General features: G+C 68.6%; 54 protein-coding genes (2 of these 54 only partly in view). 26 read left to right on the forward strand and 28 right to left on the reverse strand.

Annotated elements, in window-relative coordinates; translation table 11 throughout:
* A protein-coding gene (locus tag ALI44B_RS07475) for a signal peptidase I (protein WP_179100232.1) crosses the window boundary here: on the forward strand, positions 1 to 255 show its final stretch. It extends 1,191 nt beyond the left edge of the window; the window shows 255 of its 1,446 coding nt (coding positions 1,192-1,446); its start codon lies off the left edge, out of view; its stop codon occupies positions 253 to 255.
* A 50-nt stretch (positions 256 to 305) separates the two neighbouring features.
* On the opposite strand, the gene ALI44B_RS07480 is transcribed toward ALI44B_RS07475, so the two are convergent.
* The 4 genes from ALI44B_RS07480 to ALI44B_RS07495 all read right to left on the reverse strand — a co-directional run bounded on the left by ALI44B_RS07480 (position 306) and on the right by ALI44B_RS07495 (position 4,003).
* Positions 306 to 1,613 carry an MFS transporter gene (locus tag ALI44B_RS07480; RefSeq protein ID WP_077055431.1) on the reverse strand — a complete coding sequence of 436 codons (1,308 nt, stop codon included), beginning with the start codon at positions 1,611 to 1,613 and terminating at the stop codon, positions 306 to 308.
* Between the two features lie 164 nt (positions 1,614 to 1,777).
* The gene (locus ALI44B_RS07485) at positions 1,778 to 2,620 is read right to left on the reverse strand and encodes an aldo/keto reductase (protein WP_077054137.1); all 843 of its coding nucleotides are present in this window, start codon (positions 2,618 to 2,620) and stop codon (positions 1,778 to 1,780) included.
* A complete protein-coding gene (locus tag ALI44B_RS07490; RefSeq protein ID WP_238592156.1) occupies positions 2,617 to 3,513 on the reverse strand; it encodes a cytochrome c oxidase assembly protein in 897 nt (298 codons plus the stop codon). The genes ALI44B_RS07485 and ALI44B_RS07490 overlap by 4 nt, the downstream gene beginning before the upstream one ends.
* A gap of 4 nt (positions 3,514 to 3,517) precedes the next feature.
* Positions 3,518 to 4,003, reverse strand: coding sequence for a DUF2243 domain-containing protein (locus tag ALI44B_RS07495; RefSeq protein ID WP_077054138.1), 486 nt, complete (start codon positions 4,001 to 4,003; stop codon positions 3,518 to 3,520).
* Positions 4,004 to 4,134: 131 nt separating this feature from the next.
* Between ALI44B_RS07495 and ALI44B_RS07500 the strand changes: the two genes are divergently transcribed.
* A complete protein-coding gene (locus tag ALI44B_RS07500) occupies positions 4,135 to 6,462 on the forward strand; it encodes an exo-beta-d-1,3/1,6-glucosidase (protein WP_083709724.1) in 2,328 nt (775 codons plus the stop codon).
* Positions 6,463 to 6,578: 116 nt separating this feature from the next.
* Positions 6,579 to 7,376 (forward strand): MBL fold metallo-hydrolase, encoded by a 798-nt coding sequence (locus tag ALI44B_RS07505; RefSeq protein ID WP_083709725.1) that lies wholly within the window; start codon positions 6,579 to 6,581, stop codon positions 7,374 to 7,376.
* A 77-nt stretch (positions 7,377 to 7,453) separates the two neighbouring features.
* Here the strand turns inward: ALI44B_RS07505 and ALI44B_RS07510 are convergent, their stop codons facing one another.
* Both ALI44B_RS07510 and ALI44B_RS07515 read right to left on the reverse strand, forming a co-directional pair.
* Complete coding sequence (locus ALI44B_RS07510; RefSeq protein ID WP_077054139.1) at positions 7,454 to 8,029, reverse strand: hypothetical protein; 576 nt, start codon at positions 8,027 to 8,029, stop codon at positions 7,454 to 7,456.
* A 30-nt stretch (positions 8,030 to 8,059) separates the two neighbouring features.
* On the reverse strand, positions 8,060 to 9,208 hold the full coding sequence (locus ALI44B_RS07515; RefSeq protein ID WP_077054140.1) for a zinc-dependent alcohol dehydrogenase: 1,149 nt from the start codon (positions 9,206 to 9,208) through the stop codon (positions 8,060 to 8,062).
* A 335-nt stretch (positions 9,209 to 9,543) separates the two neighbouring features.
* Here ALI44B_RS07515 and ALI44B_RS07520 point away from each other — a divergent pair, with 335 nt between their 5' ends.
* From ALI44B_RS07520 to ALI44B_RS07530, 3 genes are all read left to right on the forward strand, one after another.
* The gene (locus ALI44B_RS07520; RefSeq protein ID WP_083709727.1) at positions 9,544 to 12,408 is read left to right on the forward strand and encodes a M14 family zinc carboxypeptidase; all 2,865 of its coding nucleotides are present in this window, start codon (positions 9,544 to 9,546) and stop codon (positions 12,406 to 12,408) included.
* 162 nt (positions 12,409 to 12,570) lie between these two features.
* The gene (locus tag ALI44B_RS07525; protein WP_083709728.1) at positions 12,571 to 14,772 is read left to right on the forward strand and encodes an acyltransferase family protein; all 2,202 of its coding nucleotides are present in this window, start codon (positions 12,571 to 12,573) and stop codon (positions 14,770 to 14,772) included.
* A 148-nt stretch (positions 14,773 to 14,920) separates the two neighbouring features.
* On the forward strand, positions 14,921 to 15,586 hold the full coding sequence (locus tag ALI44B_RS07530; RefSeq protein WP_077054142.1) for a pentapeptide repeat-containing protein: 666 nt from the start codon (positions 14,921 to 14,923) through the stop codon (positions 15,584 to 15,586).
* Between the two features lie 42 nt (positions 15,587 to 15,628).
* On the opposite strand, the gene ALI44B_RS07535 is transcribed toward ALI44B_RS07530, so the two are convergent.
* Positions 15,629 to 16,027: a VOC family protein gene (locus ALI44B_RS07535; RefSeq protein ID WP_077054143.1), complete on the reverse strand. Its 399-nt coding sequence runs from the start codon at positions 16,025 to 16,027 to the stop codon at positions 15,629 to 15,631.
* Positions 16,028 to 16,206: 179 nt separating this feature from the next.
* Here ALI44B_RS07535 and ALI44B_RS07540 point away from each other — a divergent pair, with 179 nt between their 5' ends.
* The 4 genes from ALI44B_RS07540 (at position 16,207) to ALI44B_RS07555 (ending at position 18,232) form a co-directional block, all read left to right on the forward strand.
* Positions 16,207 to 16,524 carry a DUF7882 family protein gene (locus ALI44B_RS07540; protein ID WP_077055436.1) on the forward strand — a complete coding sequence of 106 codons (318 nt, stop codon included), beginning with the start codon at positions 16,207 to 16,209 and terminating at the stop codon, positions 16,522 to 16,524.
* Complete coding sequence (locus tag ALI44B_RS07545) at positions 16,524 to 16,985, forward strand: MarR family winged helix-turn-helix transcriptional regulator (protein WP_077054144.1); 462 nt, start codon at positions 16,524 to 16,526, stop codon at positions 16,983 to 16,985. Before ALI44B_RS07540 ends, ALI44B_RS07545 begins: the two co-directional genes overlap by 1 nt.
* A gap of 168 nt (positions 16,986 to 17,153) precedes the next feature.
* Entirely contained in the window at positions 17,154 to 17,480 is a 327-nt protein-coding gene (locus tag ALI44B_RS07550) for a YciI family protein (protein WP_077054145.1), read from the forward strand.
* A 146-nt stretch (positions 17,481 to 17,626) separates the two neighbouring features.
* Complete coding sequence (locus tag ALI44B_RS07555) at positions 17,627 to 18,232, forward strand: class I SAM-dependent methyltransferase (RefSeq protein WP_077054146.1); 606 nt, start codon at positions 17,627 to 17,629, stop codon at positions 18,230 to 18,232.
* A 78-nt stretch (positions 18,233 to 18,310) separates the two neighbouring features.
* On the opposite strand, the gene ALI44B_RS07560 is transcribed toward ALI44B_RS07555, so the two are convergent.
* A complete protein-coding gene (locus ALI44B_RS07560; RefSeq protein WP_077054147.1) occupies positions 18,311 to 18,772 on the reverse strand; it encodes a GNAT family N-acetyltransferase in 462 nt (153 codons plus the stop codon).
* A 132-nt stretch (positions 18,773 to 18,904) separates the two neighbouring features.
* Here ALI44B_RS07560 and ALI44B_RS07565 point away from each other — a divergent pair, with 132 nt between their 5' ends.
* Together ALI44B_RS07565 and ALI44B_RS07570 are read left to right on the forward strand one after the other, a co-directional pair.
* On the forward strand, positions 18,905 to 19,522 hold the full coding sequence (locus tag ALI44B_RS07565; protein ID WP_077054148.1) for a TetR/AcrR family transcriptional regulator: 618 nt from the start codon (positions 18,905 to 18,907) through the stop codon (positions 19,520 to 19,522).
* Positions 19,519 to 20,319: an NAD(P)H-dependent oxidoreductase gene (locus ALI44B_RS07570; protein ID WP_077054149.1), complete on the forward strand. Its 801-nt coding sequence runs from the start codon at positions 19,519 to 19,521 to the stop codon at positions 20,317 to 20,319. Before ALI44B_RS07565 ends, ALI44B_RS07570 begins: the two co-directional genes overlap by 4 nt.
* A 76-nt stretch (positions 20,320 to 20,395) precedes the next feature.
* Here ALI44B_RS07570 and ALI44B_RS07575 read toward each other — a convergent pair whose 3' ends face one another.
* A complete protein-coding gene (locus tag ALI44B_RS07575; protein ID WP_077054150.1) occupies positions 20,396 to 20,692 on the reverse strand; it encodes a hypothetical protein in 297 nt (98 codons plus the stop codon).
* 129 nt (positions 20,693 to 20,821) lie between these two features.
* On the opposite strand from ALI44B_RS07575, the gene ALI44B_RS07580 reads away from it, so the two are divergent.
* A complete protein-coding gene (locus ALI44B_RS07580) occupies positions 20,822 to 21,292 on the forward strand; it encodes a DUF3817 domain-containing protein (RefSeq protein ID WP_077054151.1) in 471 nt (156 codons plus the stop codon).
* Positions 21,293 to 21,298: 6 nt separating this feature from the next.
* Here ALI44B_RS07580 and ALI44B_RS07585 read toward each other — a convergent pair whose 3' ends face one another.
* Positions 21,299 to 22,456 (reverse strand): benzoate/H(+) symporter BenE family transporter, encoded by a 1,158-nt coding sequence (locus tag ALI44B_RS07585; RefSeq protein ID WP_238592157.1) that lies wholly within the window; start codon positions 22,454 to 22,456, stop codon positions 21,299 to 21,301.
* 291 nt (positions 22,457 to 22,747) lie between these two features.
* On the opposite strand from ALI44B_RS07585, the gene ALI44B_RS07590 reads away from it, so the two are divergent.
* From ALI44B_RS07590 to rhaI, 5 genes are all read left to right on the forward strand, one after another.
* Positions 22,748 to 24,280 (forward strand): sugar ABC transporter ATP-binding protein, encoded by a 1,533-nt coding sequence (locus tag ALI44B_RS07590; protein ID WP_077054153.1) that lies wholly within the window; start codon positions 22,748 to 22,750, stop codon positions 24,278 to 24,280.
* Positions 24,277 to 25,341: an ABC transporter permease gene (locus tag ALI44B_RS07595; RefSeq protein WP_407668724.1), complete on the forward strand. Its 1,065-nt coding sequence runs from the start codon at positions 24,277 to 24,279 to the stop codon at positions 25,339 to 25,341. Before ALI44B_RS07590 ends, ALI44B_RS07595 begins: the two co-directional genes overlap by 4 nt.
* A gap of 127 nt (positions 25,342 to 25,468) precedes the next feature.
* On the forward strand, positions 25,469 to 26,437 hold the full coding sequence (locus ALI44B_RS07600) for an ABC transporter permease (protein ID WP_238592228.1): 969 nt from the start codon (positions 25,469 to 25,471) through the stop codon (positions 26,435 to 26,437).
* 58 nt (positions 26,438 to 26,495) lie between these two features.
* The gene (rhaS, locus tag ALI44B_RS07605; protein ID WP_077054154.1) at positions 26,496 to 27,551 is read left to right on the forward strand and encodes a rhamnose ABC transporter substrate-binding protein; all 1,056 of its coding nucleotides are present in this window, start codon (positions 26,496 to 26,498) and stop codon (positions 27,549 to 27,551) included.
* A 174-nt stretch (positions 27,552 to 27,725) separates the two neighbouring features.
* A complete protein-coding gene (rhaI, locus tag ALI44B_RS07610) occupies positions 27,726 to 28,895 on the forward strand; it encodes an L-rhamnose isomerase (protein WP_077054155.1) in 1,170 nt (389 codons plus the stop codon).
* Between the two features lie 106 nt (positions 28,896 to 29,001).
* On the opposite strand, the gene ALI44B_RS07615 is transcribed toward rhaI, so the two are convergent.
* Positions 29,002 to 29,214, reverse strand: a complete 213-nt coding sequence (locus ALI44B_RS07615) for an Rv0909 family putative TA system antitoxin (RefSeq protein ID WP_077054156.1) — start codon at positions 29,212 to 29,214, stop codon at positions 29,002 to 29,004.
* 194 nt (positions 29,215 to 29,408) lie between these two features.
* Between ALI44B_RS07615 and ALI44B_RS07620 the strand changes: the two genes are divergently transcribed.
* The gene (locus ALI44B_RS07620; protein WP_077054157.1) at positions 29,409 to 29,765 is read left to right on the forward strand and encodes an L-rhamnose mutarotase; all 357 of its coding nucleotides are present in this window, start codon (positions 29,409 to 29,411) and stop codon (positions 29,763 to 29,765) included.
* Between the two features lie 98 nt (positions 29,766 to 29,863).
* Here the strand turns inward: ALI44B_RS07620 and ALI44B_RS07625 are convergent, their stop codons facing one another.
* Positions 29,864 to 30,610: an SDR family oxidoreductase gene (locus tag ALI44B_RS07625; RefSeq protein ID WP_077054158.1), complete on the reverse strand. Its 747-nt coding sequence runs from the start codon at positions 30,608 to 30,610 to the stop codon at positions 29,864 to 29,866.
* Positions 30,611 to 30,710: 100 nt separating this feature from the next.
* Between ALI44B_RS07625 and ALI44B_RS07630 the strand changes: the two genes are divergently transcribed.
* The 3 genes from ALI44B_RS07630 to ALI44B_RS07640 are packed head-to-tail and all read left to right on the forward strand — an operon-like array spanning position 30,711 to position 33,888.
* A complete protein-coding gene (locus tag ALI44B_RS07630) occupies positions 30,711 to 31,559 on the forward strand; it encodes a helix-turn-helix transcriptional regulator (protein ID WP_077054159.1) in 849 nt (282 codons plus the stop codon).
* 56 nt (positions 31,560 to 31,615) lie between these two features.
* A complete protein-coding gene (locus ALI44B_RS07635) occupies positions 31,616 to 32,245 on the forward strand; it encodes an ABC transporter ATP-binding protein (protein ID WP_077054160.1) in 630 nt (209 codons plus the stop codon).
* A complete protein-coding gene (locus tag ALI44B_RS07640) occupies positions 32,245 to 33,888 on the forward strand; it encodes a hypothetical protein (protein ID WP_077054161.1) in 1,644 nt (547 codons plus the stop codon). Before ALI44B_RS07635 ends, ALI44B_RS07640 begins: the two co-directional genes overlap by 1 nt.
* A gap of 81 nt (positions 33,889 to 33,969) precedes the next feature.
* On the opposite strand, the gene ALI44B_RS07645 is transcribed toward ALI44B_RS07640, so the two are convergent.
* The 8 genes from ALI44B_RS07645 to ALI44B_RS07680 form a co-directional block, all read right to left on the reverse strand.
* On the reverse strand, positions 33,970 to 35,073 hold the full coding sequence (locus ALI44B_RS07645) for a M20 family metallopeptidase (RefSeq protein ID WP_077054162.1): 1,104 nt from the start codon (positions 35,071 to 35,073) through the stop codon (positions 33,970 to 33,972).
* Positions 35,074 to 35,261: 188 nt separating this feature from the next.
* Positions 35,262 to 36,104 (reverse strand): ribokinase, encoded by an 843-nt coding sequence (locus ALI44B_RS07650; RefSeq protein ID WP_077054163.1) that lies wholly within the window; start codon positions 36,102 to 36,104, stop codon positions 35,262 to 35,264.
* Positions 36,105 to 36,108: 4 nt separating this feature from the next.
* A complete protein-coding gene (locus tag ALI44B_RS07655) occupies positions 36,109 to 36,855 on the reverse strand; it encodes a glutamine amidotransferase (protein ID WP_077054164.1) in 747 nt (248 codons plus the stop codon).
* 52 nt (positions 36,856 to 36,907) lie between these two features.
* Entirely contained in the window at positions 36,908 to 38,224 is a 1,317-nt protein-coding gene (locus ALI44B_RS07660) for an ArgE/DapE family deacylase (protein ID WP_077054165.1), read from the reverse strand.
* Between the two features lie 63 nt (positions 38,225 to 38,287).
* Positions 38,288 to 39,355, reverse strand: a complete 1,068-nt coding sequence (locus ALI44B_RS07665) for an ABC transporter permease (protein ID WP_083709732.1) — start codon at positions 39,353 to 39,355, stop codon at positions 38,288 to 38,290.
* Positions 39,355 to 40,398 (reverse strand): ABC transporter permease, encoded by a 1,044-nt coding sequence (locus ALI44B_RS07670; protein ID WP_179100233.1) that lies wholly within the window; start codon positions 40,396 to 40,398, stop codon positions 39,355 to 39,357. Before ALI44B_RS07670 ends, ALI44B_RS07665 begins: the two co-directional genes overlap by 1 nt.
* Positions 40,395 to 41,924 (reverse strand): sugar ABC transporter ATP-binding protein, encoded by a 1,530-nt coding sequence (locus tag ALI44B_RS07675; protein ID WP_077054166.1) that lies wholly within the window; start codon positions 41,922 to 41,924, stop codon positions 40,395 to 40,397. The genes ALI44B_RS07670 and ALI44B_RS07675 overlap by 4 nt, the downstream gene beginning before the upstream one ends.
* Positions 41,925 to 41,938: 14 nt before the next feature.
* The gene (locus ALI44B_RS07680) at positions 41,939 to 42,970 is read right to left on the reverse strand and encodes an autoinducer 2 ABC transporter substrate-binding protein (RefSeq protein ID WP_179100234.1); all 1,032 of its coding nucleotides are present in this window, start codon (positions 42,968 to 42,970) and stop codon (positions 41,939 to 41,941) included.
* A 176-nt stretch (positions 42,971 to 43,146) separates the two neighbouring features.
* On the opposite strand from ALI44B_RS07680, the gene ALI44B_RS07685 reads away from it, so the two are divergent.
* Positions 43,147 to 44,169, forward strand: coding sequence for a LacI family DNA-binding transcriptional regulator (locus ALI44B_RS07685; protein WP_077054168.1), 1,023 nt, complete (start codon positions 43,147 to 43,149; stop codon positions 44,167 to 44,169).
* Positions 44,170 to 44,260: 91 nt separating this feature from the next.
* On the opposite strand, the gene ALI44B_RS07690 is transcribed toward ALI44B_RS07685, so the two are convergent.
* From ALI44B_RS07690 to ALI44B_RS07715, 6 genes are all read right to left on the reverse strand, one after another.
* Positions 44,261 to 44,713 (reverse strand): BLUF domain-containing protein, encoded by a 453-nt coding sequence (locus tag ALI44B_RS07690; RefSeq protein ID WP_238592158.1) that lies wholly within the window; start codon positions 44,711 to 44,713, stop codon positions 44,261 to 44,263.
* Between the two features lie 9 nt (positions 44,714 to 44,722).
* The gene (locus ALI44B_RS07695) at positions 44,723 to 46,387 is read right to left on the reverse strand and encodes a sensor histidine kinase (protein ID WP_077054169.1); all 1,665 of its coding nucleotides are present in this window, start codon (positions 46,385 to 46,387) and stop codon (positions 44,723 to 44,725) included.
* A gap of 182 nt (positions 46,388 to 46,569) precedes the next feature.
* On the reverse strand, positions 46,570 to 47,643 hold the full coding sequence (locus ALI44B_RS07700) for a substrate-binding domain-containing protein (protein WP_077054170.1): 1,074 nt from the start codon (positions 47,641 to 47,643) through the stop codon (positions 46,570 to 46,572).
* A gap of 121 nt (positions 47,644 to 47,764) precedes the next feature.
* Positions 47,765 to 48,805, reverse strand: a complete 1,041-nt coding sequence (locus ALI44B_RS07705) for an ABC transporter permease (RefSeq protein ID WP_143459106.1) — start codon at positions 48,803 to 48,805, stop codon at positions 47,765 to 47,767.
* Entirely contained in the window at positions 48,798 to 50,381 is a 1,584-nt protein-coding gene (locus tag ALI44B_RS07710) for a sugar ABC transporter ATP-binding protein (RefSeq protein ID WP_238592159.1), read from the reverse strand. The genes ALI44B_RS07705 and ALI44B_RS07710 overlap by 8 nt, the downstream gene beginning before the upstream one ends.
* Positions 50,378 to 51,382 (reverse strand): NAD(P)-dependent alcohol dehydrogenase, encoded by a 1,005-nt coding sequence (locus tag ALI44B_RS07715; protein ID WP_077055444.1) that lies wholly within the window; start codon positions 51,380 to 51,382, stop codon positions 50,378 to 50,380. The genes ALI44B_RS07710 and ALI44B_RS07715 overlap by 4 nt, the downstream gene beginning before the upstream one ends.
* Positions 51,383 to 51,628: 246 nt before the next feature.
* On the opposite strand from ALI44B_RS07715, the gene ALI44B_RS07720 reads away from it, so the two are divergent.
* Entirely contained in the window at positions 51,629 to 52,615 is a 987-nt protein-coding gene (locus ALI44B_RS07720) for a sugar-binding transcriptional regulator (RefSeq protein ID WP_077054171.1), read from the forward strand.
* On the opposite strand, the gene ALI44B_RS07725 is transcribed toward ALI44B_RS07720, so the two are convergent.
* Complete coding sequence (locus tag ALI44B_RS07725; protein ID WP_077054172.1) at positions 52,581 to 54,032, reverse strand: rhamnulokinase; 1,452 nt, start codon at positions 54,030 to 54,032, stop codon at positions 52,581 to 52,583. The genes ALI44B_RS07720 and ALI44B_RS07725 overlap by 35 nt on opposite strands.
* 24 nt (positions 54,033 to 54,056) lie before the next feature.
* Complete coding sequence (locus ALI44B_RS07730; RefSeq protein WP_077054173.1) at positions 54,057 to 54,851, reverse strand: SDR family NAD(P)-dependent oxidoreductase; 795 nt, start codon at positions 54,849 to 54,851, stop codon at positions 54,057 to 54,059.
* A gap of 225 nt (positions 54,852 to 55,076) precedes the next feature.
* Between ALI44B_RS07730 and ALI44B_RS07735 the strand changes: the two genes are divergently transcribed.
* Positions 55,077 to 56,009, forward strand: a complete 933-nt coding sequence (locus tag ALI44B_RS07735; protein ID WP_077054174.1) for a CPBP family intramembrane glutamic endopeptidase — start codon at positions 55,077 to 55,079, stop codon at positions 56,007 to 56,009.
* On the forward strand, positions 56,006 to 56,010 hold the beginning of the coding sequence (locus ALI44B_RS07740) for a sensor histidine kinase (RefSeq protein WP_077054175.1). Its footprint extends 1,216 nt past the window's final position; only the first 5 of its 1,221 coding nucleotides appear in the window; the start codon lies at positions 56,006 to 56,008; the stop codon falls past the right edge of the window. Before ALI44B_RS07735 ends, ALI44B_RS07740 begins: the two co-directional genes overlap by 4 nt.

Raw genomic sequence — 56,010 nt, forward strand, 5'->3', positions numbered from 1 at the left:
GCGATGGTGGCCTATTCGGGTTCGACCGTGCTCGCCTGGGGCAGCCGAGGGTGGTGGCGCAGCCGCGACAACGGCGCGAGCTGGTCGGCCGACACCCTCCTCAATTCACGTGTGCCCGTGCCCACCGATATGACGGGCGGCACCGACACGTCCTCGGCGCCCGACAACCGGTTCATCATCGCGCGGGGAACAAGCGGCGTCTGGCGCTACAACGGCCAATATCAGACCATAACGGCCGTGCAACCCGCGTACTGATGGAACCGGTGGGCCGGCTGAACCTGCCCTGCCGTGCCGCGCTGTGAACACTACGACCGAGTTGAGTCGCCCTCGGCCACGGTGACCGGGGTTCCGGCCGGTTTGGCAGCGGCGATCGCCGCGCGGCCCGACGGCAGCACGATGGCCACGCCCATGACGACGATCATGACGATGCCCGCGACGATCAGCAGCAACTGCACGCTGATGACATCCGCGAGCGGGCCGAAGACCACCATGCCGAGCGGCGTGGCCAGGGCCATCACGATGCCCACATAACTGAACACCCGACCGTGCATCTCGGGTTTCACGGTCTCTTGGATGATCGTCATGAAGGGCGCCGAGAAGAGCGGCACGAGCAGCCCGAACGCGAACATGAAGGCGTAGAAGACCCAGAGGTTGGGGCTCAGCCCCAGCGCAAGAGTGAAGGCCGCGAACCCGAACGACGCGAACAAGATGAGGCCCATGGCGCTGCGTTTCGCGAGCACCGTGCCCACCAGCACGCCGCCCAAGATCATGCCGACGCTGAACGCCAGCTCGAGCACGGTCACCATCCACACTTCTGAGCCGAACGAGCGGGCCACCATGAGGGGTGTGATGAACGACGGCGCGACCGACAGCAGGAACACGATGGCGAAAACGCCCAGCAGCCAGCGCACCACCCGGTTGTTCCAGATGAAACGGAACCCCTCGGACAGGTCTTCTCGGTAGCTCGACGTCTTGTCGGCCAGCGACGCGAGCGTCGGAACGGTCACGAACGCGAGGAAGCCGATGCCGATGGCGGCCGTGACGACGTCGATGAAGAACACCGGCACGATGCCGAAGATGCCGAACACTGCCCCGGCCGCGGCGGGGGCCAGCAGGGCCATGGCCGATTGGATGGTCTGGAAGAAGCCGTTGACGCGCATGAGCTGCTCGGGCGGCACGATCTGCGGGATCATCGCCTGCACGGCCGGCGACTGGAATCCGGCGCCCACCGAGCGCACGCCGACGGCCAGCAGGATCACCCAGAGCTCGGTGATGCCGTTCATCATGAGTACCGCGAGAACGAGCGTGGCGATCGCGATCGACCCGTCGGCCACCATGACGAGCACCCGCCGATTCATGCGGTCGGCGATGACGCCACCGAAGATCGACACGATGCCCTGGGGTAAGAAGGCGGCCACGGCGTAGAGCGCGACCGCGAGGCCCGACCGCGTCTCGAACGTGACCCACCACATGACCGCGTATTGCACGATCATCGAGCCGAAGAGCGACACCGTCTGCCCGCTCAGGAAGAGGGTGACGTTGCGCTTCCAGGGCTGAGGCACGTCGCTGGCGACGGCACTCGGGGCCGTGAGGGCGGCATCGTCGTCGCTCATGGCGTCCTCCACGGGGTGATTCGGCGGATGAGGGTGTAGGGACAGCGTAGCGAGGGGGTCCGACATTGGGCAGTCCCCCGTTTCGTCGGGCAGGCCCGGGCGTGACCGCCGCGCGAGCCCGCAGGAGGTGCCATGCCGGCCGCGTACCGCGTGCGCCGCCGCCGCTACAGCTTCTTGTCGGCGCGTACCTCGTCGGGGTGCGACCCGAAACGCTGCTCGTGCACGCCGAGCGCGTCGATGCGCGCGAGGTCGGGGCCGTCGAGCGCGAACGAGAACACGTCGAGGTTCGAGCGGATGCGTTCGCGTGTCACCGATTTGGGAATGACGGTGTTGCCGAGCTGCAGGTGCCAGCGCACGATGATCTGGGCGGGCGAGACGCCGTGTTTACGCGCGAGGGCCGCGACGGTGGGGTCGGCGAGCACGTTGCCGCGGCCGAGCGGGCTCCACGCCCCCGTGACGATTCCGTGGCGGGCGTGCAGCTGACGCAACTCGGCCTGCTGCAGATAGGGGTGCAGTTCGATCTGATTGACGGCGGGCGCGACATCCGTATCGGCGAGCAGGCGTTCGAGGTGCGCTGGCTGGAAGTTCGAGACGCCGATGGCGCGCACGAGGCCGTCGTCGACGAGGGTTTCGAGGGCCCGCCAGGCCGTGACATAGAGGTCCTGATCGGCGGCCGGCCAGTGGATGAGGTAGAGGTCGAGGCGCTCGACGGCGAGGGCGTCCAGGCTGCGGCGCGCGGCATCCCGAGCGTTGCCGTGTTCGTCGTTCCAGAGCTTGGTGGTGAGGAAGACCTCGTCGCGCGCGAGACCGGATGCCGTGACGGCTCGCCCGACGGCCGCCTCGTTGCCATAGGCCGACGCCGTGTCGATGTGCCGATAGCCCGCCTCGAGCGCCTCAGACACCACCCGCTCCGTGTCGGCCGCATCGACCTTGTAGACGCCGAAGCCGAGCTGCGGAACGGTGACGCCGTTGTTGAGCGTGAGGCGGGGAACGACCGGTGTACTCATAGCGAAACGCTAACACCGGCGGGGGCGCGCCGCCGGGCCGGATCACTGGCCCGGAACCACTCCGCGAAGAAGACGACGAGCAGAGCGAGCTCGGCCAGGCCTCCCCCGTAGTACATGAGTTGGGCGCCGGCCAGAGCATCGGATGCCGCGACCCCGGCGGGTGGGTCGGCCGCGACCAGTTTGGCCAGCACGCTGTGCAGCCCGAGGGCCGGCAGAAGGATCGCCAGGCGCCACCCGAAGCCGGGGCGATGCGGCGCCGGATCGGGGCCCACGAACGCCGCCGTGAAGAGGAAACCCGCGGCGACGAAGTGGGCGGTGACGAGCGGATGCAGCGCGGGAGCCTCGAGCAGCGCGTGTCCGAAGGGCGTGGCGAAGAGCAGCCAGAGCGATCCGACGTTGAGCACCGAAGCCGTGACGGGGTGGGCGACGACGCGCGCGACCGGCGAACGCAGGAGGCGCGACAGACGGCGAGCCTGGCCGATCTCGAGCGCGCGCAGGGCCAGGGTCATGGGCGCCGCGAGCACGAGCAGCAGGGGCGCGACCATAGCCGCGATGAGGTGCACGAACATGTGGGCGACGAAACCGGTGTGCGCGGCATCCGCGAGCGGGCCGACGAAGCAGGCTGCCACGAGCAGCAGGCCAAGCATCCATGAGGCCGTGCGGATGGCGGGCCAGTCGCGGGTTGCTCGGCGGCGCTCGGCGTGCACGGCCCCGAGGTAGAGGGCGGCCGCGAGGAGGATCGGGAGGAGCGCGAGAAGGCCCGGGTCGAAGCCCGCGACATGATGTCCCGCGGAGAGGGACCCACCGCGATCGCCCGGGGGGAAGCCCACTGCGTGCTGCACCGCGGCGCCCGGGTCGAGCCCGACGGCCAGAGGCGCTGCCGGTGACGACACGCGCTCAGCCCCGTGCCGGGACGAGGCGCGCTGCGCGGACCGTCAAGACGATGCCGACGGCCAGGAGGACGACACCCGCCCCGATCCAGGCGAGGTCGTAGGGCAACAGCTCGACGCCGTAACGCACCTGGTGCACGCGCAGGACTTTGTGATCGATCATTCCGTCGAAGAGTTGGAAGCCGCCGAGACCGACGAAGAGGCCCGCGACGACGATCGGCCGGGCCATCGTGTCGCGACGGCGCGCATCGGCGAGGAGGAAGAAGCCCGCGACGAGCGCGATGAGGGATGCGGCGTGCAAGAAGCCGTCGGAGAGCAACCCGATGGCGGGCGTCGAACGATCGAAGAAGTGGTGCCACGCGAGGATCTGGTGGAAGACGATCTCGTCGATAGCGGCCATGACGGCGGCGCCGATGAGGAACGCACCCCAGAAGGAGCGGCTCTGCAGGGGACGGGCGGGGGACGCCTGGCGGACGTCGGAGCGAGCGGACATGCATCCAGAGTTGCGGGTCTTCGCCGTCCCTGTCGACCCCCTTGCCAGACCCGACGGGCTTGAGGCCGGACGACGAATCCGGCCGGTCAGCGATGGAGTTAAGCGCATACATCTGGAACGATGGATGAGCCATGACATCTGCAACGACGCCGCCCTCCTCCCCCACCCCGACCTCCACGACCGACGCCGACACATCCAGCCGGTTGCCCTATCGCGACGCGAGCCTCGGCATCGACGAGCGGCTCGCCGACCTGCTGTCGCGCATGACGCTCGAGGAGAAGATCGGGCAGATGCTGCAGCTCGACGCGCGCGCCGACCTCGACGAGTTGGTGGGGGTTTCGCTCGTCGGCTCGCTGCTGCACGCCTCTCCCGAGCGCAACATCCGCGCGCAGCAGCTCGTCACACAGACTCGCCTCGGCATCCCTCTTCTCATGGCCGACGACTGCATCCACGGCCACTCGTTCTGGCCCGGCGCCACCATCTTCCCCACGCAGCTCGGCATGGCGGCCACGTGGGACACGGCACTCGTCGAACAAGGCGCCCGCGCAACCGCCGTCGAGGTCGCCGCGACGGGCCTGCACTGGACGTTCTCCCCCGTGCTGTGCATCTCACGCGACCTGCGCTGGGGCCGCGTCGACGAGACGTTCGGCGAAGACCCGCACCTGATCGGCGAGCTCGGCGCCGCCATGATCCGCGGCTACCAGGGCGAGGGGCTCACCGACCCCGACGCCGTGCTCGCCACCGCCAAACACTTCGCCGGCTACTCCGAGACGCAGGGCGGGCGCGACGCCAGCGAGGCCGACCTCAGCCGCCGCAAGCTGCGTTCCTGGTTCCTGCCGCCCTTCGAACGCGCCGTCGAGGCCGGCGCCCGCACCTTCATGCTCGGCTATCAGGCCATCGACGGCGTTCCCGTCACGGCCAACGAGTGGTTGCTCAACGACGTACTCAAAGGCGAGTGGGGTTTCGACGGAACCCTCGTCACCGACTGGGACAACGTGGGCCGGATGGTGTGGGAACAACACGTCGCCGCCACCTATGAAGACGCCGCAGCCGTGGCCGTGTCCGCCGGCAACGACCTCATCATGGCAACGCCGAAGTTCCGCGACGCCGCGCTCGCGGCCGTGGGCTCCGGCCGACTGACCGTAGCGCAGATCGACGACGCCGTCACGCGCATCCTGCGGCTCAAGTTCGAGCTAGGCCTGTTCGAGAACCCGCGCCTGCCCGACCCCGAGCGCCAGCGCCAGGTCATCGGCAGCGCGCCCCACACGGCCCTCAACCTCGAGATGGCCCGCCGCTCGCTCGTGCTGTTGCGCAACGACGGCACGCTGCCCCTGCTCGAGACTCCGGATGCCGCGCCCTCCGACCCCCGCACGGTCGCCGTCATCGGGCCCAACGCCGACGACCCGCACGCTCAGCTCGGCGACTGGGCGGGCGCCTCGGGCCAGGTCGACTGGATGCCCGACGGCCACCCCCGCGACACCGTCCTCACCGTGCTCGACGGTTTTCGCCGGGCCGTGCCCGAGAGCTGGACGATCACGCACGCGCGCGGCGCCGACATCGGCGACCTGGCCGACGACCCCCGCGGCGTGTTCCCCGACGGGCAGCCGCGGCCGCCGTACTTCCAGGCGGCGAGCCCCGACGAACGGATGATCGCCGAGGCCGTCGAGGCTGCGACATCCGCCGATTGGGCCGTCGTCGTCGTGGGTGACACCGTCGCGCTCGCGGGTGAGGGACGCTCGACCGCCACACTCGAACTGCAGGGCACCCAGATCGCGTTGCTCGACGCCGTCGTCGCTACGGGAACGCCCACCATCGTTGTGCTCGTGCAGTCGAAGCCGTCGGTTCTGCCCGAGTCGGCGCTTCATGCCGCGGCGATCATCGAGGCGTTCAACCCCGGCATGCGGGGCGGGCTTGCCGTGGCCGAACTCGTGCTCGGCCGCATCGAACCGACGGGGCGCCTGCCCATCACGTTCGCCCGGCACGCAGGTCAGCTGCCCGTCTTCTACAACCAGCTGCGCGGGCAACACGGCGACCGCTATGCCGATCTGACGCAGGACCCGCTGTTCGCGTTCGGCGAGGGCCTCAGCTATTCGCGCGTCGAGTACAGCGAGCTGCGACTCGATGACGCCGAAGTGACGGCGGCCGACGTCATCCGCGCCACCGTGACGCTGACGAACGTCGGCGAGCGCCCCTCGACCGAGACCGTGCAGGTCTATGTCACCGACACGGTCACGAGCGTGACGTGGGCCGAGCGCGAGTTGAAGGCTTTCCGGCAGGTGACCGTGCCGGCGGGGGCCACGGTCGACGTTTCGATCGACCTTCCGGCCTCGGCTTGCTCGCTCGTGGATGCCGCGGGCGACCGCATCGTCGAGCCCGGCGACTTCGAGCTACTCGTCGGCACCAGCTCGCGGCCCGCCGATCTGCAGAGCGCGCCGTTCCGCATCGCTTCCGCCGGCTGACGACGCCCCGATCGCGGTCGTCAATCCCCTGCCGCCGGGCGCGCGGCTTGCCTAACATCGTGAGACCGCGGCGTTGCACGAACAAGCGCCGCGCGTCAGGCGAAAGGGGCACCCACATGGCACAGGCCATCTTCGGAGAGAGCGCGACGGGCGCGAAGACCCGGCGCGCCACGCTGAGCAAGAACGTGGCGCCCGGCATCCATCGTCTCGAGCACGCCTATGTCAACTGCTACCTCATCGAGGACGAGAGCGGAGTGACGCTCGTCGACACCGCTTTTCCGGCGACGTGGCCGCTGCTGCAGAACGCGCTGCGGCAGATCGACCGCACGAAAGACGACGTTCGCGCCGTGGTGCTGACGCACGCGCACTTCGATCACCTGGGCATGGCCGAGCGCCTGCGCAAGGAATGGCGCGTGCCCGTGTGGGCGCACCCCGACGAGCGTTACATCGCCCGCCACCCCTACCGTTACGCCCACGAGTCGCCGCGGCTGCTCTGGCCCGTCACCCACCCCACGTCGATCCCGATTCTCGGGCGGATGGTGCGGGCGGGCGCGTTGACCGTTCCGGGCATCGACGACCTGCGCACCTTCGCGGCCGACGACGTGCTCGACGTGCCCGGCCAGCCGCGCGTGGTCTTCAGCCCGGGCCACACCTTCGGACACTGCGCCCTGCACCTGCCCGACCGTTCGGCGCTGATCTCGGGGGACGCACTCGTGACCTTCAACCCCTACACGGGCGGCACGGGCCCGCAGATCGTCTCGGGGGCGGCCACAGCCGACAGCGCGCAGGCCCTCGCGTCACTCGACGCGCTCGCGGCAACCGGGGCGGACATCGTGCTGCCCGGTCACGGCAAGCCCTGGAAGAAGGGCATCGTGAGCGCGGTCGCCGAGGCGCGCAAGGTCGGGCGCACCTAAGCGGCGAGCGACGAGTACACCATGAAGGCCGACATCCCGAGTGGATGCCAACCTTCATGTTCATTCAACGCATGGCGTCAGCGGCGCGCGGCCCGCACCCCCGCGCGGGCGACGACGAAAGCCGCCCAGCCGACCAGCACCCACGGCCCCGCGACCACGATCGGGTCGATCCAGCTGTGCTTCACATCGACGCGACGCCGCCCGAAGCGCGACGCGAACCCGTGATACTTGCCCTCGGCCAACACGCCCGTCTCGGTGATCGGGTTATCGGGGTGTCCGGATGCCAGCGACGTGACGTGACTCTCGATGGCGTCGACGCGGTCGCCGAGGATGAGCAGCATCCAGTGCGCCAGGCGCCCCTCGCTGTACTGCGCATAGGCATAGCGACGGATGACACCGCTCAGCCCCTTGAGCGGCGCCGACGTGCCGAAAACGGGCGTCAAGAACTTGTGCTCGATCGAACGCTCGCGCGGCACCAGCTCCTCTTGGCGCTCGGGGAAGTCCCAGTGCGCCCCCGTCACCTCGGGCGCGAAACGTTCCTTCGGCACGGCCGGCCGGTCCTTCTTGTCGAGGTCGGCGCCCCAACCGGGGATGCGTTGGCGCAGCTCGTCGCTCGACAGCGCGCGGGTCGGTTTCTCTGCGGTGTAGGCCATGATCGTTTCTCCTCTCCGGCGGTGGCCGGGTCAGCTCGCGCTCGGCACGATGACGGGTTTGATGCAGTCGTCCAGCTTGGACGAGAACAGGTGGTATCCCTCGGCGATCTCCTCGAGCGGGATGCGGTGGGTGATGATGTCGCGCGGGCTCAGGTATCCGTTCCTGATGTGTTCGAACAGACGCGGCCATTGGCGCTTCACGGGTGCCTGGTTCATGCGCAGCGTGAGGCCCTTGTTCATCGCATCGCCGAACTTGACGGCACTGAAGATGGGGCCGTAAGCACCCATGACCGAGATCGTCCCGCCCTTACGCACCGAGTCGATGGCCCAGTTGAGTGCCGTCGGCGAACCACCCTGCAGCTTCAGCTTGGTGCCCGTGATGCTCTGCGTGAGGTTGCCGTCGGCCTCGGCGCCCACGGCGTCGATCGCGACATCCGCCCCGAGGAAATCGGTGATCTTCTTCATGTGCACGACGATGTCGTCGTATTCGGCGAAGTTGTAGGTCTCGGCGTGCGCGAACGTGCGGGCCTTCTCGAGGCGGTACTCGAGGTGGTCGATCACGATCACCCGGCCAGCGCCCATGAGCCACGACGACTTCGCGGCGAAGAGGCCCACCGGTCCGGCGCCGAACACCACGACCGTGTCGCCCTCGACGATGTCGCCGAGCTGTGCCCCGAAATAGCCCGTCGAGAGCGCGTCGGTCATGAGCAGGGCATCCTCTTCATGAATGTCGTCGGGGATGACCTGGGGCCCGACATCGGCGAACGGCACGCGCACATACTCCGCCTGTCCGCCGTCGTAGCCGCCGCACGTGTGCGAGTAGCCGTAGATGCCGCCGACGGCCGTGGCATTCGGGTTGACGTTGTGGCAGTTCGAGTAGAGGCCGCGCGCGCAGAAATAGCACGAGCCGCAATAGATGTTGAAGGGCACCATCACGCGGTCGCCGACCTTCAGGTTCTCGACCGACGAACCGACCTGTTCGACGACGCCGATGAACTCGTGGCCGAACGTGTGGCCGACGCGGGTGTCGGGCATCATGCCGTGATAGAGGTGCAGATCGGAACCGCAGATCGCGGCCAGCGTGACGCGCACGATGGCGTCGTTGGGATGCTCGATCTTCGGCATGTCTTTCTCCTGCACGCGGACCTTGTACGGTCCGCGGTATTCCATGGCGCGCATGTCTTCTCCTTGGCGGGATGGGCTGACCTGATCGTCTTGGTCGGCCACTTTTCCAAAATCCGCGCGATCCGACAAGACGATTGCCAGCACCCCCGAACGGGTGTAAAAAGCACCACCCGCGGGCCGAAACGCGCACGGGGCGCACGATCGTTGCGCTCGACATCCGCGCGTGCCGCTTTTCGCGCGCCCCGCGAAATAATGCGCCAGAAAGGCCTGTCTAGCGCGACAAATGACGCAAACGAAGCTGAAACGAGCCGGAAACGTAAGGAAACCGGGGCCGAAACGCAGCGCCCCTATTCTGGGGCGGCACCTCCACATTTCGACGAACGGAAACCATGGCTAAGAAAAGACCCATCCTCACCGTTGGTGCCATATCGGCAGCAGTGGCGCTTCTCTCGTTCTTCCCCGACCCCGCGGTCGCCGATGCCGAGTCGTCGGCGACTCCCATCGTGCGCCCCACCAACCCGGCCATCAAGATGCCGACCAGCTACCCCTTCCAGCAGCCCGTGCCCCTGGCCGCCGACTTCCCGGCCGATGCATCGACGCAGCGCGGCCTGACCCCCTACGACGAGATCGCACCCAAGATCAACTCGTGGCTCGCACGCAGCAACAAGGTTTCCGCGCAGGTGGTCGGCACAACCGACCTCGGCCGCGACATCCACTTCATCACCCTGACGGCGCCCGAGACCGCCGCAGAAACCGCTCAGCAGAACGCCTGGCGCGACAAGATCAAGAACAACGCCGCCGCGGCCGCCACCGACCAGGCGCTGCAGGACGGTTACAAGATCCCGATCTGGTTCAACGCCAACATCCACGGAAACGAGTGGGAGGGCACCGACGCCAGCATCAACTACATCGAGGACATGCTGAACGACACCTCGGCCGAGACCGCCGAGCTGCTGCGCACGCACCGCATCTACTTCACGCTGACGAACAACCCCGACGGCCGTGCACTCGGCCAGCGCGCCGTGGCCGCGGGTTTCGACCCCAACCGCGACTTCATCACGGGCGCGACGGTCGAGGCGTCGATCACGCGCGACCTGTCGAACATCATCCAGCCGACCAACTTCATCGACATCCACGGCTACACGAACATCCTCCAGGTCGAGCCCTGCGGCCCGCCCCACGGCGAGAACTACGAGTACGACCTGTTCCTGCCGCACGCCTACGACGCCGCGCTCGAGATCGAGAAGGCCGTCGTCGAGGCGAACATCCCGGGCAACACCTACCAGGCCGCGGATGGCAGCGCCACGACCACCAACACGGGCAAGATCCTCATCCCCTACCGCGACATCCGCGCGGGCTGGGATGACTGGCCCCCCATCTTCGCGCCCCAGTACGTAGCGTTCCAGGGCGCCATCACCAACACCGTCGAACTGCCCCTCGGACGCGTCAACAACAACGTGCCAGAAGGAACCCGTCGCGGCGAGGTGAACGTCGCCGTGGCCGGTGTCGTCATCGACACGGCCGTCGACTACGTGGTCGAGAACTCGGACGCGCTTCTCGACAACCAGATCGAGATCTTCCGCCGCGGCGACGCCGGTGAACCGCTCCGCACGGTTCCCGCCGACATCGACCCCGCAACGGTTCCCGCCCCGAACGCCTGGGCCGAGATCTGGGACGAGACGGATGTCTACACGGCGAAGCTGCCCCGCGCCTACGTCATCCCCGTCGGTGGCACGCAGCGCTCGGACACCGACGCCAACACGCTCGTCGACCAGCTGCTCGTCAACGGCATCGAGGTGCAGAAGACCACGTCGGCCTTGACGGCCAAGGGCACCACGTACCCCGCCGGTTCTTACCTCGTCGACATGCACCAGCCGCTGCGCGGCCTCGCCAACGTGCTGCTCGCCGATGGAACCGACATCTCGGAGCGCGTGCCCGACATGTACGACATCTCCGCCTGGAGCCTCTCGCTCCTGTGGGGCGCCGACGTCGACGCCATCGGCAGCACCACCGACGCCCCGCTCGCCGTCACGGCGACGCCCGTCACCTCCACGCCGCTCAGCTCCGTCGTTCCCGCCACGGCCGCCTATCTCGAACTCGAGGCCAGCGGTGTGGCATCCATTCAGGCCATCAACGAATTGCTGCACGACGGGGTCGCGGTTTCGCGCTTCGACGACGGCACCGTGATCCTGAAGCTCGACGCGACCAGCCGCCAGTCGGTCAGCGAGGTCACCGCCAAGTACGAGGTCACCTTCGCGGCATCGGATGGCCAGCGCCTGCGCACCGAGGACAGCACCGGTCTCGGCGCCCAGCGTGTCGGCTACACGGGCACGCAGGACGACCGCGTGACGCTGGAACGCCTCGGCTTCCGCGACCTGGTCCTCGTCAACGCGGCGTCGATCACCTCGGGTGCCGCCGACCTGTCGCAGATCGACGTGCTCTGGATCGGCTCGAACCTCGCGTTCAACGCCGACCAGGCCGCCGGAACCGCGGCGGTCAACGCCTACCTCGCGAGCAGTAAGGGTGTCGCGGGTCGCGGAACGGCTGCGGCGAACTTCGCCAACACGTTCGGCCTGCTGACCACCACCCCGGTGTCGGGCACGAGCGGTTCCAATGGAATCGTGAGCGTCGAGACCGCCGCTGACGGCGTGCTCGGGGACTTCCCGCAGGACACGGCGTTCGTCTCCCCGGCCACCTGGTTCACGGTGCTCGACCCGGCCGCCACGGTCGAACAGACCTACGCCGCCGACCCGTTCGTCTCGGGCCACTGGGCCTCGTCGGCCGGTCGCGCGCAGGAGAACTCGGCACGCCAGGCCGCCGTCGTCTCCAAGACGGCAGCCACCGGTTCCCGCGTCCTGCTGTTCGGAACGGTTCCCACCTACCGCGCCCACGTGGTCGGCGGGTCGGAAGACGTCGCCACCTCGCTCCTCTGGGCCGGCGTCGCCGGTGCCGAGGTCGAGGTTCCCGCTGCCGTCGTCGTGCCCGAGCCCACGCCCGAGCCCACCCCGGTTCCCGTGCCGAGCGACTCGCCGTCGGCCACCCCGGCGCCCGTCGCCCTGCCGACGACGCCCGCCGCTGGTGCCGGTAGCCGCCCGGGCGGTCTCGCCAACTCGGGTTCGGACGCGCTGCTGATCGGTGGCCTCGCCGCCGGCCTGCTCGCGCTCGGTGCCGCGACGCTCGGTGCGATGCGCCTGCGCGGTCGCTCGACGGCCGCCGCCGCTGAGGCACCCCGCTCGGTCGACACGGTCGAGTAACCTGCTCCACGCTCCATCCGAGGGTGCGTCCGGTCGATTCGTCGGCCGGGCGCACCCTTCTTCGTGGGAGCGCAGACCCGAGCGGCATCACGGTCGTGGGAACGCGATCATCCGCAACATTGCTGCGCTAGGCTCGTCTGCGGTTCACATCTGGGGAGACGAGTGGCAGCGCAAACGACAACCGAACAGGCAGCTTCTCTTCCGGAGACGACGGCGGCACCTCGCGGCCGGGTTCGCGCCGATATTCAGGGGCTGCGCGCCGTGGCCGTCGTGGCCGTCATCCTCAATCACCTGCTGGGATGGCCGAGCGGCGGTTTCGTGGGCGTCGACGTGTTCTTCGTCATCTCGGGCTTCCTGATCACGGGCCTCATCCTGCGCGAACGTGAGCGCACCGGCCGTTTCAGCATCGTGGGCTTCTATGCGCGCCGCATCCGCCGCATCCTGCCCGCCGCCCTCACCGTGCTCATCGCGACGACGGCCGTCGGCTGGTTCGTGTTCAACAAGACGCGCGCCTGGGAGACCATCTGGGATGCCGTGGCCAGCTTCTTCCTGGCCGCCAACTGGCGCTTCGCGGTCACGGGCACCGACTACTTTCAGCAGACCGACGCCGATTCGCCGCTGCAGCACTTCTGGTCGCTGAGCGTCGAGGAGCAGTTCTACCTCGTGTGGCCCGCGTTGCTGCTGCTGCTGTTCGCCATCGGGATGCTGCTCGCCCGGGGCAACCGCGAACGCTCGGGTCGCCGCATCCGCATCGTCGTGATCGTCGCGATGGGCCTGATCTCGGTCGCGTCCTTCGCCTTCGCCGTGTGGGAGACGCGCGAGAACGCTGAGATCGCCTACTTCTCGACCTTCACGCGCGTGTGGGAGCTCGGCGTCGGCGCGGTGTTGGCCGCGGCCGCTCCCCTGTTCCTGCGGCTGCCCGTCGCCGTGCGTTTCGTGCTCGGCTGGGCCGGACTCGCGGGCATCGTCGCCTCGTTCTTCGTCATCGACGCCTCGAAGCCGTTCCCCGGGCCGTGGGCGGCCCTGCCCGTCGTCGCGACGGCCGTAGTATTGCTCGCGGGCATCGGCGGGCCGCAGCGTTACCTCTTCCCCATCAGCAACCCCGTCACAACGTTCCTCGGCAACATCTCGTATTCGCTCTACCTGTGGCACTTCCCCGTGATCGTGTTCGTGCCGCTGTTCCTCGTCGACGAGACGCTCGAGCGCACGATCATCACGGCGGGCCTCATCTTCGTGATCTCGGTTTTGGCCTACCTGCTGATCGAGCAGCCGTTGCACCACTCCCCCTGGTTGCGGTCGTTCTCCGATGCCGGGGTGACGGATGCCGAGGCTCGACGCGTCGCGCGCGCGACCGCCCGCAGTGAGGCGTGGGGCCGCTGGCAGGAGAGGTTCGGCTCGCAGTTCATCCTCTCGACCCTGGCCCTGCTCGTGGTCGTCACGGTCGTCATCATCGCCGCCGGTTTCTCGTCGCGCGGGCAGGCCCCGCAGGCCGCGCCCGAGGCTTCGCAACAGAACGCGGCGAACCCGCTCGACCAGGCGCGCGCGGACCTGAGCGCCGCGCTCTCGGCCACGGCCTGGCCCGACAACCTGTCGCCCTCGCTCGACGACGCCATGCGCACCACCTCGAACGACAACCCGGCCCGCGGATGCTTCGAGCCCGGTTCGACGCCCGACTTCGGTGGTTGCACATGGGGTTCGGGCGACGCCCCCAACCACATGTATGTCGTGGGCGACTCGATCGCGCTCACCTACGCCCCCGCGTTCCGCCAGATCGCCGACACGAGCGACGGCCAGTGGAAGATCACCACCATCGGCCTCTACGGCTGCCGCTTCACCGACGTGCTCGTGAAGAACGACGGCGACGGCGTGATGGACAGCTGCACGCAGCGCAAACAAGACATCGCCGACCGCATCGCGAGCGATCAGCCGCAGCTCGTCGTCGTGGCGAACGCCTTTGCGCTCGGCCAGTCGTCCGACGGGCGCGCGCTGTCTACGACCGACATGGTGAGCTCGACCGCATCGCTCGCGTCACGGTTCAACAGCGCCGGCAAGATCGTCTACCTCGCGCCACCGCCCCTCGGGGCCGACCTCGACGCGTGCTACTCGCAGGTATCGAACCCGGGCGACTGCGTGGTCGACATCGACCCCGCGTGGCAGGACTTCTCGGCGGCCACACAGGCGCAGGCGCAGGCATCCGGCGATCGCTACATCGACGCGCTGCCCGTGAACTGCGTGGATGGCCGATGCCCCGCGTTCGCTGCGACGTGGCCGACGAAATACGACACCGTGCACCTGACGACCGCGTACTCGGAGCACATCGCCCCGGCCATCCGACGCCTGTTCGCCGATCAGGGGCTGATGTAGCGCAGGGCGCCGGATGTCGGTGCCGGTGCTCGTGGGGTGCCGGTGCCGGGCGGGAACTCACGGCCGGATGTCGGTGCCGCACGATAGCCTCGACGCAGCTCGGATCGCCGAGAAACAGGCCTCGCCGGCCCGTCAGAAGTGAAGTGCCATGCCCCCGAAGAAGAAGTCCTCGCTCACGCCGCAGATTCCGACCATCCGGCTCGTCGGGCTCGAAGATGGCGACGCTGGGCTGCTCGACGCGCACGAGAACGTCGACGGCCTGCGCTTCGTCGGGGCCGACGTCTCGGGGCAGGATCTCAGCGGCCTGACCGTCTCCGAGTGCGCGTTCGAAGACCTCGACGCGCACGACGTGCTGCTACGGGGGGCCGGTTTCGTCGAGACCACCATCGAGCGGCTCAACGCGCCCATTATCGCGGCGCCCCGGTCGCGGTTCCGCGAGGTGTCGATCGACCAGTCGCGCATCGGCTCGGCCGAGTTCTACGAATCCAATTGGCGATCGGTGCACATCACCGGGTCGAAGCTCGGGTTCGTCAACCTGCGCGGGGCCGTGCTGCAAGACGTGCAGTTCACGAACTGCTCGATCGACGAACTCGACCTGGGCGGCGCCACCGTCAACCGGCTCGCCTTCGTCGATTGCACGCTCAACAGCCTCGACGTCACGCGCGCCACCCTGCAGAACGTCGACCTGCGCACGCTCGACCTGCGCCGCATCTCGGGACTCGAGGGGTTGAAGGGCGCCACCATGTCGTCGATGCAGGTCTCCGAACTCGCGTCGCTCTTCGCCGAGCACCTCGGCATCGTCGTCGACGGCTGACGTCGAGGCGCGAGCGCCCCGCAACCGCGACCGCCTGGGCCCCTACTGCGCGACCGGGCTGACGAGCTGGATGAGGTTGCCGCAGGTGTCGTCGAGCACGGCCGTCGTGACGGGCCCGGCGGGCACGGGCGGTTGCACGAACGTGACCCCCCGCGCCGAGAGCTCGCGGAACGCCGCATCCACATCGTCGACCATGAAGGAAGCCGCCGGGATGCCATCCGCCACGAGAGCTTTCTTGTACGCCTGCGCGGCCGGGTGCACATCGGGTTCGAGCAGCAGCTCGACACCCTCGGGCTCGCCCGGGCCGACGACGGTCAGCCAGCGGTACTCTCCGACGGGAATGTCCGTCTTGGCGACGAAGCCGAGCGTGTCGGTATAAAACTGCAGCGCCCTCGCCTGGTCGTCGACGAACAGGCTGGTGACGTGGATGCGTGGCTGCATGGTCTCTCCTCGGTCGGATGCCGCAGCCTCGGTGTGTCGGCCTGCGCTCGTTCCTCCGATGCTCCCGCCCCGCCGGTGCCACGTCAAGAACGCACGGCGACGCGCCGCGATTTGTTATTCAGACGTATTTACTAGATCATCTAACTACTAGACAGCTTGAATGAATGGATGTGGTGTCGATGGGCATGCTCTTGTACGGAACCGATGGAGCGAAGATCGACTTCGAGGACCGCATGCTGGCGCATCTTCAGCTGGCGATCATCACGAAGCTGCGCCGCGGCGAACCCCACGTTCTCTCGTGGGAGACCCCGGCCTATGCCGGCAGCGGTCGCTCCACGATCTGGATTCACCCCGCCATCCCCCTGTTCTTCAAGTACTCAGGCAGCAAAAAGGTGCCGATCAACCGCGCCTGGGTCGAAGACCTCCTGTCGAGCGCCAACAGCACGAACGGCCTGCAGGCCCTTCCCGAACCGGCCCCCGTCAGCCGCGCGGCCTGATGCGCGGCACACTGAGCCGGGAGCAGTCGAACGCCGAGATCATGCGCGCGCTCCTGCTGTGCCGCAACACCGACATCGCGATGCGCCGCCACATCCGCGCCGAAACGGGCATGGGTGACACCGACATCCTCGCCGTGGACTATCTGCGCGACCAGCGCAGCCAGCAGCAGCCCGTCGGCCCGAAGCAGCTCGCCTCGCACCTGGGGCTGTCCTCGCCGAGCACGACCGTGCTCATCGACCGGCTCGAGAAGTTGGGCTCGGTCGAACGCGTGCCGCACCCCACCGACCGGCGGGCCCTGACCCTCGAGGCGCGCGACATGGCCCCCTCGGCCACCCCGAGCCGCGAGGCCGCAGAGGTGCGCATCCAACGGCTCATCGAGCAGCTTTCGGTCGACGATGCCGCGGTCGTCCTGCAGTTCTTGACCTCCCTCGTCGACGTGGCCCAGCCCGACGCCGCCTGACGGCTGCTCCGCGGCCGCGTGCCGGTCTCGCAGCACGACGGCGAGAAATTGTGCACGTTCCGCCGCCGCCCTCACGCCGGCGCGCGGGGCCTGGGCTCGCACATCGTCCTTGACGGCTGATTCCCACTCTGCGAGCGTGGCCCCTACACCGCGAACGAAGGAGTCACGATGAAGTTTCTTCTCTCTGTCATCGACTCGGCAACCCGCACGGGAACCGACGAGGAAATGGCCGCCGTCAGCGCGCTCAACGACGAGCTGATCGCGGCAGGACAGCTGATCGCCGCCGAAGGGCTCGCCCATCCCGACGACTCCGTCGTGATCGATGCGCGCGGCGACGACATCTCGCTGACCGCGGGGCCCTTCGCCACCGGGCGCGAGTACCTCTCCGGTTTCTGGCTGATCGAAGCCCCAAGCACCGAGGTGGCGCGCGACATCGCCACCCGCGCCTCGCGAGCGTGCGCGCGGCGGGTCGAGCTGCGCGCCACGCTGGTCTGACGCGATCGGCAGAGCTGCGCGCTGTCTGGGCTCATGACTTTTCGATGAGCTGCGCAACACAACCCCGCACCGAACGCCTCGTCTCATCTCGTCTCTCGTCTCGTCCCGTCTCGTCTCGTCTCATTTCGTCTCGTACGCTCGAGAGCATGGACGCACCGATCCGAGACGCATATTCACGCCGAGCCGACGAATACGTCGAGCACCTGGGGTCGATGGCGAGCGTTCATCCCTCCGACACTCAGCTCGTCTCGGCGTGGGCGGCCGCGCAAGACGGGCCGCTCCTCGACGCCGGGTGTGGCCCGGGGCACTGGACTGCCTTCCTCGCCGAACGAGTTGGCGAGGTGCGCGGGGTGGACGTCGTTCCACGCTTCGTCGAGCATGCGCGCGAGGCCTATCCCGAGCAAACGTTCGAGATCGAGAGCGTGGATGCCTTGAGCGCGGCCCCAGCATCGGTCGGAGGCATCCTGGCCTGGTACTCACTCATTCACCATGAGCCAGGCTCGATTCAGGTGCCGTTGCGAGAGTTTGCGCGCGTCCTCAGACCCGGGAGCGGTCTACTGCTTGGGTTCTTCACCGGGCCGTCGATCGAGCGCTTCGATCACGCCGTCATCGGCGCCTACTTCTGGCCCGTCGAAGCTCTGAGCGCAGAGGTGCAGGATGCCGGCTTCGACATCGTCGAGACGCACACCCGCACGGGTCAGGGCTCTCGGCCGCACGGCGCGATCCTCGCTCGGCGTCGCTCTAACGCCTGAGAACGGAGTTCGGCGAACGACGAACGACGACTCGTGAATAGCGAAATGGCTGACCGCGACCGTCGGTCCTTTTAGAACTCAGCGGGAGAGGTCGTCGAGACCGCGCGACCAGGCGACTTCGCGGTCGAGCTGCCCGGTTTCGGTGAAGAGCCGCACCTGGTGCGTTTGCGACAAAACCGTCGCAAGCTCGGCCCGATCGGCGGGCTCGAAGCCGAGCTTCTGCCAGAACGGGCCCGATCGCCGTGAGAACAGCCACGCCCGCCGGGCCCCTGAGCGGGCGGCATCTTCGAGCGCGAAACGCGCCAACCGCGAACCAGCCCCGGCCGTCCGACGGCCCGGCGCCACGGCCACGCTGCGAATCAGGGCATGGGCGCCATCGCCGCTCAGCTCGTAGCCCGTACTCCCGACGACCGCACCATCCGGCGCGCGCTCCATCCACAGCCTCACGGTCGGCGCATCGAGCCCCGACAGAGTCAGATCGACCTCGCCGAGGAAGGCTCGCAGCCCCTCGATCTCATCCGCCGTCACCCGCTCGAGCATCTCCCCAGTCTCGCATCCTGCGATCCACGACCTCTCCTAGAGCGTTTGCGGCCGCTCTTGCTCTCGGCCATCCCGATAAGTTACTCTTCGTAAGTTACCGATAGTAAGTTCGCAGGAGCGCGAGGAGCGGCAATGGAACGAGATGTGGCGACGGAGCCCCGTCGGCGACTGTCGAAGAGTGAGCGGCACCGGCAGTTGCTCGATACGGCTCGCGAGCTGATTCGGGATGAGGGCACCGACACGTTCACGCTCGGTCGACTGGCCGAGCGGGCCGGGGTGACGAAGCCATTGGTTTACGACCACTTCGGTGATCGGGCCGGGGTGCTTGCTGAGCTGTATCGCGAATTCGAGTCGCGTCAGCGCGAGACGCTCGAGGAGGCGCTGCGCGGTGCGGCGCCCGACCTGGCCGTCGTGTCGAGACTCGTCGCGGGGGCATACATCGACTGCTGCTTGGCCGAAGGTCGCGAGCTCGCCGACGTCGTCGCGGCCCTGGCCGGTTCGGCGACGCTTGCCCAGGTGCGGCAGGAAGCGGAGGACGAGTACCTCTCGATGTGTCGAGCAGCGCTCGAACCACTTGGCGGCCCCCTGGATACGGCCAGCCTTGCAGCCATCGTCGGCGCGGGTGACGCGCTGGCCCGCCGCGCGCTCGACGGATCGATCGACGCCGACCGTGCGCGCACAACGCTCACACAGCTCGTCGCTGCGCTCTGCCGCGAAAACACACAGGACGCAAGGACGACCGAACGATGACGATTTCCCACACGCCCAAGCCCGGTTCGGCCTTGTGGCTCTACGCCCACCCGCGCCCGGATTCGTTCAACGGACAGCTTTTTCGCGCGGGGGTTCGGGCGCTGTCGGAGCACTGCAGCGTGACGACATCCGATCTGTATGCGCAGGGGTTCGACCCCGTTCTCGGCAATGGCGACCTCGGCGACCTCAGTGAGGAATCCGGAAACATCGGCGTGCTCGCCGGGGAGGCTTTCGCCCGAGGACAGGTTCCCGCTGACGTCCGCCACGAACAAGCCAAGCTCGCGGATGCCGAGTTGCTCGTCATCCAGTTTCCGCTGTGGTGGTACGGCACGCCCGCCATCCTGAAGGGCTGGTTCGACCGCGTGCTGACGGCCGGGTTCGCCTACGGTGACCTCGACCCAGAACTCGGAGCGCCGCGACGCTACGGCGACGGGGGTCTCGCTGGGCGCCGCGCGCTCATCGTGGTGACGGCGGGCGAGGATGAGCGCTCGATCGGCGAGCGCGGCATCAGCGGCGATCTCGACTCGCTGCTCTTCCCCCTGACGCACGGCGTGCTCTGGTACGTCGGGATCGAAGCGCTCGAGCTGCACGTCATCCATGATGCCGACGACCTCGATGAGGCCGGGGTCGAACGAGAGATCGCGCGCCTCAACGAGCGGATCGACGGACTCAAGACCGAGACAGGACGGCCTTACCGCCGGCTCAAGGACGGCGACTATGCCGGAACGCGGGCGCTCGCTCCCGAGATTCTCCCCGGCCGCACCGACCTGTCCATCCACGTCGCCGACTCCGAATAGGCGAAGCGAAGCTCAGCCCGGCTCGACGCGGGCAGACCGGCGGCGGGCGGCGGGCGGCGGGCGGCACAAAAGCCGACTAGGCCCGGTGGCGCCACTCGTCGAGGAACGACTCTACGGTGTGGGTGTCGAGATCGGCACGAACGAGGGCGATCAGGCGATCGGCTTCTTCGACATCCATGCCACCCATGCGGAGGACATCACGGCCCGTGTCGGTTCGGCGCACCACGACGTCGGTTCCCTTCCACTCGGGGCCTGCGCCGAAGAAGAACGCCGAGACGAACGAGAGCACCCAACGCAGAAACACCAGAACCGTAGAGCGGCTGGTGGGGACGAGTTCGGCGGCGAGGGCGGTCGAGGCAGGCATCTCCGTCATGGACATATCCTGCCAGCCTCCGGCGAGCCGAACATTACTCACACATGACCGCGCAGCACTTTCAGAGATGCTCACGTTAGCCTCGAGGGGCGCTCGTCGCACCCTCGTTCCGCCGATCCGGGAGCCCTCATGACCCCCAAAGCCCTCTTCCGCCTCTTCGCCGTCGCCGAAGCCATCACGTGGGCGCTGCTGCTCACGGGCATGTTCATCAAATACGTGCTGGATGCCGGGGGCTGGGGTGTGTCGATCGGCGGCGGCCTGCACGGCTTCGTGTTCCTCTGCTTCGTGGTGGTGGTCGTCTTCGTCGGCGTGAACCAGCGCTGGAAGATCGGCACGATGCTGCTCGGGCTCGTGTCGGCGGTCATCCCGTTCGCCACCATCCCGTTCGAAATCGTGGCCGCCCGCCGCGGCCTCCTCGCCGGCCCCTGGCGCCGCCACGCCACCGGCGATCCGCGTGACAACAGCCTGCCGAACCGGGCCCTGCGCCTGGTGCTCGCGCGCCCCGTTCTCGTCGCTTCCATCGCGGCGGTCGGCGTCATCGTCGTCTTCGGTGCCCTGCTGATCGTCGGCCCGCCGGTCGGCGGCAGCGCGAGCGCCTAGAGCCGTTCAGCCGCGGCGCTTGACGCCGAGCCATCCCCACACGAGCAGCCCCGCACCCAAACCCCAGAACGCGCTCCCGATGCCCGCGATGACGACGCCGGATGCGACCACCAGGAACGTGATCGCCGCCGGAACCCGCAGGGGCGCATCCTCGAAAGCGGCCGTCACCCCGGTCAGGAACGCGCCGATGAGGGCCAGCCCGGCGACTGTCGCGATCAGCTCTGGCGGGGCATTGCGGATGAAGGCGGCGGCCGCCCCCGCGAACAGCCCGAGCACGATGTAGACCGCCGCGCTCGACAGCGACGACACCCACCGCTTCGAGCGGTCGGGGTGCGCGTCGGGCCCCGCGGTCATGCCCGCCGACAGCGCCACCAGGTTCACGGCGTGCCCGCCGAAGGGTGCCGCGAGCAGGGACGCGACACCAGCCCCAACGAGAACCGGCCGGGCCGGGACATCCGTGTAGCCGAAGGTCTTGAGGATGGCGAAACCGGGGATGTTCTGGCTCGCCATCGTGACGATGTAGAGCGGGAGGGCGACGCTGACGATGACGAGCGGGTCGAAGACGGGCACCTGCGGAATGAGCGCGGGCAGCACGCCATCCGCGTCGTCGAAGGGGGCACCCGACGAGGCGATCACCATGCCGATGACGGCCACGACGAGCGCCGCGGGAACCGCCCAGCGCGGGGCGAGCCGGTAGAGCACCAGCCACACTACGATGACGGGCAGGGCGAAGGCCGGCAGCGAGACGGCCGCCGAGACGGGCGCGATGCAGAGCGGGAACAGGATGCCGGCGAGCATGGCCCCGGCCAACGGCGACGGGATGCGGCCGACCAGCCGCCCGAGCGCGGGCCACAATCCCGTGACGAGCAGCAGCACGCCGCACACGAGGAACGCGCCGACCGCGGCCTGGAACGTCGCAGCACTGCCGTGGGCGGCAACGAGGAGCGCGGCACCGGGCGTCGACCAGGCGAACGAGAGCGGCTGCCGGTAGCGCCACGACAGCACGGCCGCCAGGATGCCCTGCACGAGACACAGCGCCAACAGACCGGATGCCGCCTCGGCCGGTGTCGCGCCCATGGCCGTCAGTCCGGCCAGCACGATCGCGAACGTGCTGGCGAAGGCGATGGCGGCCCCGACGACGCCGGCGATGAGCGGTTGGATCATGCGGGCTCCCGGGTGTCGGTCATGCGGCGGCCACCCCATCGTCGCCCGAGTTTTGGCCTACTCTACCGGCGCGCGGGCAGGCATCCGGCGCGGAACCGACGTCAGGCCACAGAGATGCGCGGCGATTCGCGGACCCGCCGCGTGCGAAAGAATGGACGGGCGCACCCGGCGTTCGTGTAACGGTTGCGCATCAGACTTGACGACGGGCCGCGCCCGGCCGTAAAGTCATAACGATCCCGCCGTTGAAACGATTCATCGGCGGTCCGACCTCACCGTGGAGGAAGCAAGTCAATGACGACTCCCATCGACACCGCAGAGCCGACCGGCCCGGCCGCGCTCGAATTGCGCGACGTGGGCAAGGCCTTCGGCGCCGTCGTCGCCCTGAAGTCCGCGACGCTCACCGTGCGCATGAACAGCATCCACGCCCTCGTCGGCGAGAATGGTGCCGGCAAGTCCACGCTCGTGAAGATCGTCGCCGGCCTCTACCAGCGCGACTCGGGCGAATTCCGCCTGCGCGGCGAAGACGTCGACTTCCGCTCCACCGCCGAGTCCAAGGCCGCCGGCATCGCCGTCATCTATCAGGAGCCGACCCTCTTCCCCGACCTGTCGGTCACCGAGAACATCTTCATGGGCCGCCAGCCCACCAACCGTTTCGGCCGCATCGACCGCAAGGCCATGCGCTCAGAGGCCCAGGGCCTGTTCGAACGCCTGGGCGTGCGCATCGACCCCGACCGCCCCGCCGAGGGCCTGTCGATCGCCGACCAGCAGATCATCGAGATCGCCAAGGCCATCTCGCTCGACGCCCGCGTGCTCATCATGGACGAACCCACCGCCGCGCTCTCGGGCGTCGAAGTCGACCGCCTCTTCGCCGTGGCCCGCAGCCTGCGCGACGAGGGCCGCGCGCTCGTCTTCATCTCGCACCGCTTCGAAGAGGTCTTCGCGCTCTGCGACATGATCACCGTCATGCGCGACGGCTCCTACATCTCGACCGACGCCATCAGCGACACGAGCGTCGACGAGATCGTGCGCCGCATGGTGGGCCGCGACGTGACCGACCTGTTCCCGAAGCAGGAGACCACGGTCGGCGACACGCTCCTCGAGGTACGCGACCTGAACTCCGCCGGCATCTTCTCCGATATCTCCTTCGAGGTCAGAGCGGGCGAGATCGTCGGCCTGGCCGGGCTCGTGGGCGCCGGCCGCAGCGAGGTGGCCCGCGCCGTCTTCGGTGTGGATGGCTACGACTCGGGTTCGGTGACGCTGAAGGGCAAGGCCATCCCGAAGAAGAATCCGACGGCCGCCATGGCGCGGGGAATCGCGCTGGTGCCCGAAGATCGCCGCAAGCAGGGACTCGTGCTCGATTCATCCGTGTCCCACAACACGACCATGGCCATCCGCACGAAGCTGGCCAAGATGGGCCTGATCACGAACGGCGCCGAGAACCAGGCCGCCAAGGTGTGGGCATCGCGCCTCGAGGTGAAGACGGCCGCGCTCGACACGCCCGTCGGCACCCTCTCGGGCGGCAACCAGCAGAAGGTCGTGCTCGGCAAGTGGCTGGCCACGCACCCCGACATCCTGATCATCGACGAGCCGACGCGCGGCATCGACGTCGGCACCAAGAGCGAAGTGCACCGCCTGCTGTCGCAGCTCGCGGGCGAAGGCATGGGAATTCTCATGATCTCGTCCGAGCTGCCCGAGGTGCTCGGCATGGCCGACCGCGTGCTCGTCATGCGCGAGGGCCGCATCACCGCGCATCTCGACCGCAGCGTCGCCGACGCCGAATCCGTCATGTTCGCCGCCACCCACGCCGAGGAGCTTCAGCCGTGACATCCGTAGCCACCCCCGATACGCGGCGCACCAACGCCCCGGGCCCCAAGAAGGGCAACGCGCTCACCGCGGGCATCGGGCATTTCTTCAAGGCCCGCGAGACCAGCATCCTGATCGCCATCGTCGTGGTCGTCGTGGTCGCCACGACCAAGAACCCGTCCTTCGTGTTCTCGACCGACGGCTGGCGCGACCTGCTGCTGACGCCCTCGATCCTCGTGCTCGTGGCCGTCGGCCAGGCCATGGTGATCATCACGCGCAGCGTCGACCTGTCCGTCGGTTCGACGCTCGGCCTGACCGCCTACCTGACCGGCCGCCTGTTCATCGACGTGCCGGGCATCCCGATCATCGTCGTCTTCGTGGCCGGCGTCGCGTTCGGCGCGTTCCTCGGCCTGATCAACGGCGCGCTCGTGGCCTTCGCCAAGGTGCCCGCGCTCGTGATCACGCTCGGCACGCTCTACGCCTACCGCGGCATCAACGTGCTGTGGGCGGGCAGCGATCGCATCAACGCCTCCGACCTGCCGAAGCCCTTCCTGGCCCTCGGAACCGGATCGATTCTCAGCATTCCGCTGCTCACCATCCTGGCGCTCATCGTGCTCGTCATCGCCGCCTGGTACATGCGCAACACGCGCGGCGGCCGCGAGTTCTATGCCATCGGCAGCGACCCGGATGCAGCCAAGCTCTACGGCCTGCGCGTGACGCGTCGCATCCTGCTCGCGTTCGTAGCCTCCGGCGCCCTCGCCGGACTCGCGGGCGTGCTCTACGCGGCCCGCTACGGCACCGTCAACTCGCAGGCCGGTTCGGGCTGGGAGCTCGACGCAGTCGGCGCGGCGGTCATCGGCGGCGTCGCCATCTTCGGCGGCTCGGGCACCGTCTGGGGCGCGGCCCTCGGCGCCGTGCTGCTGCTCACCATCAACCGGGCGCTGCCCATCATCGGGGTGCCCGACTTCTGGCAGCGCGCCGTGGTCGGCGTGCTCATCATCGGCGCGATCGTGCTCGACCGCCTGCTCTCACTCCGACAATCCCGCAAACTCCTCGAGGCGAGGGACGACACCGATGTCTGATTCCACGAAGACCACCGTGACCCCCGAGTCACTGAACCCGTCCGGGCGCGCGGATGCTCAGGCATCCGTTCGCACCTACCGCGACTACGGCACACCGCTGTGGCGACGCATCCTGCTGACCCGCGAGATGGCCATTATCGCCCTGCTGCTCGTCGTGATCGTCGTCGCGATCTCGACCGTGCGCGGCTTTGACCGGCCCATCACGATCACCTACCTGCTGCTCGACGTGGCCCCCATCCTGCTGATCGCGCTGCCGATGACCCTCGTGATCATCACGGGCGAGATCGACCTGTCTGTGGCCTCGATCGTGGGCTTGTCGAGCGTGCTGCTCGGAACCCTGACGCAGGCCGGCTGGCCGCTCGAGGCCGCGGCGCTCTTCGCCCTCGTCGCGGGTGCGCTCGGCGGTGCGCTCAACGGCTTCCTCATCACGGTCGTGGGGCTGCCATCGCTCGCCGTCACCATCGGCACGCTCGCGCTCTATCGCGGCCTGGCGGTCGGCCTGCTCGGCACCACGGCCGTCACCGACTGGCCCGAGTTCTGGACCGACCTCGCCAAAGCCAAGATCGGCGACTCCCCGTTCCCCGTCATCATGATCCCGTTCGTGCTGCTGGCGATCGTCTTCATCGTGCTGCTGCACTTCACGCCCTTCGGCCGCGGCATCTTCGCGATCGGCTTGAACGACGAGGCCGCCTCGTTCTCGGGCGTCAACGTGGCCCGCACCAAGTTCATCCTGTTCGTGCTCACGGGCGTCGTGTCGGCCTTCGCGGGCATCTACTTCACGCTGCGCTTCGGCAGCGCCCGCGGTGACAACGCCACGGGCCTCGAGCTACAGGTCATCGCGGCCGTGCTGCTCGGCGGCGTCTCGATCTTCGGCGGCCGCGGTGCCATGCACGGCGTGATCGCCGGTGTGCTGTTGATCGGCGTGCTGGCCTCGGCCCTGCGCCTCGCCAACGTCACGTCGGATGTCATCAACATCATCACGGGAGTGCTGCTCGTGCTCTCGGTGGTGTCCGCAAGCTTCCTCGCCTGGCTGTCCAAGAAGCGGCAGCGACCCGGCGGGAGAAAACGAGGAGCAGTCTCCGCGGCCCAGGCGTAGGCGCACCTTTTTGTCGATGCACTCACATCGACCCACCCCATTGAAAGGAAGAACAAGGATGTTGTTTCACACACGTAACTCGGGTGCAGCCCGGGTCAGCGCGATCGCCGCACTCGCGGTGAGCGTCGCCCTCGTCGCCACCGCCTGTTCGGGTGGTTCGACGGGTGGCTCCGGCGGCGGCGGCGAGGGTGGAGGCGGCGGAGACGTCACCGTGACCTTCCTGCCGAAGAACCTCGGTAACCCGTACTTCGACACCAGCTCAAAGGGTGGCAAGGCCGCCGTCGAGGAATTCGGCGGCACCTTCCAGGAGGTCGGCCCCTCTGAGGCGACCCCCGACGCCCAGGTCAGCTACATCAACACCGCCACGCAGCAGGCCGTCTCGGCGCTCGTCGTCTCGGCGAACGACCCGAAGGCCATCTGCGACGCCCTCAACGAGGCCCGCGACGCCGACGTCAAGGTCGTCACGTTCGACTCGGACACCAACACCGACTGCCGCGACATCTTCATCAACCAGGCCAGCGCCGAAGGCATCGCCAAGGCCCAGGTCGACCTGATCACGGAGCAGATCGGCGACTCGGGCGAGATCGCCATCCTGTCGGCCGCCGCCAACGCGACCAACCAGAACGCCTGGATCGAACTGATGAAGGAAGATCTGGCCGCCAACCACCCGAACGTGAAGCTCGTCGACACCGTCTATGGCGACGACGACGACCAGACCTCGTTCGACAAGACCGCCGCCCTGCTGCAGAGCCACCCGAACCTTAAGGGCATCGTCTCGCCCACCACGGTCGGCATCGCTGCCGCCGCGCGTTACCTGCAGACCTCTGAATACAAGGGCAAGGTCTCGCTGACCGGTCTCGGCACGCCGAACCAGATGCGCGACTTCGTCGAGGACGGCACCGTCACGGCCTTCGCGCTGTGGAACCCGGAGGAGCTCGGCTACCTGGCCGCGTTCGCCGCCGACGCGCTCGTCAAGGGCGACATCACGGGCAAGTCGGGCGACAAGTTCGACGCCGGCGACCTCGGTTCGTTCGAGGTCGGCGAAGACGGCGTCGTCCTCTTGGGCGACCCGACCGTGTTCAACAAGGAGAACATCGGGGACTTCGACTTCTAAGTCGTCGACCCGCTCACGTCTGGCCGGCAGAGGTGGTCTGCCGGCCAGACGTCTTCACCGCCCCTCGTGCGGTACGATTGAAACGATTCAAGAACGGGTGGATGTTTGCATCCCCCGCTTCGACACATTCGGCTGTCGCCCCCGAGACGAGCCACAAGCAGTAGAGAGAAGCACATGACAACCTCGTTCGAAACCGTGGCCCCGCTGCTCGCGCAGCAGGCCATCGAGCTCCCCTCCTGGGCATTCGGCAACTCGGGCACCCGCTTCCGCGTCTTCGGCTCGCCCGGCACCGCCCGCGACCCCTACGAGAAGATCGCGGATGCCGCCAAGGTGCACGAGCTCACGGGCCTCGCCCCCACCGTCGCCCTCCACATCCCGTGGGACGTCGTGGACGACTTCGGCCAGCTGCGCGAATACGCCAACGGCCTGGGCGTCGAACTCGGAACGATCAACAGCAACACGTTCCAGGACGACGACTACAAGCTCGGCTCGGTCACGCACTCCGACCCCGTCATCCGCCAGAAAGCCATCGACCACCACCTGCGCTGCATCGACATCATGCACCAGACCGGTTCGCGCGACCTGAAGATCTGGCTCGCCGACGGCACCAACTACCCGGGGCAGGATGACATCCGCGCTCGTCAGGACCGGCTCGCCGACTCACTGCAGCAGATCTATGCGGGCCTCGGCGACGACCAGCGCCTCGTGCTCGAGTACAAGTTCTTCGAGCCCGCGTTCTATCACACCGACGTTCCCGACTGGGGCACGTCCTACGCCCACACGGTCGCACTCGGCGACAAGGCGCTCGTATGCCTCGACACGGGCCATCACGCGCCCGGCACCAACATCGAGTTCATCGTCGCGCAGCTGCTGCGCCTCGGAAAGCTCGGCTCGTTCGACTTCAACTCGCGCTTCTACGCCGACGACGACCTGATCGTGGGCGCGGCCGACCCGTTCCAGCTGTTCCGCATCCTCGCCGAGGTCATCCGCGGCGGCGGGTTCGGGCCCGATTCGGGCGTGGCCTTCATGCTCGACCAGTGCCACAACATCGAGCAGAAGATCCCCGGCCAGATGCGTTCGGTGCTCAACGTGCAAGAGATGACGGCGCGTGCGCTGCTCATCGACCGCGAGGCCCTGTCCGCGGCGCAGGCGGCGGGCGACGTGCTCGGCGCCCACGGCATTCTGATGGATGCCTTCTACCGCGACGTGCGACCCGACCTCGCCGCGTGGCGTGAATCCCGTGGCCTGCCGGCCGATCCGATGGCCGCCTATGCAGCGTCCGGCCACCAGGAGAAGATCGCGGCCGAGCGCGTCGGCGGCGCACAGGCCAGCTGGGGCGCCTAAGCCCTGAGCCCTGAGCCCTGAGCCCTGAGCGATCAGCACTCAGCGACACACATGATGAGGGGCGAGCCACTACGGCTCGCCCCTCATTCGTGTGTCGATCGAACGACTACTGGTCGCCGATCTTCTTGTCGGCCGCGTCGCGCGCGCCCTCGATCTTGTCGGCGTGCTTGCCGCCCGTGACCTTGTTGGCGACATCGGCCACGCCGCCGAGGATCTTGTCGCTGACCTCTTCGGCCTTCTGACCCTTGAGGGCGTCTTGCACCTTGTCGCTCTTCAGAAACTCCTGAGCCTTCTTCGTTACGTCGTCGAAACCAGCCATCGGTCAACCTTCTTCCTGAGTCACGTGAGGTGGTCGACGCGTCGCCGGCCACTCCCCCAGCTTTCCGTGACGCCCGCGGCGGCGCAACGGGGTCGGATGTCGCGGCACCCCGTGTCAGCACACTCGCAGCTAGAATCGGAGCGCGCGTGAAACGATTCAGGGTCACCGCATCCGACTCGACGAGGAGACGCCCGATGACTACGACCGACACCGAACGCGTGTGCTTCCAATTGCAGGTCAAACCCGAGCGCATCGCCGAATACACTCGGTGCCACGCCGCGATCTGGCCCGATATGGCCGCCGCGCTGAAGGCCACGGGCTGGAACAACTACTCGCTTTTCCTGCGGCCCGACGGATTGCTGATCGGATACTTCGAGACGCCATCGCTCGAGGCCGCGCAGGCGGGCATGGCCGCCACCGAGGTCAATGCGCGCTGGCAGGCCGAGATGGGCGAGTTCTTCGTCGACCTGGACGGCGTGTCGCCCGACGAAGGGTTCTTGCGCTTGACCGAGGTCTTCCACCTCGAGGATCAGTTGCCCGCCGCGGACTAGGAAGCTCGGTCACAATTGGCCGCGACGTCGCCCGCGCACCTCATCGCGAAATCGCCGGTGCCAGCGCTCACCCCCCTTACGCGCTGGCGACATCCGGGCTACGCGTGCGCGTTGATCGCCCGGACCGACTCGGCGTAACGACCCTCGACCTCGGCGAAGCGCAAGAACTTGACGCGCTCGACGAGGATCTCGGTGGCGTCGGGCTGCGACTCGATCAGGCCCATGACCTCGTCGGCGAACTCGTCGAGCGGCATGAAGTTCTCGTCAGTCGAGTTGCCGGCCATGAGCTCGGTCTGCACGGCCGGCGGCACCAGCTCGACGACCCGCACCGACGTGTCGGCCAGCTGCAGGCGAATGGTCTCGGAGAACTGGTGGATGAAAGCCTTCGTGCCGTTGTAGGTGGGCGTGAACGCGAGCGGCAGATGCGCGAGACCCGACGAGACGGTCATGAGCGTGGCATCCGGACGGCTCTGCAGATGCTCGATGAACGCGGCCACGAGGCGCAGCGGCCCGTTGATGTTGGTATCGACGATGCGCTCGGCACCCTCGAGGAACGAGCTCGAACGCACATCGTCGGCGGCCATGATTCCCGCCATCGCGACGACAACGTTGAGGTCGGCGTGACGCGCGAGCACCTCGTCGCGGGCAACCAGCACGGATGCGGGGTCGGTCGTGTCGATGGTGACCGTGTCGAAGCCGTGGCGGGCGGCGAGGTCGGCGAGGACATCCGTGCGTCGACCGCCGATGATGACCGTATTGCCCGCGGCCTGGAAGCGGAGGGCGAGGGCCAGGCCGATGCCCGAGGTGGCGCCGGGAATGAAGATGGTGTTGTCGGTGATGTTCATGACTCGATTCTGCGCGGGTCGCCGCCCGTCAGGCAGAGAGCGGATGTCGTAGGACCGGCGGTCCCTGTTTATTCGCCGTCCTGCGCGCGAAGATGGCCTCATGGACCGCACCGCACTCGCCGACTTCCTGCGCTCGCGCCGCGCGAAGCTCCAACCCGAAGACGTCGGGCTGTCGGCCGGGCCGAGGCGGCGCGTCGAGGGGCTGCGCCGGGACGAGGTGGCCGCGGTCACGGGCATGTCCACCGACTATTACGTGCGGCTGGAGCAGGCGCGGGGGCCGCAACCATCCGAGCAGATGTTGGCGGCGCTGGCACGGGGGTTGCGGCTCAGCACCGACGAACGCGACTACCTGTTTCGGATGGCCGGACACAGCGCCCCCGCCCGCACACCCCTCGACACCCACGTGTCACCCGCGCTCCTGCGCGTGCTCGACCGTCTCGAGGGCACGCCCGCGCTCATCCTGTCGAGCCTCGGTGAGACGCTGGCGCAAAACCGTCTCGGCGCAGCGCTGCTCGGCGACCACTCGCGGCTGACGGGTTTCGGGCGCAGCAGCGTGTACCGCTGGTTCACCGATCCACACGAGCGCGACATCTACCCGGCCGAAGATCAGGCACGGCAGAGCCGGGCGCAGGTGTCGAGTCTGCGCGTGGCCTACGGGGCGGCGGGTGCGCACTCGCGGGCGGCGGCGCTGCTCGCCGAGCTGCAGCGCATCAGCCCCGAGTTCGTCGAGGTGTGGGAGCGGCACGACGTGGCCGCGCGCTTCAGCGACCACAAGACGCTGCTGCATCCCGAGGTCGGGGCCATCGAGCTCGACTGCCAGGCGCTCTTCACCGAAGACCAGAGCCAGACGCTGCTGACCCTCACAGCTGCACCCCGATCGGATGCCGCGCAGAAGCTCGAGCTGCTCGCCGTGCTCGGGCAGCAGCGCTTCGCGCCGCAGGGCAGCTGACGCATACCCATCGCGCGACGGATGACCGGGCGCGGGTGGGCTGGCATCATGGGGTGATGATCGACGTGACGCGGGCCGAGGTTTCGATCGACGGCGTGGGGCTGCTCGCCCCGACCTCGATGAGCGTGGGGCGCGGCGAGATCGTGGCCCTGCGTGGCCCGAACGGCGCCGGCAAGACGACGGCACTGCGGCTGATCGTGGGGCAGACGACGCCCTCGGCCGGAACGGTCACGGTGTCGGGCCGGGCGCCTCGCCCGCGCGACCACGACTTTCGCGCCCAGGTTGCCGGGATGATCGGCTTGCCCCCGTTCGCTCGCGACCTGACGCTTCTCGAGCAGGCAACCCTCATCGGGATCACCTGGGGGCTGCCGACCGATGCCGCCCGCAGCGCCGCCGGGGAGGTGCTCGACGAACTCGGGATGTCGCGGCTCGTCGACCGCTTCCCCCACGAACTCTCGTCGGGACAGACTCAGCTGGCGGGGCTCGCCCTCACACTCGTTCGCCCAGCCGACATCGTCGTGCTCGACGAACCCGAGCAAAGACTCGACGACGAACGGCTCGGCCGCGTTATCTCCCTACTGCGGCAACGAGCCGACGCCGGCGGCACCGTGGTCCTCGCCACCCACAGCGACCGTCTGGTGGCCGACCTCGGCGCCCGTACCGTGGTGCTGCAGGAAGCCGCCTGATGGTGGACACGACCGGGGCCTCCTCGACGCGGTCATCAGCGACAGTTCTGCGCGACCTGCGTCGAACGGTGCGCGAGGCTCGTCGCCGCCCGACCGCCGACACCTCATACGCGGTCTATCTCGCGCTGCTGGTCGTGCTCGTCGCCGTCGTGCCGGTCGTGCGCGCCGGCTGGCTGTTCGTCACCGATCCGGTCAACGCGGTGGCACTGACATCCGCCGCAACGATGCCGGTCATCGCGGGTGTCGTCGGCCTCGTCTGGGCCGCGGCTGTGATCGCCGGGCGACTGCGCGGGCCCGTCGTCTTCACGCCGTTCCTCGCCCACGCCCTCACGACCAGCCCGGTGCCGCAGCGTCGCGCGTTCGCGAGACAGGCCTGGATGTCGGTGGTCACGCTCTCGGTGGCCGGCGCGCTCTGCGGGGCCACTCTCGCTGCCGCCTCGGCTGCCGCCTCGGCCGCCGCTGTCACCTCCGCCGCCGCTTCAGCTGTCGCCTCTCCCTCGGCTGCCGCCCTCGCCGCGGCATCGTCCGTGTCCGTCGCCACCCCGGAGATCGCTCTCGGGGTCGCCCTCGCGGCCAGCGTCGGCGCGGCCTGCGGCATCGTGGCGGCTCTCCTCTGGCTGGTCGGCCAAGCCGTGCCGCCCCGCTGGTCGGCCCTCGCGATCGGCGTTCTCGCCGCGCTGTCGACCGCCGCGTTCGGCGCGCAGGCGTGGGGCTTTTCGTTCGATCCCACCCTCGCCGACACCACCCTCGCGGGTCTGGCCGCGGTCGGAGCGCATCCGCTCGCCGCGCCCGGTGCCCTCCTCGCCGCGCTGACCCTGCTCGCCGTCGTGCCCCTCTTGTTGTCGCGCCTCGAACCGCGGGTCGTGCTCGGGCAGTCCCTGCGGTGGGAGGCCGTGCGGTTGCACACGTCGACACTCGAGCTGTCCGCATCCGTCGCCACTTATCAAAGCGTGCCGCGGGCGGGGCGGCGGCGGTTCGCGATTGGGGGTCGTGCGCGTTCACTGCCCGCCATCATCGTGCGGCGTGATGCCGTTGCGGCCCTGCGCACACCCGGGCGTCTCGCGATCGGCGTGCTCGTGCTGCTCGCCTGCGGAGCCCTCATCGCCGGCGCCGCGGTCGTAGCCCCACCGGCCTGGATGCTCGGAGCCATCGCCGGTCTCGCCGCCTATGCCGCGGCCGGCCCGCTCAGTGATGGCCTGCGGCACGCCGTCGAAGCCGCCTCGGCCCTCCCCCTCTATGGAACGAGCGACAGCGCGCTGCTGCTCCTGCACACACTGTTCCCCGCGCTGGCGGTCGGGCTCGTCGTCGCGACCGGAGCCGTGCTCGTGACCGCGTTCTGGCCGCCGGCCGCGGCGCTGCCCCTGGCATCGATCGGCTCGGCCGTCATCGTGGCGATCGGGTCCGTCGTGCTGCGACTCATGAACGCGTTGAAGCCGCCGCTTCCCCTCGCCCTGCTCACACCCATCCCTACGCCGGCCGGCGACATGGCCGCTCTCCACCGGGTGATCTGGGCGCTCGACGGCGTCCTCCTGGCCGGGCTGCTCGGGGCTGCCGCGTCGTTGAGCGCGACCGCCATTCTCGCGCCGCTCGCCGTCGTGGCCGTGGCGGGACTCATCGCGCGCCGCCGCTGGGTCGTGCGTTAAGCCGAGAGGTCCTCGCTCGTCACACGTTCGCAGCCCGCCTACCGCGGGACGCCAGCGTCCGTCGCGTGACCGCCCAGCGCGTCAGGCCTCGCCCGCCACATCCGCACCCGTCCACGCTCGTCCAACGCGCAGATAGTGGAGCCGCGCTGCCTCGACGGCGCGCAGGTCGACGCTTTCGTCGACCGTGTGGACGACGGCGGGATCGCCCGGGCCCCAGACCACGACGGGTGTGCCCGCCGGGAGAGAGCGGACGAGCACCGAGGCGTCGGTGAAGTAGGAGGCCGGGCGCTCCGAGACGGGGGCGCCGAGACCGCGCACCCACGGATCATCCGCGGAGGTCCAGACGGGGGCGAGATCGAGAACGGTGTCGACGGCCGAGACCTCGGGCTGCGACATCCACCAGTCGGTGAGGCGTGCGCCCTCGTCGTCGATGACCCGGTGGTCGATGTCGAGCACGCAGCGGTCGGGCACGATGTTCGGCACGGATCCGCCCGCGATGGTACCCACGTTCACCGACTCCCAGCCGAGTTGCGGATGCCAGAGCAGCGGCAGCTCGCTGACCCGCCCGATAACGGCCGCGGCCTTCTCGATGGCGTTGACGCCGAGGCCCGGAGTGCTGCCGTGGGCCGCGCGCCCGGACGTCGTCACCCGCAGCCAGAGCGCTCCGCGATGCCCGAGCACCACCTCGTTGGCGGTCGACTCTGGCACGATGACGGCGCCAATCGGATGCCCGCGCAGCAGTTCAGCGACCGACGCGGCGCCCCGGCATCCGACCTCTTCGCCTGTCGAGACGGCGAGCGCGACAGGTCGACCCTCACGCAGGAGTTCGACGACCGCGACGAGGGCGGCCGCCAGCCCCGACTTCATGTCGGAGGAGCCGCGGCCGAACAGACGACCCGAGGCGATGTGGGCGCCGAACGGGTCGTGGCTCCAGGCGGAGGGGTCTTCCACCGGCACGACGTCGATATGCGCCGAGAAGAGGAGGAGCGGGGATGATTCGGGCCGAGCCGCTGGCACAACGACAACGGCGTCCGGGGTGCCGCCGGGCCCGTAGCCGATCGAGACGGTGCCGACCGAGACGACACCGGACCCGGCGCATTCCCGCCGCAGTACCTCGGCAACGAAGAGCAGGGCGTCGGCTTCGCCGGGCGTTCCGGATGTCGAGTCGATGCGCACCAGGTCCACGAGGAGATCGCGCGCGGCGTCCGCGCCTGCCGATCTCCTGCCGTGTCCCCCTCGATCTTCCCGGGTCGAACTCGCGTCGGTCCGCGACGGCGTTCCAGCGAACGATCTCGAAGCCTCGGTCGGACTCGCGTCGCCCGGCCGTCCCGCATCGGCCGGCCGGGCTGCCTCATCGCGTCGGCCCGCGTCGGTCATTGCGCGCCCGCGCGCCCCACGACATCGGCGGCCGCGGCCGTCGCCGCGCGCATGGCCTGCTCGGCGCCGTCGCCCCGCGCGAGGGCGTAGGCGAGCGTACCGCAGTAGGCATCGCCGGCCCCCGTCGTGTCGACCACGTCGATTCCGGATGCGGAGGGCACGAACACGCCGTTCCACTCCGAGCCATCCGAACCCCGCGTGACGAGCACCGAGGTCAACCCGTCGTAGCGCGCGGCGAGCTCGACGGCCTCGTGTTCGTTGACGACGACCGGTTCGGCGCGGCGCACCACCTCGGCGGGCAGGTCAACGACGGGCGACAGGTTCAGGACGAACCGCGCGCCCGCGCGCTCGGCCAGTTCCGAGGCCCGCGTGACGACGTCGAGTGGCACCTCGAGCGTGACGACGACGACATCGTCGGGAGTGAGCTGCTCGAGCGCACCCAGATCGTCGACGCCGAGACGGGCGTTCGCACCCGACGACACGATGATGGTGTTCTCGCCCGCGGCACTCACCGCGATGACGGCCGAACCCGTCGGCACGCCGGGCGTCTCGACGAGGGGCGCGACATCCACACCGAGCTCGGCGAGCCGCTCGCGGTAGGCGCGGCCGGGCGCATCGGCGCCCACCCGCCCCACGAAGACGACCCCCGCGGCAGAGCCCGGGGCCGACGAGCGTGATGCGCGAGCCGCGCGCGCCGCCGCGACCGCCTGGTTCGCGCCCTTGCCGCCCCAGAACGTCTGCGCGTCACCGCCCAGCACGGTCTCCCCCGGCGCGGGGTGCCGCTCGACGGCGATCACCGAGTCGACGTTGAGCGATCCGACGACGACGAGCCGACCCACGACGCTACTTCCCGGCCAACCAGGTCACGGCCTGCTGCCACATGGTGGTGAAGCCATCCCAGTCGGTGAATTCCTCGGGCGCCCAGTGCGGGCCGATGTCGCTGGCATAGGCGAGCGTGCGGCCCGACCCGACGCCGTCGACCACGAGCAGGGGCGCGTCGTCGTCGAAGGCCGCGAGCACCTCGGCCGACGCGGTCGGAACGAAACGCTGGTAGCCGAGCAGCGGCGGGAAGGAAGCATCCACCCCGGCCGTGATGGCGTGCGAACCGGTGAGGTGGGCCGTGACACCCTCGGGCGATTCTTCGCGGTCGTCACCCGTTTCGAGCGTGACGGGCAGCACCTCGGCGAGCGGAGTGCCCCGGTAGTTGGCCTTGGCCTCGATGCCTTGGAACGACATGTAGCCGCCCACCATGCCGAGCCCGCCACCCGCGCGCACCCAGTCGCGCAGCACGGCCAAGCGGTTGGTCGTCTTCTGCCCCTTGATGAAGGTCTGCGCGGGCAGCAGGAACGTGTTTGCCCCGATGTCCGAGAGCAGCACGACGTCATAGCTGCTCAGCTCGTCGAGGGTCCAGGGAAACTCCTTGGCCGCGACGTGGCAGGGCATATAGGTGACGTCGAAGCCGCCGGCGTCGAGCGCCCCGAGCAGCGCCGCGCCGCCCTCTTCGTAGTCGACCGTGGTGAACGAGTCGAAGCCTTTCGTGTGGATGGAGGTGACCGACCAGCTTTCACCGGCAACGAGGACGCGTGTCATGATGTACCTGATTTCTTGTCGTACGGGTGTGCGTGAAGGGTGAGCGTGGGTCTCAGCCGCACAGGTCGGCGATGGTGATGGCGAACACCTTGGTGGCGGCCGCGAGGTCCTTTTCATAGATGTGCTCGTCGGCCTGGTGGGCGATGCCCATGTGTCCCGGTCCGAAGTTGATGGTGGGGCTGCCCGAGTCGATCATGAGGCCCATGTCGGTGTGCGACATGCAGCCCTGCAGCTCACTGTCGAGGCCCACCTCGAGGGCGGCCTTGAGCGTCTGCGTCACGACGGGTTCGGTGTCGGCCGTCTCGCCGCAGTCGGCGTCCACGAGCCAGTTGATGGTGGGCGGGTGCTCGTCGAACCACTGGTCGCCCGTGACGAAACCGTTGAAGAGGTCTTCGAGTTCTTTCTTCACGATGCTGCCGAGGCCGTTGGCATCCTTCTGCACCGGCAGGTACTGCGCGTTGAACGTGATCTTGCACGACGACGCGTAGGTGGTGGGGAACTCACCGGCGTCGAGCTGGGCGACCTTGATCTGGCACGGGATGGGGATGTACTTGTGGTTCTTGATGGGGTCGACGGCCCATTCGGCGTTGCGCTCGGAGATGGCGTTCAAGAGGCGCTGGCCGTAGTCGATCGCGTCGACGGCTCCGTCCTCCTGCCAGGGCCGGCGCTCGAGCTCGATGTGGCCGGCGCGGCCGTGCAGCGTGACCTCGCCCCACAGGATGCCGCGACACAGGGGCGCGATGTTGAGGTTCGTCGCCTCGGGAACGATGGTGCCGGCGGTGGCGATGTAGCCGCGGTCGACGAGCGCCAGGGTGCCCATGCCGCCCGCCTCCTCGTCGGCGACGGAAGCCACGATGAGGTCGCCCTGCAGCTGCACGCCGGCCTCTTTGAGCGCCGCGATGGCGCCGAGGGCGGCGGCCATGCCGCCCTTCATGTCGACGGCGCCGCGGCCGAAGATCTTGCCGTCCTTGCGCTCGCCGCCGAACGGGTCCTCGGTCCAGAGGCTGCCGACGCTGACCACGTCGCAGTGGCCCTGGATCATGAGGGCGGGGGCATCCGGGTTGGTGCCCTTGAAGCGGGCGACCACGTTGGGGCGGCCCGTGAAGTCGCGGCCGGGGTAGTAGCCGGGGCCGTCGGCGCGGTGCGCGAGGTCGTCGGCGTTGGGCTCCCACACGTCGATCTCGTCGGCGCCGAGCTCGCGCAGCAGGCGCTCGAAGACATCCTGAACGGCCTGTTCGCCCGAGATCTCGGCGGGGTCGCCGAACCAGGGGTTCACGCTCGGGGCCCGCAGCAGTTCTTGCAGCAGTTCGACGGTCTGTTCGGTGCCGGCGTCGACGGCGGCGAGGATGCGGTCGGTGTTCTCTGACATGGGTTTCCTTATCTGTGGTTCGACGAACGAGGAGTCGTGCAAAAAGTGCAAAAGAGGGATGCTTCAGAGCGCCGTCTCGCGCACGGCACCGCGCGACCGCACCAGCATCGAGACGATGAGCACGAGGCCCAGCAGACCGATCTGGTAGGTGCTGCCGATGCCCGCGAGCTGCATGCCCGAGTTGAGGATGGCGACGAGGATGAGCGCCAGGAACGTGCCCGACAGCTTGCCCACACCGCCCGTGATGGCCGTGCCGCCGAGCACCGCGATGGTGATGGCCTGCAGCTCGAAACCCGAGCCGGCGGCGGGTCGGGCGTTCAGCAGCCACGAGGCCGTGACGATGGCTCCCACGGCGGCGAGCGTCGACGCGATCATGTAGAGGCTGATGCGCACACGCCGCACGTTGACGCCGGCGAGGGCCGCGGCATCCGCGTTGGAACCGGTGGCATAGACCTGCCGACCGAAGACCGTGCGGTGCATGACGAAGGCGCCGACGATGAAGAGCGGCAGCAGCACGAGCAGCACCTGGAACGGGATGCCCGCCACCGACGTCTGGCCGATGGTCGAGAAGCCGTCACGGTCGAAACCGTTGATGTCGACGCCGTTGGACAGCACCATGGCTGCCGAGGCATAGAGGTAGAGCGTGCCGAGCGTGACGATGAGCGGCGGCAGGCGCAGCAGCGTGATGAAGAGACCGTTGATGAGGCCGAGCACGGCGCCGACCGCGAGCGTGATGAGCGCCGCGAGCCAGGGGCTCATGCCGCCGCCCACCGAGAGCAGCCCGAAGGTGACCGAACACAGCGACAGCGTCGAACCGATCGACAGGTCGATGCCGCCGCCACCGCCCAGGATGACGAGCGTCTGACCGAGCGCGAGCACCCCGATCACGGCCGAGTACTGCAGCAGCGTGAGCAGGTTGGCGGTGTTGAGGAAGTAGGGCGAGATGAGGCTCATGGCGATGAACGCCACGACGATGAGCGCGAGGAGCACGACGCGGCGGTCCTTCGCGAGTCCCGCCAGGCCACCCGAGCGCTTGAGGCCCGAGCCGGGTGTGCGTTCGGGGGCGCGACGGCGCGTGTCGGGGCGCGTGGGGGCGGATGCCGCACCCGCTCCGGTCTGGACGTCTGACATCAGAGGCTCCTCTTCTTTCGCGCGTTGATGATGACGGCGAGCCCGTTGATCGAGACGGCCACCAGGATGACGAAGCCGACGATGAGGCCGTTCCAGAGCGACGGCACACCGGCCAGCACGATGCCGTTGTCGAGCACCACGATGAACACGACGCCGCCCAGGGTGCGCAGAACCGAACCCTCGCCGCCGAGGATCGACGTGCCCCCGACCACCACCGAGGCGATGGCGAGCATGGTGAGCTCGCCGCCCGACGAGGCCTGCACGACGCCCACGCGGGCGAGATAGGTGCACGCCGCGACGCCGATGAGCAGCCCGAGGATGACCGAGCCGATCACCCGCACGCGCCGCATGTTGATGCCCGAGAGCTTGGCGGCCTCGACGTTGGATCCAATCGCGTAGATCGACCGGCCGAACGTCGTCTGCGTGAGCACGAGGTGCAGCACCAGGTAGACGGCCAACACGATGAGCACGAGGATGGGCAGCTCGCCGAGCCGCGCGCCGCCCGACAGGAACGGGAAGACGGGGGTCGAGAAGATGTCGCGGCTGTTCCACAGGGCGAAGAGGCCCGTCTGGAACAGGGCGCTCGTGCCGAGCGTGGCGACGATCGAGGGGATGGCGAGCCGGGCCGTGAGCATCCCGTTCAACAATCCGACGACCGCTCCCCCGGCGAGCGCCGCGAGGAACACGACGATCGGGGGCTGCCCGGCCGCCATGAGCGACGCGACGACCCACGACAGCATGCCCACCGCGAAACCGGTCGACACGTCGATGCCGCCCATCAGGATCACGAGCGTCAGGCCCGCCGCGATGAGCGCCAGGTCGGCCGCGTTGACGGCCACGTTGGTGAGGTTCTGCGGCGTCAGGAAGAAGGGCGACAGCAGCGAGAACGCGACGAATTCGACGACGAGCAGGGCGGGCAACAGCCACACCTGCACGAGGTGCACGACGCGATAGAGCGAGAGGCCGGCGCCACCCGCCGGGGTGGTCGGCGCGGGCGGGGGCGTCGAGGCCCCGCGGCCCGGTGAGTCGGTGAGGGTGGTCACGCTGCGGCTCCCGTCGCTGCTCGGAGAATGGCGGTCTCGGTGATCTCGCTGCCCACGGCGCTCCACGTGAGGCGGCCCTCGTGCAGCACGTGCACGGTGTCGCTCAGTTCGAGCAGCTCGGCCATCTCGCTCGAGATGAGGAGAACGGCGATGCCCGTGGCGGCGAGTTCGCGGATGCGGCGGTGGATCTCCCGCTTGGTGCCCACGTCGATGCCGCGCGTGGGTTCGTCGAGGATCAGAAGCCGAGGGTTCGTCGCCATGAGGCGCGCGAGCAGGACCTTCTGCTGATTGCCGCCCGACAACGATGTGATCGAGGATGCCGGGGTCTCGGCCTTGATCGACAGCCGATCCATCCAGGTCGCCACCAGATCCCGCTCGCCAGCGGTGCTCACGAACCCGGCGCGACTGACGCCCCGGAGCGCCGCCGCCGACAGGTTGTCGCCCACGCTGAGGTGCGGGAAGATGCCCTGCGTCTTGCGGTCCTCGGGCAGATAGGCGATGCCCTGCTCGAGCGCCGTGCGGCTGGAGTGCGGGCGGTAGGGCTTGCCCTGGAACGCGATGGTGCCGGCGTCGATGGGCAGCTCGCCGCAGATGGCCAGCGCCAGCTCGCTGCGGCCGGCGCCCACGAGACCGTAGAGGCCCGTGATCTGGCCGGGGCGCACGGCGAAGCTGATGTCGCGGAAGATGCCCTCCGAGCTGAGCGCGTCGACGACGAGCACGGGCGCGGATGTCGGAGCGCCGGCATCCTCGACATCATCCGGTGTTGCCACCAACCCGCCGTCGGCGCCCACCTCCACCGACGAGACCGAGCCCATCATGCGCAGCAAACCCTCGCGGTCGGGGTCGTCGGTCTCGCCCGAGTTCTGCCCGTCTCGCAACACCACGAACCGGTCGGCGACGCGTTCGAGCTCGTCGAAGCGGTGCGTGATGTAACAGACCGCCGTGCCCGCCGCCGACAGCTGGTCGACGAGCTGGAAGAGCCGCTCGGACTCGGTGTCGGTGAGGATCGACGTGGGTTCGTCGAGGATGAGCACGCGCGCCTCGTTGGCGACAGCCCGCGCGATGAGCACCTGCTGCTGGTCGGCCAGCGACAGGTCGCCCATGCGGCGTTTCAGCAGACGCGTGGGCAGCTGCAGGCGGGCGAGCAGCTCGCCCGCCTCGCGGCCCATGGACTTCTTGTCGAGCCAGCCGAGAGCACGCGTCGTCTGCCGGCCCATGAACAGGTTCTCGAGCACCGTGAGGTGGGAGAACCCGGACGGTTCCTGGTAGACGGTGGATACTCCCGCGCGGATCGCATCGGTCGGGGTGGCCGGGGCATAGGCGTCGCCGCCCAGCGTCAGGCTGCCGGCATCCGGTGTGTAGACCCCGGCGATCAGCTTCATGAGCGTCGACTTGCCCGCGCCGTTCTCACCCATGATGGCGACCCGTTCACCGGCGTGGATGTCGAAGTCCACGTCGGTGAGCGCTTTCGTCGCGCCGAAGCGTTTCGTCAGGCCCCTGGCCGTGAGGAGTGGTGTGCTCTGCATGGTTCTCGTGCGCCTTAGAAGTCGAAGTCGGCGTAGTTGCTCTTGGTGAACACGGTGGGGTCACCGAGCAGCAGCGTCTTGGTGTCGGCGTCGTAGGAGACCGGGTCGTCGAGGCCCGGCACATCGTTCTCGGCCTCGAACTCGGTGCCCTGCGACAGCTGGTAGAGCGCCCAGACGGTGAGGTAGCCGAGGTCTTCGACGTTCCACAGAACCGTGGATGTCATGGCGCCCGACTCGAGGAACGGCGCGGCGGTCTGCGGCGAACCGAAGCCCGTGACGGCCACCTTGCCGATCTTGTTGGCGTTGGTGACGGCCTGGCCCACGCCGGGAACAGCGGTGGACGGAACGGCGATGATGCCCTTGAGGTCGGGGTAGGCCGTCATGAGGTTCTGCGCCTCCTGCAGGGCCTCGGCGGTGTCGGCCGTGTAGCGCACGCCTCCGACGAGTTCCATGTCCGGGTATTCGTCGGCGGCCTGCTTCTCGGCCGCGGCGATCCAGTTGTTGAAGGTGGCGACGTCGGCGCCGCCCGAGATGATGCCGTACTGGCCCTTCTCGTCGGCGGCCTTGGCGATCTCGTCCATGACGGTCTTGCCGAGCGATTCGTCGCTGGCCTGGGAGACGAACACGCTGCGGCTGGAGTCGGGCGCGTCGGCGTCGGCCGTGGCGATCTTGACGCCCGCATCCTGCGCCTTGGTGATCGAGTTGTTGATCGAGGTGGGGTCGAGGGGCGAGACGGCGATGGCGTCGTAGCCCTGCGAGACGAGGTTGTCGACGATGCGCACCTGCTCGGTGGCGTCGACCTTGGCGGGGCCGGTCTGCGTGTAGCTGATGCCGAGGTCGGCCGCGGCCTTGTCGCCACCCGTGTGGAAGCCGTTGAAGTAGGGGATGCCCTCGATCTGCGAGACGAAGGCCACGCGCACGTCGCTCGAGGCGCCCGTTGCCGCGCCGGAGCTGGTGCTGGAGGACGACGGGGTCGTAGAGCACCCTGCCAGGAGTAGAACGGCGGCGGTGAAGACACCGGATGCCGCGAGAATGCGCTTGTTCACAATCTTCCTCATATCGATTTGCCGCTTCGGGTGAGGCGGGATGTCCACTCTGGGAAGGAATCGAAAATGTAATCGATTACCTTGTTGAGACACACTACGATCGACCTGAGGGCGGGTCAAGGGAAACTTTGGGCCGAAACAGGACCGTAATAAACACGTAAGCGGGGGGAAATCGATTGCACAAGACAACCGTCACCGTGGCCACCGTCGCGGCCGAAGCCGGTGTCTCCACCGCCACGGTGTCGCGCGTGCTGACGGGGTCGAAGAGCGTGAGCGCCCAGACATCCGCTCGCGTTCTGGCCGCCGCCGAGAAGCTGCGCTACTCGGGAAACTCGATCGCCAAGGCCCTGCGGCAGAACTCCACGGGCAACATCGGCATGCTCGTGCCCAGCATCTCGAACCCGTTCTTCACATCGCTCGTCGAGCAGGTCGAACACCACCTGGCGCAGGCCGGCCTCAACCTGTTCCTGTGCGATTCGCGCAACCTCGTGGCCACGGAAGAGACGCGGCTACGCTCGCTCACGCAGGGGTCGGTCGACGGCATCCTGGTCAGCCCCGTCGACGAGAACCGCTCGGCCGCGGCCCTGCAACGCGCCAGCGACATCGTGCCCATCGTGCAGATCGACCGCCGGGTGGGCGCCGTCGACACCGACTGGGTGGGCCTCGACGACGCCCACGCCATGCGCCTCATCGCGCAGCACCTCGCCGACCGGGGCGTGCGCACCGTGGCCTTCGTGACCTCGATCATGGGCTCGTCGTCGGCCCTCGACCGCCTGCAGAGCGCGCGGTCCTCGTGCGCCGAACTGGGCATCGCCATGCCCGACGACCTGGTGCTCGACGGCGACTTCAGCCTCGAGTGGGGCGCGACGGCGGCCGACGGCCTGCTCGATTCGGGCCGCGACCTGCCCGACGCCATCATCTGCTCGGATGACCTCATCGCGCTCGGGTTGTCGGGCCGACTGGCGGAACGCGGCATCCGCGTGCCCGACGACGTGCGCGTCACCGGTTTCGACGACATCGAATACGCGTCGCTCAATGTGCCGTCGCTGACGACGCTGCGGCAGCCGCTCACGCAGATCGCGGCCGAGGCCGTGCGGCTTCTGCAAGAGAACATCCAGAGCGCCGACCGGGCCAAGACGCAGCTGGCGCTGCGCGGCGAGCTGGTCGTGCGCAAGAGCACGACGCGCTACGGGGACTAGGCGAGCCGAGCGGTTCAGAGCGCACCACCAGGACGGGCTCCGGCGACTGAGCGCGGCGAAACGGACGCGGCGCGTCTAGCGGTCGGCGCAGCTAGCGGTCGGCACGCCTCTGGAACCAGCGCACGAGCTCCTGCAGCGCCCGAACGGTCGCGGTGGGATCGTTGCGGTCGAGGTCGTCGAATGTCGACCGGTAACCGACCGGTTCCTCTTCCGCCGCACCATCGGGAGCGACGTCGGCGCGCTGGAACCCCATCGTCCAATTGGGGAACTGGCGCTGCGTCAACGGCTCCTCGAAGAGGACGCGCAGGCCGGTGTGGCGCTCGTCGGTGGCGAGGACATCCATGAGCGCGCGTAGCGGTTCTTCGGGCCCCTCGAGCACCTGCAGAAAACGGCCGTCGCGGTAGAGCAGCATGCCCGTCAGGTCGGAGGCCGCGTTGTTCTCGCGGCATTGCTCGAGCAGGGCGTCGAGACCCGACTCGTCGAACGCGTCGGTCGCCTGGCTCGAGTAAATGATCGACAGCAGAGTGTCGTGCGCGGGGGTCACCCGGCGAGCCTACCCCTCCGTCGCGTGGGCCGAGAGTTCGGCGTGCGCTGTCGCGGGCAAGGCGACCCGCACGGTCGTGCCGCGCCCCGGTTCGCTGTCGATCAGGAGCGAGCCGTGGTGGGCGCGCACGATGCTCTGCACGATCGAGAGCCCGATGCCCACGCCCTGAATGGCCTGATAGCGAGCGGATGGCGCGCGGTAGAACTTGTTCGTCGCCTGCCGTGCCTCCGCGGGTGTCATGCCCACGCCGTTGTCGGCCACGGCGATCTCGACCGCCCCGTCGACCGCGCGGCCGCTCACGACCACCTCCGCCTCTTCGGGCGAGTACTTCACGGCATTTTGAATGAGGTTGTCCACGATCTGCTGCACGCGGTTCGGGTCGGCGCGCACGGGAAGCGGCCCCTTCACATCGACACGCAACGTGCTGCGGCGCGCGCTCGCGACGGGCCCCATCTTGGCGACGGAGGTGCGGATGACATCCGCCACGTCGATGTCTTCGAGCTGCACGCTCAGGCCGCGATCGGAGAGGGTGAGCAGCTCGGAGACGCGGCGCAGCAGCTCTTGGGCGTTGCGCTCGATGACGGCCATGTAGTCGTCGATGCCGAGTGCCGCGGCATCCACGTCGTCCTCGATGAGCTCGAGATAGCCGAGGATCGACGAGAGTGGTGTGCGCAGCTCGTGCGACACGGTGGCGAGGAACTCTTCGCGCACGTTGACGGCCTCGGCCAGATCGGTCACGTCCTGCGCCACGACGACCGTGCCGAGCAGCTTGCCGTCGGGACGATGCACCTGGGCCGCCGACGCGAGGATGGCGATCTGATCGCCCGGCGTGCCCAACCACTCGACGTGGTCGGTGATGGTCTCGCCCCGCAGCGCGCGCGGGATGATCTGCTGATCGAGCGGGATGACGGTCTTCTTGTCGGCCTCTCGCGCATCGGGCCCGGCGAAAGGCGGCTGGTCGATGCGGAATCCGACCCGACCCACCATGGCCTCGCCCTGCCGGTTGGCCATGACGAGATTATTTTCGGCGTCGTAGAACGCGACCCCCGCGTGCACGGTGTCGAAGATGGCGCGCGAGCGGGCCTGTTCGTCCTGCGACTCGACCAACGCCTCGCTGAGCTGTTCCTTTTGCGCGACCACGACGCGCGTCGTGCTCGCGAGCTGACGCGCGGCGATCGCGACGGCCACGGCCACGCCGACGGCCAGCACCGGCAACGTCACGATATTCACCCAGTCGAGCGCCGTGCTCGGCGCGCGGCCCGAATACACCTGGGGGAAAACAGCCACGAGAGCAGCCCCCACGATTCCCAGCGAGATGCCGCCGCGGCGGAACCCGTAGGCCAGCCACAGCAGCGGGAAGATGACGATGAGTCCGACCGACGGGATGACGGGCAGCAGCACGGTGCGAATGAGCGCCACCGCGACGAGGTCGAGGGCCGGCACGAGCATCATCAGGTGCAGGGGCCAGCGCTCCCAGGGCAGGATGGCGCACGCGATCGTCGCGACGAGGGCCACCAGGAACCCCTCGGTGAGGAGCGGCTCGTCCAAGAGCTCGGGAACGGCGAAGGCCGTCAGCAGGGCGATGAAACCGACCCCGAGGAAGAAGGGCACCTGCGCGCGGAACAGCACGCGCCACCGCCCCTGTCGGTCGGCTTGCGGTTCCAGCACCGGCATGAGTTTCCCTTCACCTGGCATATGCGCCGTGGGACATTCAATCGGCCCGGACATGTCGGCGAAACCAGTTGACAAGCGTGTCGGGCGGTTTGACTTCCAGAAACGCCGCAGGCCCGGGGTTTTCTCCCACCCCGGGCCTGCTACTGCATGTGTGCTATTCGGTATTTCCCGTAGATCCGGTGTTATTCGGTCTGGCCGGTCAGCCCCTCGAAGGCGATGTTGCCCGAGACGAGGTTCTTGTTGGTCAGGTCGGTGAGGTCCTTCAGGAAGTCCTCACGCTTGGTGACGACGTGTTCGATCGCCTGGTCGACGTTCTCCGCGGTGATCGCCGGCATGAGGTAGACGGGGTTCTTCTTCACGTCTTCCCCACGCACGACGGCCGCGGCGTAGGCGACGCCGGCTGAGAGCTCGACCGTGCCGTTCTGCAGCGACGTGCCGATGAATTCGCCGCTCTTGACCGCCGCGAGGCCGTCGGCGATGCCGTCGATGCCCACGATAGGGATGTCGGTCTTACCGGCTTCCTTGAGGGCCTGCAGGGCGCCGAGGCCCATGTCGTCGTTCTGCGCGATGACGCCCGTGATGTCGTCGCCGAACGCCGAGATCCAGTTCTTCACCTTGTTGACGGCCTCGTCGCGCTTCCAGTTGGCCGTGTCCTTGGCGAGCACCTTCACGTCGGGGTACTTGGCGAGCACGTTGTCGATGCCCTTGCCGCGGTTGATCTCGCCCGAGCCGCCGAGCGGACCCTGCAGGATGATGACGTTGCCCTTGCCGCCGATGGCGTCCATCATCATCTGCGCCTCTTGCTCGCCCGCGGCCACGTCGTCGGGCTGCACGCTGCCCGTGAGGTCGGGGCTGTCGAGTGACGCGTTCACGTCGAAGAAGGGGATGTCGGCGGCCTTCGCCGCGGCGATCTGCGGCTGCAGGCTGTCGGCCTGCACGGGGATCACGACGATGGCGTCGACGCCGGCGCTCACGTACTGGTCGATCTGGCTGGCCTGCGTGTTCACGTCGAGGTTGGCCGAGTTCCACAGGATCTCGATGTTGTTCTCGGCGGCATAGGTGTCGATGCCTTCCTTGCCCTCGGTCACGAAGGAGGACATGTCGTAGACGCTGACGCCCACGGTGATGCGTTCCTTGCCACTGGCGTCGGTCGAACCGGCCGCGTTGGGGTCGCCGGCGCCGCAGCCGGTGAGCGAGAGGGCCAGCAGGCCCGTGGCGGCGATCGCGCCGATCGATGTGATGCGGGATTTCTTCATTGAGTCCTCATTTCGATGCAGGGGATGTCGGTGCAGGTGATGCAGGTGATGCAGGTGATGCAGGTGATGCCGGTGATGCCGGTGGTGCCGGGGTGCCGATGGGGATGGCGGATGGTGCGATTCAGGGGCGCCGCTTGGTCGACCAGACGTCGACGGCGACGGCGGTGACGATCAGCGCACCCTTGATCACGTCCTGCCAGTAGGCGGGGACGGTCAGGATGTCGAGACCGTTGTTCAGGGTCTGGATGAGCAGCAGGCCGAGCGCGGTGCCCCAGATGCTGCCACGACCGCCGAGCAGACTCGCGCCACCGATGACGACGGCGGCGATGGCATCCAGCTCGTAGCCCTGGCCGAGGTTCGGGGCCCCGAGCGTGACGCGGCTGGCGAGCATGACACCCGACAGGCCGGCCAACACACCGCTGATGGCGTAGACACTGAAGAGAGTGCGGCCGACCTTGACGCCGGCGATCTGGGCGGCCACCGGGTTGCCACCGACGGCGTAGACGCGCATGCCGTAGGCGGTGCGGCGCATGATCACGGCGAAACCGAGGATGCCGACGATCATCAGGATGACGGGCAGCGTGAGCCCCAGGATCTGGGTGTTGGCGATCGAGGAGAACGAGGCGGGCAGGCCCGTGATGGGCGCGCCGTTTCCAGCGACATAGGCGAAGCCCGATGCGGCCGTCAGCATGCCCAATGTGGCGATGAAGGGGGGCACCTTGATCACCGAGACCACGAAACCGTTGATCGAGCCGGCGATGAGGCCCACGACCATGCCCGTGACGACGGCGAGCCACACGTTGTCGGGGAACGCCTTCGCCGTGATGCTGCCGTAGACGGCCGCGACGGCGATGACGCTTCCGACAGAGAGGTCGATGCCACCCGTGAGGATGACGAGCGTCTGCCCGAGCGCGATCAGGGCGAAGGGTGCCGCGGCGATCAGGATGGTGGTCAGGTTCTCGGGTGTGCCGAAACGCGCGCTGCGGTAGAGGAAGAACGCGATGATCAGCAGCATGACGATGACCATGGCGTAGCGGATCGCCAGGTCGCCGAACCAGCGGCCGCTGAACCGGCGCACCCCGGTCGGGGCCACCGAGGCCGCGCCCGCCGACGCGGTGCCCGTGCCCTGCCCGGCGGGGGCCGGAGTCTTGGTGTCAGTCATGGGTGGCGCCTTTCGTGTGTGATGTCATGCCACTGGCCAGTCGGAAGATGCGGTCCTGCACGCCGGGGTCGTCGAGGTCGTCGCGGTCGAGCTCGCCCACGACGGCCTGTCCGCGCAGCACGAGCGCGCGGTGAGACAGGCTCAGGATTTCGGGGAGGTCGCTCGAGGCCATGATCACGGCCATGCCGTCGGCCGCGAGCGACGTGATGATGCGGTAGATCTCGCTGCGCGCGCCGACGTCGACCCCGCGCGTGGGCTCGTCGAGCAGCAGCACGTTCACGTCGGCCGTGAGCCAGCGGGCGAACACGACCTTCTGCTGGTTGCCGCCCGAGAGCGTCTCCATCTCCTGGTCGAGGCCCCGGCTGCGCAGTCGCACCGACTCCATACTCTTCGCGACGGCGGCCGTGCGGCTGCGGCCCTTCAGCCAGCCGAACGTCGAGAACTGGCCGAGCCGCGGCAACGTGCCGTTCTGCAGAATGTTCATCGAGAGCACGGCTCCGGCGCCCTTGCGGTCCTCGGGAACCAGGGCGACTCCGGCCGCGATGGACGCGGCGGGGTTGCCCGGCCGCAGCCTCTCGCCGTTGATGGTGATGGTGCCGCTCAACACGGGTCGCGTGCCGAAGATCGACTCGATCAACTCGGTGCGGCCGGCGCCCACGAGCCCGGCCAGCCCGACGATCTCGCCGCGTTTGACGGTGAGGCTCACGGGCGCGCCGGATGGTGCCACCACGAGTTCATCGATCGTCAGCACGGTCTCGTCCCGCACCTCTGGCCGCTCGGGGAACAGGTCCTCGAGTTCGCGCCCGATCATGGCCGTGACGATGTCGTCGTCGGTGAGCGCGGACAGGGGCGCATCGGTCACGAGTCCGCCGTCGCGCAACACCACGACGCGGTCGGCGATGGCTCGGATCTCCTCCATCTTGTGCGTCGTGAAGAGCAGCGAGACGCCGCGGTCGCGCAGGCGGCGCATGATGCCGATCAGGCGCGCGACCTCGCGTTCGGCGATGGCGCTCGTGGGCTCGTCGAGCAGCAGAACGCGCGCGCCCGTGCTCGTGGCCTTGACGATCTCGACGATCTGCCGCAGGCCGACGGGCAGCGATCCCATGCGTGCGGTGGCCGGGATGTCGACACCGAAGTCGTCGAGCAACTCGGTGGCCTCGCGGATCATGCGGCGGCGATCGAGAAACCCGAAGCGGCGCCGTTCGCGCCCGAGGAAGATGTTCTCGTAAACCGTGGTGTCGAGCACCGACGCGAGTTCCTGCGGCACGATGGCGACGCCCAGGGCGTGCGCCGCGTTGGGGTTGCCGGCCGGCAGTTCCTCGCCGCGCACGAGCACGCGACCCTCATCCGGTCGATACTGACCCGACGCGATCTTCATCATGGTCGACTTGCCCGCGCCGTTCTCGCCCGAGAGAGCCGTGATGGTGCCCTGCTCGAGCCGCAGCGAGACACCCTTCAGCACGGGCACGCCGCCGAACGACTTCTTCAGGTCGATGCATTCGAGCATGATCGGGGCGTCGGTGTTGACCTCACCCCGATTCGGGATGCCTCCCGGCAGCTGGTCGACGACACTCATTTCGCGGGCACCACCATGGACTTGAGCGTGGCGGGTTTGGCCGCCGACTCGAGCGCCTCCTCGACCTCGGTGAGGCCGAAGTGGCCCGTAACGAGCGCGTCGAGGTCGACCAGGCCGGCCTCGACGAGCGCGATGGCCGTCGGCCACGTGTTGGCATAGCGGAACACGCCCGTGACGACGAGCTCGCGGTTTTGGATGGTGGAGACGGGCAGGCTGACCTCGTCGGCGCCCATGCCCACGAGCACGGCCGTTCCCGCCGAGCGCAGCGCCTGGATGCCCTGTTTGACGGCGATGGGCGAACCCGACGCGTCGATGAAGGCATCGAAGGCAGCATCCGGGATCTGTTCGTTGATGGGGTCGATGCCGCGGTGGGCGCCGTAGCGCAGGGCCACGTCGCGGCGCTCGGCCACCGGATCGCTCACGACGATGTCGGTGGCACCGAAAGCGCGGGCCACCTGCGCCGTGACGATGCCGATGGGACCGGCACCCGCGATGAGCACGCTCGATCCGGGCCCGACACCCGCCTTGCGGCAGGACCAGATGCCCACGGACAGCGGCTCCATGAGCGCGGCGGCATCGTCAGAGATGCTGTCGGGAACCGCGTGCGCGAAGTCGTCATCGATGACCGCGAAGTCGGCGAACGCGCCGTGGATGGGCGGGGTCGCATAGAACTCGATGTGCTCGCACAGGTTGTACTGGCCGGCCTTGCAGAAGCGGCAACGGCGGCACGGATGCTGCGGCTCGATCGACACGCGCTCCCCCACGCGTTCGGCCGAGACCTCCGACCCGACCTCGACGATGACACCGGATGCTTCGTGCCCGAGGATCAGGGGCGACTCGACGACGAACGAGCCGATGCGGCCCTCGTGGAAGTAGTGCACGTCCGAACCGCAGACGCCCACGGCGGCGATGCGGACGAGCACCTGTCGGGGACCGATGTCGGGAACGGGGACCTGCTCGACGGTCAGCTCGTGCGCGGCCTGCAGAACGCTCGCCGTCATGGTCCGCGAATCCTGCGTGCTGGCGGTGGCGGCCGAGGGCAGATCGGCGGCGGGGATGGTGGTGGCTGACGTGTCTGTCATGGCCGGTCCTTTCGGTGCGGGCCGCCCGTGGCGGTCAGTGCACCGACCCGAGCGGCGGTGCTCACGAGTCACTATAGGACGGTTTCACGAATGAGAGTTAGCCTCGCTCATTTGAGCGCGCTATGATGTCGTGAGGCCGACGACGGCCGCGGGGAAGAGGACACCATGGGGCCCGACGAGCGGGTGCGCATCGCCTATGCGGCGAAACGCCACTACATCGATGGCGTGAGCCGCGTCGAGATCGCCGACGAGATGGCCGTGTCCCGGTTCAAGATCGCGCGCATGCTCGAATCGGCGCTCGAGAACGGCATCGTCAAGATCACCATCGAGCCGCTCGACAGCGTCGACCTCGACCTCTCGATCGGCCTGCGCGACCGCTTCGGGCTCACACACGCCCTCGCCGTGATCACGCCCGGCCAGGCCGCCGAAACGATCCAAGACCGCCTGGGCATCGCGGCCGCCGAGCTGCTTTCCGAGATCGTGGTCGATGGCGATGTTTTGGGGCTCACGGCCGGGCGCACGTTGACGGCAACGGCGTCACACCTCACCCGGCTCGCGGCCTGCGAGGTCGTGCAGCTCGCCGGGGTGGCCGCGGCGACGCCCGAGAACGGCGTCGAGGTCATGCGCCGCGTGAGCCGCGTGGCCGGGGGCCGCGCGCACGCCATCTTCGCGCCCCTCGTGGTCGACACACCCGTGACGGCCGAGGCGCTCCGGCGCGAGCCGGGCATCAAAGACACCATGCGCCGCTTCGGGTCGGTCACCAAGGCCGTCGTCGCCATCGGCAGCTGGAGCCCGCCCGACTCGCAGCTCTATGACAACGCGGCCCGCATCGGGGTGCTCGACGAACTGCTGGGCCGGGGCGTCCAGGCCGAGATCTGCGCCACGCTGCTCGACCGGGACGGGCGAGAGGTCGACGGTCTGACCGACCGGTCGATCGCCATCGATACCGCTCAGTTGTGCGACATCCCCGATGTGATCGCCGTGGCGGGTGGCACGCTCAAGACGGCCGCGGTGGCCGCCGCGCTGCGCTCGGGCATCGTCACGTCGCTCGTGACCGACGCGGCACTCGCGCAGCGCCTGCTCGACGACGACAGCCTCGCCACGGGCAGTGGGCCCGTCAGGGCGTCGGCACGGCGCTCGGCTCGAACCTGACGGGCGCGAACCCGCGGCGCACGAGCTGCCGCAACTCGCCGACATCCGACCCGATGGCGCCGAGGGCGCGCGCCTGAACGAGCAGGTTGCCCAGGGCGGTGGCCTCGGCGGGGCCGGCCAGCACGGGCAGCCCCGCATAGTCGGCCACGAGCCGACACAGAAGCGTGTTCTGCGAGCCGCCGCCGACGATGTGGATCTCGCGCACCGACCGGCCCGACAGCTCGGCAGCCTCGTGCGCCGTGCGCGCGAAACAGGCCGCCAGGCTTTCGACGACGAGCCGCACCAGGTGGGCGGGTTCGGGGTCGGCGGGCAGATCGGCGTGCTGGCGCAGGCGTTCGAGCATCGAACCGGGAGCGATGAACACCGGGTCGGTGGGGTCGAAGAGGGCGGCGGGGCGAGGGAGGTCGGCGGCCCGCCGCAGCAGCTCGGATGAGCGGGGGCCCGAGCCCGGCAGCGGTTCGCCCAGCTCGGCGAGGCATCGGTTGAGAATCCACATGCCCGGGAGGATGCGCAGGAATCGGTTGCGGTCGTCGATGCCGCCCTCGTTGGTGAAACCGGCCTGCATGGCGGCGCGCGTGATGACGGGCGCCGGGGTCTCGACGCCCACCAGGCTCCAGGTGCCGAGCGAGATGTAGGCCACGTCGTCGTGCGCGCTCGGCAGGGCAGCGATGGCGGATGCCGTGTCGTGAGAGGCCACGGCGACGACCCGTGTGGACGCGTCGATACCGGTCGCCGTCGACACCTCGCGGCGTAGCGACCCCAGCACCGTGCCTGCCGGGACGATGTCGGCGAACAGGCCACGCGGCAGGCGCAACGTTTGGATGAGCGCGTCATCCCAATCGCCGGTCTGCACCTCGACGAGGCCCGTCGTCGTGGCGTTGGTGCGCTCGGTCACCGCACTGCCCGACAAGCGTTGCGCGAAGTAGTCGGGCAGCATGAGCATGCCGTCGGCGCGCTCCAGAGCTCCCCGGTCGCGGTCGGCCACCAGTTGATAGCGCGTCATGATCGGCAGGGACGATTGGCCCGTGCGCTCATAGAGCGGCCAGGTGCCCACCGTCTCGTGCACCTCGCGCATGGCGTCGAGCGTGCGCGGTTCGCGCTGATGGAAGGGCTGTTCGAGCAGCTGCCCGTCGGCCATCAGGGCGTAGTCGGTCGACCAGCTATCGATGGCCAGCGCGTCGAAGGCCCCACCCCGGTGCTGCAGCTGCCGGGCGGCGCGCGCGGCCCGGTCGAAGAGGTCGTCGGCGTTCCAGCGCAGGCCGCCGCCGAGCGTCATCGGCACGTTCTCGAAGCGTTCGAGGCCCTCGATGCGGATGCCGTCGGCATCGACCACGCCCGCCACCACGCGCCCGCTCGAACCGCCGAAGTCGACGGCGGCGAGCCGCACGGGAGAGCCCGGCCGGGCGAACGATGCCATGCACAAATCGTAGTGCGTGACCGCCTACACGACCGTGTAGCCTCCGTCGATGCGGAAGCTCTGGCCCACGACGTAGGCCGACCGCTCGCTGGCCAGATAGACGACCAGATCGCCCAGTTCGTGCGGCTCGCCCATGCGCCCGGCGGGGATCTTCGACACCCAGGTGGCCGCCATCTCGGGGTTCTCGGCCACGAAATCGCGCGTCATATCGCTCGCAAAGTAGCCCGGGGCGATGGCGTTGACGCGGATGCCGAGGGGAAGCCATTCGATCGCCGCCGAGGCCGTGAACATCGAGACGGCCGCCTTCGACGTGTTGTAGGCCGCCTGGGTCTGGGGGATGTTGACCGCGAAAGCCGACATCGACGACACGTTCACGATGGTGGCCTCGCCGCCGTCCGCTTCCTCTTGGGCCGCCAGGTAGCGCGCCGCGAAGACGCGCGATGTGAGGAACGTTCCGGTGACGTTGACGCTGAACAGGCGATCCCAGTCGGCCGTGCTCGTCTCGAGCAGAGGGGAACCCAGCGTCATGCCGGCCGAGTTCACGAGCACGTCGGCGGGCCGTAACTCCCGCTCGATCGTGTCGAAGGCCGCCCCGACCGACGCCTCGTCGGTCACGTCCATCACGAGTCCGAGGGTGCGCACACCGGTCTTCTCGGCGAGCCTGCTGGCCGAGTCGGCCACGTTCTCGAGCCGGTCGAGCAGCACGACATCCGCGCCTTCGTGGGCCAGCGCCTCGGCCATGGCATAGCCGAGACCACGCGCTCCCCCGGTGACCACGGCCGTTCGTCCCGCCAGCGCGGGCTCCATCATCTTTGACATGGCTTCACTATATGGATTCCGCTCACGTGATTTTATAGGTCGCTCGTTTGAGCACGCGATCATGTGGATGCGTCGCCCTCCACCTCACCCCTCCGCGGGCCCGCCTGCACCTTTCGGATGAGGTCTGAGAGTTCGACCGTTCGGACGTCGAGCCCGTGGCGGCGTCTTCCTAGTGTCGATAACGACCCAAATCTTCGATATCCGTCCCCTCGGAAGGAACCGCGCATGACCACCACAGAACGCCCCACCCCGAACCCGCCGGGCGGTATCGCCGGGCTGATCCGCCGGCATCCGCTCGTCTCGTTCTTCGTGCTCGCCCTAGGCCTCAGCTGGATCGCGTGGACGCCCTGGATCCTGTCGAACAACGGGCTCGGCGTGCTCGACTTCTCGTTCCCCAGCATCCTCGGCACGACGCAGTTCACGGGCATGCTGTTCGGCGCCTATCTCGGGCCGCTCGGCGCCGCCTTCATCGTCACATCGATTACGGGCGGCCGAGCAGGGCTCCGCGTGTGGGTCGGCCGGCTGCTGCGCTGGCGTGTGGCACCGCGGTGGTATCTGGTCGCGCTCTTCGCCGTGCCCGCCGCCGTGCTGCTGCTCGGAACCCTCGCCTCGGGCGGGCAGGTGCACGCGCCGAGCCTCCTCGCCGTGGGTCTCTACGTGCCCGCGCTGCTGTTGCAGATGCTCACGACGGGACTCGCCGAGGAGCCGGGCTGGCGCGACTTCGCCTTGCCGCCCCTGCAGGAGCGTTTCGGGCCGCTCGGGGCCGCCGCCATCCTGGGACCGCTGTGGGGCCTGTGGCACGTGCCGCTGTTCTTCACCGAATGGGGTTCGTGGCCCGCGGTCACGTGGCTCAACGTGGTCGAGTTCATCGCCTTCAGCGCGCTCTTCAACATCGTCATCATGTGGCTGTTCAACCGGTCGGGTCAGAGCCTGCCGATCGTCATGCTGTTCCACGTGAGCCTGAACAACACGGTTTCCGTGTTCTGGGCCGAGATGTTCCCCACCGTGGGCGGCGACCAGCTGCAGCACGTGCTGCTCGCCGGGGCGGCCGTGGCCGCGACCGTCACGATCATCCTCACGCGCGGCCGCCTGGGCCTGCCGCGCACGACGCCGGCCTTCGGGCACACGGCCGTCGAATCCGAGAAGATAGCGGTATGAG

Origin of the sequence: Leifsonia sp. ALI-44-B, from assembly GCF_001984125.1 — a bacterium.
Lineage (GTDB): Bacteria > Actinomycetota > Actinomycetes > Actinomycetales > Microbacteriaceae > Okibacterium.

Coding starts and splice junctions, on each gene's coding strand:
- ALI44B_RS07665 (WP_083709732.1), bottom strand. CDS start 39,355: ATGTCAGACGTCCAGACCGGAGCGGGTGCGGCATCCGCCCCCACGCGC.
- ALI44B_RS07660 (WP_077054165.1), bottom strand. CDS start 38,224: ATGTCAGAGAACACCGACCGCATCCTCGCCGCCGTCGACGCCGGCACC.
- ALI44B_RS07570 (WP_077054149.1), top strand. CDS start 19,519: ATGACGATTTCCCACACGCCCAAGCCCGGTTCGGCCTTGTGGCTCTAC.
- ALI44B_RS07620 (WP_077054157.1), top strand. CDS start 29,409: ATGACTACGACCGACACCGAACGCGTGTGCTTCCAATTGCAGGTCAAA.
- ALI44B_RS07630 (WP_077054159.1), top strand. CDS start 30,711: ATGGACCGCACCGCACTCGCCGACTTCCTGCGCTCGCGCCGCGCGAAG.
- ALI44B_RS07530 (WP_077054142.1), top strand. CDS start 14,921: ATGCCCCCGAAGAAGAAGTCCTCGCTCACGCCGCAGATTCCGACCATC.
- ALI44B_RS07515 (WP_077054140.1), bottom strand. CDS start 9,208: ATGCGCGCCATGGAATACCGCGGACCGTACAAGGTCCGCGTGCAGGAG.
- ALI44B_RS07590 (WP_077054153.1), top strand. CDS start 22,748: ATGACGACTCCCATCGACACCGCAGAGCCGACCGGCCCGGCCGCGCTC.
- ALI44B_RS07640 (WP_077054161.1), top strand. CDS start 32,245: ATGGTGGACACGACCGGGGCCTCCTCGACGCGGTCATCAGCGACAGTT.
- ALI44B_RS07695 (WP_077054169.1), bottom strand. CDS start 46,387: ATGCCGGTGCTGGAACCGCAAGCCGACCGACAGGGGCGGTGGCGCGTG.
- ALI44B_RS07565 (WP_077054148.1), top strand. CDS start 18,905: ATGGAACGAGATGTGGCGACGGAGCCCCGTCGGCGACTGTCGAAGAGT.
- ALI44B_RS07550 (WP_077054145.1), top strand. CDS start 17,154: ATGAAGTTTCTTCTCTCTGTCATCGACTCGGCAACCCGCACGGGAACC.
- ALI44B_RS07710 (WP_238592159.1), bottom strand. CDS start 50,381: ATGAGTGTCGTCGACCAGCTGCCGGGAGGCATCCCGAATCGGGGTGAG.
- ALI44B_RS07480 (WP_077055431.1), bottom strand. CDS start 1,613: ATGAGCGACGACGATGCCGCCCTCACGGCCCCGAGTGCCGTCGCCAGC.
- ALI44B_RS07555 (WP_077054146.1), top strand. CDS start 17,627: ATGGACGCACCGATCCGAGACGCATATTCACGCCGAGCCGACGAATAC.
- ALI44B_RS07625 (WP_077054158.1), bottom strand. CDS start 30,610: ATGAACATCACCGACAACACCATCTTCATTCCCGGCGCCACCTCGGGC.
- ALI44B_RS07720 (WP_077054171.1), top strand. CDS start 51,629: ATGGGGCCCGACGAGCGGGTGCGCATCGCCTATGCGGCGAAACGCCAC.
- ALI44B_RS07730 (WP_077054173.1), bottom strand. CDS start 54,851: ATGTCAAAGATGATGGAGCCCGCGCTGGCGGGACGAACGGCCGTGGTC.
- ALI44B_RS07725 (WP_077054172.1), bottom strand. CDS start 54,032: ATGGCATCGTTCGCCCGGCCGGGCTCTCCCGTGCGGCTCGCCGCCGTC.
- ALI44B_RS07495 (WP_077054138.1), bottom strand. CDS start 4,003: ATGTCCGCTCGCTCCGACGTCCGCCAGGCGTCCCCCGCCCGTCCCCTG.
- ALI44B_RS07505 (WP_083709725.1), top strand. CDS start 6,579: ATGGCACAGGCCATCTTCGGAGAGAGCGCGACGGGCGCGAAGACCCGG.
- ALI44B_RS07585 (WP_238592157.1), bottom strand. CDS start 22,456: ATGATCCAACCGCTCATCGCCGGCGTCGTCGGGGCCGCCATCGCCTTC.
- ALI44B_RS07560 (WP_077054147.1), bottom strand. CDS start 18,772: ATGCTCGAGCGGGTGACGGCGGATGAGATCGAGGGGCTGCGAGCCTTC.
- ALI44B_RS07535 (WP_077054143.1), bottom strand. CDS start 16,027: ATGCAGCCACGCATCCACGTCACCAGCCTGTTCGTCGACGACCAGGCG.
- ALI44B_RS07500 (WP_083709724.1), top strand. CDS start 4,135: ATGACATCTGCAACGACGCCGCCCTCCTCCCCCACCCCGACCTCCACG.
- ALI44B_RS07675 (WP_077054166.1), bottom strand. CDS start 41,924: ATGCAGAGCACACCACTCCTCACGGCCAGGGGCCTGACGAAACGCTTC.
- ALI44B_RS07540 (WP_077055436.1), top strand. CDS start 16,207: ATGGGCATGCTCTTGTACGGAACCGATGGAGCGAAGATCGACTTCGAG.
- ALI44B_RS07485 (WP_077054137.1), bottom strand. CDS start 2,620: ATGAGTACACCGGTCGTTCCCCGCCTCACGCTCAACAACGGCGTCACC.
- ALI44B_RS07520 (WP_083709727.1), top strand. CDS start 9,544: ATGGCTAAGAAAAGACCCATCCTCACCGTTGGTGCCATATCGGCAGCA.
- ALI44B_RS07715 (WP_077055444.1), bottom strand. CDS start 51,382: ATGACGGCGAGCGTTCTGCAGGCCGCGCACGAGCTGACCGTCGAGCAG.
- ALI44B_RS07510 (WP_077054139.1), bottom strand. CDS start 8,029: ATGGCCTACACCGCAGAGAAACCGACCCGCGCGCTGTCGAGCGACGAG.
- ALI44B_RS07655 (WP_077054164.1), bottom strand. CDS start 36,855: ATGACACGCGTCCTCGTTGCCGGTGAAAGCTGGTCGGTCACCTCCATC.
- rhaI (WP_077054155.1), top strand. CDS start 27,726: ATGACAACCTCGTTCGAAACCGTGGCCCCGCTGCTCGCGCAGCAGGCC.
- ALI44B_RS07545 (WP_077054144.1), top strand. CDS start 16,524: ATGCGCGGCACACTGAGCCGGGAGCAGTCGAACGCCGAGATCATGCGC.
- rhaS (WP_077054154.1), top strand. CDS start 26,496: ATGTTGTTTCACACACGTAACTCGGGTGCAGCCCGGGTCAGCGCGATC.
- ALI44B_RS07735 (WP_077054174.1), top strand. CDS start 55,077: ATGACCACCACAGAACGCCCCACCCCGAACCCGCCGGGCGGTATCGCC.
- ALI44B_RS07700 (WP_077054170.1), bottom strand. CDS start 47,643: ATGAAGAAATCCCGCATCACATCGATCGGCGCGATCGCCGCCACGGGC.
- ALI44B_RS07635 (WP_077054160.1), top strand. CDS start 31,616: ATGATCGACGTGACGCGGGCCGAGGTTTCGATCGACGGCGTGGGGCTG.
- ALI44B_RS07580 (WP_077054151.1), top strand. CDS start 20,822: ATGACCCCCAAAGCCCTCTTCCGCCTCTTCGCCGTCGCCGAAGCCATC.
- ALI44B_RS07575 (WP_077054150.1), bottom strand. CDS start 20,692: ATGACGGAGATGCCTGCCTCGACCGCCCTCGCCGCCGAACTCGTCCCC.
- ALI44B_RS07600 (WP_238592228.1), top strand. CDS start 25,469: ATGGCCATTATCGCCCTGCTGCTCGTCGTGATCGTCGTCGCGATCTCG.
- ALI44B_RS07615 (WP_077054156.1), bottom strand. CDS start 29,214: ATGGCTGGTTTCGACGACGTAACGAAGAAGGCTCAGGAGTTTCTGAAG.
- ALI44B_RS07705 (WP_143459106.1), bottom strand. CDS start 48,805: ATGACTGACACCAAGACTCCGGCCCCCGCCGGGCAGGGCACGGGCACC.